General features: G+C 38.3%; 51 protein-coding genes (2 of these 51 cut by a window edge). 15 read left to right on the forward strand and 36 right to left on the reverse strand.

The genetic code is table 11. The annotated features are described in order from the left end of the window. The 3 genes in view from WHS63_RS00925 to WHS63_RS00935 are tightly spaced (at most 32 nt apart) and all read right to left on the reverse strand, a layout consistent with a single transcriptional unit that may run on beyond the window. A protein-coding gene (locus WHS63_RS00925) for a hypothetical protein (protein ID WP_445203488.1) crosses the window boundary here: on the reverse strand, positions 1-829 show its 5' portion. Its footprint begins 155 nt before the window's first position; the window shows 829 of its 984 coding nt (coding positions 1-829); its start codon is at positions 827-829; its stop codon lies beyond the left edge, outside the window. 32 nt (positions 830-861) lie between these two features. Further along, complete coding sequence (locus WHS63_RS00930; RefSeq protein WP_445203489.1) at positions 862-2499, reverse strand: ankyrin repeat domain-containing protein; 1638 nt, start codon at positions 2497-2499, stop codon at positions 862-864. Between the two features lie 5 nt (positions 2500-2504). Then, positions 2505-4724: a tetratricopeptide repeat protein gene (locus WHS63_RS00935; protein ID WP_445203490.1), complete on the reverse strand. Its 2220-nt coding sequence runs from the start codon at positions 4722-4724 to the stop codon at positions 2505-2507. A gap of 77 nt (positions 4725-4801) precedes the next feature. Between WHS63_RS00935 and WHS63_RS00940 the strand changes: the two genes are divergently transcribed. Both WHS63_RS00940 and WHS63_RS00945 read left to right on the forward strand, forming a co-directional pair. Next, entirely contained in the window at positions 4802-7195 is a 2394-nt protein-coding gene (locus tag WHS63_RS00940) for a hypothetical protein (protein ID WP_445203491.1), read from the forward strand. Between the two features lies 1 nt (position 7196). Further along, positions 7197-8345, forward strand: a complete 1149-nt coding sequence (locus WHS63_RS00945; protein WP_445203492.1) for a sensor histidine kinase — start codon at positions 7197-7199, stop codon at positions 8343-8345. On the opposite strand, the gene yidD is transcribed toward WHS63_RS00945, so the two are convergent. The 12 genes from yidD to WHS63_RS01005 form a co-directional block, all read right to left on the reverse strand. Further along, entirely contained in the window at positions 8342-8602 is a 261-nt protein-coding gene (gene yidD, locus WHS63_RS00950; RefSeq protein WP_445203493.1) for a membrane protein insertion efficiency factor YidD, read from the reverse strand. The genes WHS63_RS00945 and yidD overlap by 4 nt on opposite strands. Position 8603: 1 nt before the next feature. Further along, on the reverse strand, positions 8604-8984 hold the full coding sequence (locus WHS63_RS00955) for a ribonuclease P protein component (protein ID WP_445203494.1): 381 nt from the start codon (positions 8982-8984) through the stop codon (positions 8604-8606). A gap of 36 nt (positions 8985-9020) precedes the next feature. Next, positions 9021-9770: a uroporphyrinogen-III synthase gene (locus WHS63_RS00960; protein WP_445203495.1), complete on the reverse strand. Its 750-nt coding sequence runs from the start codon at positions 9768-9770 to the stop codon at positions 9021-9023. Between the two features lie 29 nt (positions 9771-9799). Then, positions 9800-10636, reverse strand: coding sequence for a DUF4271 domain-containing protein (locus WHS63_RS00965; protein ID WP_445203496.1), 837 nt, complete (start codon positions 10634-10636; stop codon positions 9800-9802). 27 nt (positions 10637-10663) lie between these two features. Next, a complete protein-coding gene (uvrC, locus tag WHS63_RS00970; RefSeq protein WP_445203497.1) occupies positions 10664-12460 on the reverse strand; it encodes an excinuclease ABC subunit UvrC in 1797 nt (598 codons plus the stop codon). Positions 12461-12465: 5 nt separating this feature from the next. Beyond that, entirely contained in the window at positions 12466-14085 is a 1620-nt protein-coding gene (gene ade / locus WHS63_RS00975) for an adenine deaminase (RefSeq protein WP_445203498.1), read from the reverse strand. A 139-nt stretch (positions 14086-14224) separates the two neighbouring features. Continuing rightward, complete coding sequence (mnmG, locus tag WHS63_RS00980; protein ID WP_445203499.1) at positions 14225-16081, reverse strand: tRNA uridine-5-carboxymethylaminomethyl(34) synthesis enzyme MnmG; 1857 nt, start codon at positions 16079-16081, stop codon at positions 14225-14227. Next, positions 16072-16509, reverse strand: coding sequence for an rRNA maturation RNase YbeY (gene ybeY / locus WHS63_RS00985; RefSeq protein WP_445203500.1), 438 nt, complete (start codon positions 16507-16509; stop codon positions 16072-16074). The genes mnmG and ybeY overlap by 10 nt, the downstream gene beginning before the upstream one ends. Continuing rightward, a complete protein-coding gene (locus WHS63_RS00990; RefSeq protein WP_445203501.1) occupies positions 16509-16904 on the reverse strand; it encodes an ATP-binding protein in 396 nt (131 codons plus the stop codon). The genes ybeY and WHS63_RS00990 overlap by 1 nt, the downstream gene beginning before the upstream one ends. Positions 16905-16979: 75 nt before the next feature. Then, positions 16980-18164, reverse strand: coding sequence for a murein hydrolase activator EnvC family protein (locus WHS63_RS00995; RefSeq protein WP_445203502.1), 1185 nt, complete (start codon positions 18162-18164; stop codon positions 16980-16982). Then, entirely contained in the window at positions 18164-18601 is a 438-nt protein-coding gene (dut, locus tag WHS63_RS01000) for a dUTP diphosphatase (RefSeq protein ID WP_445203503.1), read from the reverse strand. The genes WHS63_RS00995 and dut overlap by 1 nt, the downstream gene beginning before the upstream one ends. Then, entirely contained in the window at positions 18592-20064 is a 1473-nt protein-coding gene (locus WHS63_RS01005; RefSeq protein WP_445203504.1) for a lipopolysaccharide biosynthesis protein, read from the reverse strand. Before WHS63_RS01005 ends, dut begins: the two co-directional genes overlap by 10 nt. Before the next feature lie 56 nt (positions 20065-20120). Between WHS63_RS01005 and WHS63_RS01010 the strand changes: the two genes are divergently transcribed. Genes WHS63_RS01010 through WHS63_RS01020 form a run of 3 tightly spaced genes read left to right on the forward strand, consistent with a single transcriptional unit; the run spans position 20121 to position 22647 of the window. After that, positions 20121-20918 carry a peptidylprolyl isomerase gene (locus tag WHS63_RS01010; protein WP_445203505.1) on the forward strand — a complete coding sequence of 266 codons (798 nt, stop codon included), beginning with the start codon at positions 20121-20123 and terminating at the stop codon, positions 20916-20918. An 8-nt stretch (positions 20919-20926) separates the two neighbouring features. Continuing rightward, on the forward strand, positions 20927-21946 hold the full coding sequence (gene pheS / locus WHS63_RS01015) for a phenylalanine--tRNA ligase subunit alpha (protein ID WP_445203506.1): 1020 nt from the start codon (positions 20927-20929) through the stop codon (positions 21944-21946). A 2-nt stretch (positions 21947-21948) separates the two neighbouring features. Then, positions 21949-22647, forward strand: coding sequence for a Crp/Fnr family transcriptional regulator (locus WHS63_RS01020; protein ID WP_445203507.1), 699 nt, complete (start codon positions 21949-21951; stop codon positions 22645-22647). Here the strand turns inward: WHS63_RS01020 and ruvB are convergent. Both ruvB and nadA read right to left on the reverse strand, forming a co-directional pair. Then, positions 22644-23642 carry a Holliday junction branch migration DNA helicase RuvB gene (ruvB, locus tag WHS63_RS01025; RefSeq protein ID WP_445203508.1) on the reverse strand — a complete coding sequence of 333 codons (999 nt, stop codon included), beginning with the start codon at positions 23640-23642 and terminating at the stop codon, positions 22644-22646. The genes WHS63_RS01020 and ruvB overlap by 4 nt on opposite strands. After that, on the reverse strand, positions 23642-24625 hold the full coding sequence (gene nadA, locus WHS63_RS01030) for a quinolinate synthase NadA (protein ID WP_445203509.1): 984 nt from the start codon (positions 24623-24625) through the stop codon (positions 23642-23644). The genes ruvB and nadA overlap by 1 nt, the downstream gene beginning before the upstream one ends. 445 nt (positions 24626-25070) lie before the next feature. On the opposite strand from nadA, the gene WHS63_RS01035 reads away from it, so the two are divergent. Beyond that, positions 25071-26168 carry a BamA/TamA family outer membrane protein gene (locus tag WHS63_RS01035; RefSeq protein ID WP_445203510.1) on the forward strand — a complete coding sequence of 366 codons (1098 nt, stop codon included), beginning with the start codon at positions 25071-25073 and terminating at the stop codon, positions 26166-26168. A 53-nt stretch (positions 26169-26221) separates the two neighbouring features. On the opposite strand, the gene WHS63_RS01040 is transcribed toward WHS63_RS01035, so the two are convergent. Then, complete coding sequence (locus WHS63_RS01040; protein WP_445203511.1) at positions 26222-27610, reverse strand: aminopeptidase P family protein; 1389 nt, start codon at positions 27608-27610, stop codon at positions 26222-26224. 193 nt (positions 27611-27803) lie between these two features. Between WHS63_RS01040 and WHS63_RS01045 the strand changes: the two genes are divergently transcribed. Continuing rightward, the gene (locus WHS63_RS01045) at positions 27804-28532 is read left to right on the forward strand and encodes a sulfotransferase family 2 domain-containing protein (RefSeq protein WP_445203512.1); all 729 of its coding nucleotides are present in this window, start codon (positions 27804-27806) and stop codon (positions 28530-28532) included. A gap of 6 nt (positions 28533-28538) precedes the next feature. Beyond that, positions 28539-28937, forward strand: a complete 399-nt coding sequence (locus WHS63_RS01050; protein ID WP_445203513.1) for a VanZ family protein — start codon at positions 28539-28541, stop codon at positions 28935-28937. 58 nt (positions 28938-28995) lie between these two features. On the opposite strand, the gene WHS63_RS01055 is transcribed toward WHS63_RS01050, so the two are convergent. Both WHS63_RS01055 and gldA read right to left on the reverse strand, forming a co-directional pair. After that, positions 28996-29880 (reverse strand): hypothetical protein, encoded by an 885-nt coding sequence (locus WHS63_RS01055; RefSeq protein ID WP_445198230.1) that lies wholly within the window; start codon positions 29878-29880, stop codon positions 28996-28998. Positions 29881-29910: 30 nt separating this feature from the next. After that, entirely contained in the window at positions 29911-30840 is a 930-nt protein-coding gene (gene gldA, locus WHS63_RS01060; RefSeq protein ID WP_445203514.1) for a gliding motility-associated ABC transporter ATP-binding subunit GldA, read from the reverse strand. 226 nt (positions 30841-31066) lie between these two features. On the opposite strand from gldA, the gene WHS63_RS01065 reads away from it, so the two are divergent. Continuing rightward, positions 31067-32284: a serpin family protein gene (locus tag WHS63_RS01065; protein WP_445203515.1), complete on the forward strand. Its 1218-nt coding sequence runs from the start codon at positions 31067-31069 to the stop codon at positions 32282-32284. 325 nt (positions 32285-32609) lie between these two features. Here WHS63_RS01065 and WHS63_RS01070 read toward each other — a convergent pair whose 3' ends face one another. The 14 genes from WHS63_RS01070 to WHS63_RS01135 all read right to left on the reverse strand — a co-directional run bounded on the left by WHS63_RS01070 (position 32610) and on the right by WHS63_RS01135 (position 50001). Beyond that, a complete protein-coding gene (locus tag WHS63_RS01070; RefSeq protein ID WP_445203516.1) occupies positions 32610-32966 on the reverse strand; it encodes a HepT-like ribonuclease domain-containing protein in 357 nt (118 codons plus the stop codon). A 1-nt stretch (position 32967) separates the two neighbouring features. Next, on the reverse strand, positions 32968-33255 hold the full coding sequence (locus WHS63_RS01075) for a nucleotidyltransferase family protein (protein ID WP_445203517.1): 288 nt from the start codon (positions 33253-33255) through the stop codon (positions 32968-32970). 298 nt (positions 33256-33553) lie between these two features. Next, the gene (locus WHS63_RS01080) at positions 33554-34270 is read right to left on the reverse strand and encodes a M48 family metallopeptidase (protein ID WP_445203518.1); all 717 of its coding nucleotides are present in this window, start codon (positions 34268-34270) and stop codon (positions 33554-33556) included. Next, positions 34270-37443: a type I restriction endonuclease subunit R gene (locus WHS63_RS01085; protein WP_445203519.1), complete on the reverse strand. Its 3174-nt coding sequence runs from the start codon at positions 37441-37443 to the stop codon at positions 34270-34272. Before WHS63_RS01085 ends, WHS63_RS01080 begins: the two co-directional genes overlap by 1 nt. After that, a complete protein-coding gene (locus WHS63_RS01090) occupies positions 37424-38071 on the reverse strand; it encodes a transposase (protein ID WP_445203520.1) in 648 nt (215 codons plus the stop codon). Before WHS63_RS01090 ends, WHS63_RS01085 begins: the two co-directional genes overlap by 20 nt. 36 nt (positions 38072-38107) lie before the next feature. Then, a complete protein-coding gene (locus WHS63_RS01095) occupies positions 38108-39319 on the reverse strand; it encodes a restriction endonuclease subunit S (RefSeq protein WP_445203521.1) in 1212 nt (403 codons plus the stop codon). 30 nt (positions 39320-39349) lie between these two features. Further along, entirely contained in the window at positions 39350-41896 is a 2547-nt protein-coding gene (locus tag WHS63_RS01100) for a type I restriction-modification system subunit M (RefSeq protein ID WP_445203522.1), read from the reverse strand. Positions 41897-42263: 367 nt separating this feature from the next. Then, a complete protein-coding gene (locus tag WHS63_RS01105; RefSeq protein WP_445203523.1) occupies positions 42264-42977 on the reverse strand; it encodes a DUF6994 family protein in 714 nt (237 codons plus the stop codon). 193 nt (positions 42978-43170) lie between these two features. Continuing rightward, positions 43171-44040: an endonuclease NucS domain-containing protein gene (locus WHS63_RS01110; protein ID WP_445203524.1), complete on the reverse strand. Its 870-nt coding sequence runs from the start codon at positions 44038-44040 to the stop codon at positions 43171-43173. A 954-nt stretch (positions 44041-44994) separates the two neighbouring features. Next, on the reverse strand, positions 44995-47277 hold the full coding sequence (locus WHS63_RS01115; protein ID WP_445203525.1) for a hypothetical protein: 2283 nt from the start codon (positions 47275-47277) through the stop codon (positions 44995-44997). A gap of 207 nt (positions 47278-47484) precedes the next feature. Next, positions 47485-47637, reverse strand: coding sequence for a hypothetical protein (locus WHS63_RS01120; protein WP_445198236.1), 153 nt, complete (start codon positions 47635-47637; stop codon positions 47485-47487). 3 nt (positions 47638-47640) lie between these two features. Continuing rightward, positions 47641-48069 (reverse strand): DUF1896 family protein, encoded by a 429-nt coding sequence (locus WHS63_RS01125; protein WP_445198237.1) that lies wholly within the window; start codon positions 48067-48069, stop codon positions 47641-47643. A 67-nt stretch (positions 48070-48136) separates the two neighbouring features. Beyond that, positions 48137-49312, reverse strand: coding sequence for a hypothetical protein (locus tag WHS63_RS01130; protein ID WP_445198238.1), 1176 nt, complete (start codon positions 49310-49312; stop codon positions 48137-48139). Between the two features lie 5 nt (positions 49313-49317). Beyond that, on the reverse strand, positions 49318-50001 hold the full coding sequence (locus WHS63_RS01135) for a 2-C-methyl-D-erythritol 4-phosphate cytidylyltransferase (RefSeq protein ID WP_445203526.1): 684 nt from the start codon (positions 49999-50001) through the stop codon (positions 49318-49320). 620 nt (positions 50002-50621) lie between these two features. Between WHS63_RS01135 and WHS63_RS01140 the strand changes: the two genes are divergently transcribed. Continuing rightward, entirely contained in the window at positions 50622-52280 is a 1659-nt protein-coding gene (locus WHS63_RS01140) for an AMP-binding protein (RefSeq protein ID WP_445203527.1), read from the forward strand. Here the strand turns inward: WHS63_RS01140 and WHS63_RS01145 are convergent. Both WHS63_RS01145 and WHS63_RS01150 read right to left on the reverse strand, forming a co-directional pair. After that, positions 52277-52696 (reverse strand): hypothetical protein, encoded by a 420-nt coding sequence (locus WHS63_RS01145; protein ID WP_445203528.1) that lies wholly within the window; start codon positions 52694-52696, stop codon positions 52277-52279. The two genes, WHS63_RS01140 and WHS63_RS01145, sit on opposite strands and share 4 nt — an antisense overlap. Before the next feature lie 6 nt (positions 52697-52702). Then, positions 52703-53656, reverse strand: coding sequence for a calcium/sodium antiporter (locus WHS63_RS01150; RefSeq protein ID WP_445203529.1), 954 nt, complete (start codon positions 53654-53656; stop codon positions 52703-52705). Between the two features lie 131 nt (positions 53657-53787). On the opposite strand from WHS63_RS01150, the gene WHS63_RS01155 reads away from it, so the two are divergent. The 5 genes in view from WHS63_RS01155 to rlmN are tightly spaced (at most 58 nt apart) and all read left to right on the forward strand, a layout consistent with a single transcriptional unit that may run on beyond the window. Further along, the gene (locus WHS63_RS01155) at positions 53788-55500 is read left to right on the forward strand and encodes an Ig-like domain-containing protein (protein ID WP_445203530.1); all 1713 of its coding nucleotides are present in this window, start codon (positions 53788-53790) and stop codon (positions 55498-55500) included. Positions 55501-55503: 3 nt separating this feature from the next. Then, complete coding sequence (locus WHS63_RS01160) at positions 55504-55806, forward strand: thiamine-binding protein (RefSeq protein WP_369490716.1); 303 nt, start codon at positions 55504-55506, stop codon at positions 55804-55806. A gap of 13 nt (positions 55807-55819) precedes the next feature. Next, positions 55820-56476: a porin family protein gene (locus tag WHS63_RS01165; protein ID WP_445203531.1), complete on the forward strand. Its 657-nt coding sequence runs from the start codon at positions 55820-55822 to the stop codon at positions 56474-56476. 58 nt (positions 56477-56534) lie between these two features. Then, positions 56535-57200, forward strand: coding sequence for a ferredoxin--NADP reductase (locus WHS63_RS01170; RefSeq protein ID WP_445203532.1), 666 nt, complete (start codon positions 56535-56537; stop codon positions 57198-57200). Positions 57201-57203: 3 nt separating this feature from the next. Then, positions 57204-57671: the 5' end (the start) of a 23S rRNA (adenine(2503)-C(2))-methyltransferase RlmN gene (gene rlmN / locus WHS63_RS01175; protein ID WP_445203533.1), read on the forward strand. 555 nt of this gene lie beyond the right edge of the window; only the first 468 of its 1023 coding nucleotides appear in the window; its start codon is at positions 57204-57206; its stop codon lies beyond the right edge, outside the window.

Below are 57671 nucleotides of genomic sequence, written 5' to 3' on the forward strand. Positions count from 1 at the left end.
TCCTTATAAAAAAGTCAATGGTAAAATTCAATTCAAGCATTTGGCGACAATTACCTCGATAGTAGCGTTCTCTAACATTGGTAATTGGAATAATCTCGGGAGGTTTTGTATAGGGGGGATTCACAAATCCGCAAAAATCAAAATCGTAAGGAACTGGTATAACTGAGGTTAAAGAATCGTGGTATAATAATTTTATGTTATGTAGTTTAGGAACTGACCAATCGGTATTGCCAATAAGGTACTGGAACATTGTCATCACGTCAAGAACCGGTCTATAGGTGGCATTTTGAATAATCCCTTGTGTCTCTATCTCTTTAGTGTTTGTTCGCTTTGCCAGCCATTTTACAGGCTCAATTAAAATTCCATAGGTGATGAAATTCTTGTACTTACCAAACCTATCAAGATATACTAACTTAACTAATCGTACCTTAAAGCTATAATCCGAAAGTATGTTATAGATACGGTATGCGTAGTACTCCTTTATTATATGTTGCTGGGCACGTTGGGTGTTCATACAGGGATTAACAAGCTTTATCCTTTGCGATGTGTTAAATATTGGATCGTTAATCTTTTGCGGTTTAATAGCAAGGGGAGGTATTTTGCAGTTTGATTTATCGCGCCGAAAGATTCCTCGTGTCATAGCTTTGGCTGGGAGCGATACTGAGGTATCAGCATAGAGATAGTAAATAATAATGTCGTGATAACGAGCATTTTGGGGATTAACGTCGTTGAATAGTTCTTTTAAATCGCCAATTATTTCTATTTCCAGAATTGATTGTTCTTCAAATAGATTCCCTTGTGCATATGAACTTAAAGTTACTATGCACAAAATAAATATTTGTATTATTTTCCTAATCCTACTCATTTAATTAAGATGCATTGACCATTTATTGAACAACTCCAAAACTTTCGAGTTTCATCAATGAGTAACCCTTGGGGAACAATACCCCTGCGGGCAAAAGGAACATTAATTGGAAATAACATTCCACTATAAAGCGGAGCAATACTATCAACTTCAGTATGACCTATAACCATTTGGTTTGCCCCAAATGTTTTTAACACATAGCTAATTTCACTTTGAGTTGCTTTCGGTATTGTGGGAGTTTGTAGCAAGTAACCCCTGTACCAAAGTAAACCATATTCAGAAAAAATGAGGTTAAGTTCATTAAGAAAAACATCGGGGTCAATTAAAAAAGAATTGTCGGGGTTATACAATTTATCAAGTAGCTGGTTCATTCGTACCAATGGGATATTTTTTTGCGCAAGCTGGTACGATATTCCGGCATGAACAAAGAGGATGCTATCAATTACTATTCCAGCCTTAAAGTTTCGGACCATAGCACCGGGCCAAACGTTTTTGGAAAAAAGATCTGAATAGGATATTTTATTTCCGCGTGTTAAAATCTGATACTTTTCGTGGATATAGCGATTGTCGTTGTTCAATATAATCGTCTCATGGTTTCCCATCAATGTGTAAACCCGCCCACCCGATAGTTCAGCTTGCTCTGTTAGTCGATAAACCAACCAAAGAACTTCAGTAACGCGTTCGCCCCTATCAACCAAATCGCCAATAAAAACTAAATGCCCATCGCCAAAAATCCAGTTTAGATTTTTATCAACTATTGAGTTGCTAAACAGCAACTTCGCTAAGCTGTCATATTCACCATGAACATCGCCAACTGCAAATATTTTAGCTTTTGAATTTATTACCGTCTCTTTTTCGGAATACATACTTGGTTTATTGAAGTTAACGGTGTAATTAATTGAATCAGTAGCATAAAAACCTTTAAAGGAAAAAACACTATTAGTAATCCTAAAGGTTTTTGATTCGACAAAAACTTTTGAATTTATACTGTCATTAACCAGGTAAAACACTCTGGCTCGGCGTTTACTAATTCTCTCAACATGTGGCCCATCGAAACAGGATGGGTAAATTCCTTTGGAGTAAGCCACCATGTAATCACGGAGAAGGTTAGCCGCCTCGGTTTTGCCAAATGATAGGGCGTACTCAAGAGAGTTATAGTTCTGAAAGTTTTGGAAAAAGGGATTTGCCCTAAAGCGCATCAATACTTTAAGGGTGTTTACAGAGCCAACCCTTGCTGCATAAAGTAATGGAGTATTACGTTGAATGTTATAGACATCAACTATTGCTCCGTGGGTCAGCAGGTATTCAGCAATAGTATCCTTATCGTATATTGCACACTGAATTAACGGTGACAGTGTGTTTAACACAATATTTACATTGGCGCCTCTATCAACTAAATACTTTACAAGATTTAAATTTGAGTTAGAAATTGCGAGGGTTAAAAGCGTGTGCGAATTATTAAAATAGGTTTTATTAATACCATTTACTTTAATTAAACCATCTATCTTACTAATGTTGTTTTCATTAATAAAAGTTACAACCAAGGAATCATAACTTGTGTTGTCCTGAGCAAAACCATGAACAAATAAAAAGGTGGTAAATGCAAGAAGATGTAATGCTAATTTAAATTTCATCCTGTTTAAAATTTTATTCCCCAAAGCAATACATCGTCTATTTGCTCATTTCGTTTCATCCATGACAAAAAGGTCTTTTCAAAATGAGAGCATTTTGCAAGGCCATCCATACCTGAGGTCAATACGAGTTGTTCCTTAAACCTTGATCGCATGAACTTTTTATGGTTATCGCCACCCAGCTGATCAAAATATCCATCGGATGTGAGGTATAGCCAATCGCCAGGAGTAAGTTTAATAGATTTAACAGTAAAATTTTTGCTGCTTGCACCAGCCAACTTGGCTCCAAGTGTTACAAAATCGGGTTTAAGCTCTTGAACATCGCCATTTCGTTGCAGGAATAAAGGAATTAATGCGCTGGTATACTCAAGTAGATAGGTTTCCTTATCAAACACACATACAGCAATATCCATGCTATCTTTAAGAATCATTTCGTTTTTGGACTTACTAAGTCGTTTAATTAGTTGATCGTCAATGAATGAAAGAATATCGTCAGTTTTGTAAAGCATGTGTTGGTTTACTGCCTGATTTATTAAATCGATACCAATTATACTCATAAAAGCACCCGGAACGCCATGCCCTGTGCAATCGGCTAAGGCAAAGAATACTTTATTTCCCTTGGGAAGCATCCAGTAAAAATCGCCGCTAACAATATCTTTTGGACGGCTAAAAATAAAAGTATCGGAAAACTGTTTTTTCACAAAACTTATTGGAGGCTGAATAGATTCTTGAATTCGCTCGGCGTATCTAATACTATCGGTAATTTTCTGAATGTAACTTTCAATAATATTATAGGCCTCTTCCAGGTTTTTGTTCTTTTGTTCGATGAAGTCCTTGTTTTTTTCAATTTCTTGCTTTTGCTGCTCAATCTCCTGATTTTTCTCTTCGAGCAATACATTTTTTAGCTCAATTTCCTCGAGCTGCCTTGCAAGTTTTTCGGCAGTTCTTCGCTTATCCCTCAGGGCAAAGTAAATAACCAGCAACATGGCCCCGCTAAGCAAAAGCCCAATCAATAGGACGTAGGTTTGAATTTTAGTTCTAGTAATTTCCCGTTGCTTTAACTCTTGCTGCTGAAGTAATAGCTTAATTTCATTCTCTTTCTTTTCTGTCTCGTATAGTGTTTGGATGGTAGATATGTGCCTGCTATTCTTTTCGTTTAAAACGCTATCCTTGTAACTTGATGATAGTTTAAAGTACTCAAGCGCTTTGCTATATTCATTTTGCTTTTGGTAGTAATCCGATAAAACCTCATATGCTTGCTGATAATGAATTAAACTTTTTATTTCCTTGGCAATACTGAGGCATGCAAAAACGTTTTCGTAGGCACTCCTTTCATTGTTTAATCTTAACTGGGCTCGGGCTAAGTTAATGTAGCTATCGGCGATAAACTTTTTATCGTTGAGCTTTTTATCTATGACAAGCGCCTTAGTGAAATAATCTTGAGCCTTTGATGGAATTCCCGTGTAAAGTTCAATTTTACCTAATGCATTAAAGTTGATAGCTATACCTTTTTGGTTGTTGATTTGGTAATTGATATCAAGCGATTTTGAGTAGTAATCCTTTGCCTTAATAAAATCACCTTTAAATTCGTATACCTCGCCAATATTATTAAAGTTCATAGCTTGGCCAAGCAGGTTTTTTGTTTGCTGGGAGAGGTAGAGGGCTCTCTGAAAGTATTCCAAGGCTTCATCGTAGCGTCCGTTTAGCGAAAAAATGTTGCCAAGGCTATTGCAGGCTACTGAAATATTGAATGTGTCCTTTATCTCTTCGGCTAACTTTAAAGCTTTTAGATGATACTCAGAGGCGTAAGCGTGGTTATCGAGCCGGCGATAAACCACTCCAAGGTTATTGAGCGATTTTGCCTGTTGGTGTTTATCGTCGATTGATTTTGCAAGATCTAACGCATCGTTATGAAACTTTAATGCATTAGCGTAGTTTGAAATGTTTCGGTAAAGCACTCCAAGGGAGGTATATACCTCCATTCGGAGGTAATTGCTTTTGATTGATTCCGCCAAACGCTTAGCCTCAAGCAGGTAATTTTCTGCTAGAACAGGGTTGTTCTCATTTACTTCATAAACCCTGGCTATTTTTTGCAGAATGAGCACACGTAAGCTGTCGTTCGATTCTTGGTATAGTTGAAGCAGCAGGGAGTCGGCATTCTGCGGCTGTGCAACCAAATGCAAACACAGAATGGCATAAACTGGTAATAATATCTTTTTAAACATCATGGCAAAAAAATTCCTTCATTTGGAAAGATAGCATAATTTCGCAACAAATAAAATTACACCCAACTAATAACAAATATATGGCAATATTGGTAAAAATATATCGCCGAATTTTTAGAATCATTATTTTGCTCCTGCTGCTGATGCTTATTCTGGTGCTCACAGGTGCAGGTATTTTATTTTTCAAGCAAGAATACATTATAAACACCCTTAGGGAAAATCTTAACAAGTATCCCGACCTATCCTTAACCTATAGTTCCGTTTCGGTTAATACCCTTAAAACATTTCCAAGGTTTTCATACTCATTTACCGATTTTGTATTAGTAATTAACCTAAACTCTAAATCCGACACCGTTTTAAAAACAGATGATTTTCAGATTAGCATCTCCCCTTTTAAATTGCTAAGAGGTAAAATTGATATTAAAAATATAAGCCTAAGCAATGCAAGAATAAAATGGCAAACCAATTACCCTGAAGAATTTTTCGGTAGCAGTAATAGTAGTTCTGAGAGCTCTGTTGCCGTAATAATTTCGGGGATTAGTCTTAAAAATTTCTATTTTGAATTGTTAGATAGCGTTAGTAAAACAGTGCTAAACTGCTCAGGGAAAAACTTAAACATCAAGTTCAAAACGGAGCATACGAAGTTGCTATTTTCCATTCAAAGCGAGCTGAGTAACACTACCGTTGGTGAATATTTTAAAATTACCAATCAGCATCAGCTAAATTTTGATATTGAAAATAGTGATAATAAGTTGTATATCTATAATTTAGAATCATCAATAAAATCATTACGTATAAACGGTTCGGGTATTTATGACTTTAATAGCCAATTAGCCGCATTCAGGTTTAAATCAAACCGGTTTCAAGCACAAGATCTATCGTACTTGCCGTATCTTGAAAGTTTTGACCAAATAAAGGGTGTAATTACAGCAGATGCATACCTTAGACTATCATCGGGTTTTGAAAAAGTTGATACCTTTCAGGTTAGCTATAATAGCAATAAATTGAAATGGATAGCTAAAAACGAAGAGACAACCATAACCAATTTAGAGGGTTATACTTTACTAACTAACAATTTTTCAAAACACTTCAGCTATATTCCTAAAGCATCTATTGAAAGTAATAACTCAAAAATTAGCTTAAACGCAAAAATAAAAGGGTTCAATAACTTGGTAATTTTAGCTAAGGGTTATGTAAGCCACAATTTAAGAATACAAAACCCTGAAATTGATATTGAAACAACAGGTCAATTTAAAGCATTAATATCGTATGCCCCAAAAACGGAAAGTATTACTCCCCTACTTCTTAAATCCGATCTAGTTTTCGAAAACAAGAAAAACATTTCATTTAATCAGCCTTCGGTTAAAGGAACTATAGCGATTAATAACGATTTAAACATTGCAGGCTATTTTAAATCCGATTCAACCGATATAAACTTTAATATTAATCAAGCCAATTTCCTGGAATCCTATACCCAAAAAAGGTATTCACCAAACATATATCTTTACGGCAATCATATAGATTACAACGATATAGTTCATCTAATTACTGATAGAACTAGCAACACATCTACCAAAGGGGTTGACCTACCAAAAATGTCATTTATGCTCAATTTTAAAAGAGCTACATACAATCGTTTAAAACTTAATAGCCTAAAAGCCAACGGAATAATTAATGGCGACACAATTTCAGCAGATTACTTTACTGCCGATTGCTTTGATGGCAACGTTTCTGGAAGATTTAAATCACATAGCAATTCAGTTCACACAAACCTTTGGGTTAGCAATGTTTCAATTGAAAATGTTTTCAAAAACTTTGATAACTGGGGTCAAAGCTACATTACAGCCGATAATCTTTCGGGACGGTTTAAGGGCATTATGAATATACAATTCAAAAGAAATGATAAAGGCGATGTTGAAATGGGCTCCCTTAAGCTATTCTCCGATGTTCAAGTGGTTCAAGGAAAACTGAAAGGGATGGACAGAATTAAGGAATTGTCCAAATGGCTAAACCTGGACCAGGTAAAGGTTATTGCTTTTGATACCTTGAAAAATAAGATTACTATTGAAAATCGTAAGTTTATTATCCCTAATATGGATATAAAATCCAATGTCTTGCTAATGAATGTTTCGGGGATTCACGATTTTGACAACAGATATGAGTATATTGCTAGGATTAACATAAGTAATTTGTTAAAACGAAAGTTTGTGAAATCCGATCATATTGATTTTCATTCCTCTACCGATGGATCTATTAATTTATACTTGAAACTATTTGGCCAAAACGATAGCTATAAGGTTGAATGGATAAACAAGAAAGGTTTTGAATCCGGTATACACAATACCGTTCAAACCGATAGCGTTTCTATACAAAATAGTCCTCAAATAAAACCTAAGGAAAAAACTGGTGGTAATGCAGGTGTGGGTTACATGCTGGAGTGGGATGAGCAAATCGACACCCTAAAGAACGAGTAAAATGAAAATTCTTAGTCCACAAAATAAGTTTCTGTTAACACTAATAATCGCAGCGGTTACCGTTTCGTTTATTACAATCTACTTTACAAATCGTTTTGTATCGGAACTTAAGCAGGAAGAGCGGCAAAAAATTGACCTATGGGCAAATGCCGTTAAATACATCTCAAACGAAATGGGTTCGTGTGAGGATTTTTCACTGATTTTTGAGATAGTTCAAAACAACCGAACTGTACCCGTAATACTCACCGATGAAACTGGGAAAGTGATTGGTTTTCGAAATATTGAATTACCTGACATCCAGGATACTGTTTATGTTTCGAATCTTCTGAACAAAATGAGGGCTGAACACGATCCAATAACAATTGAATTGCCCGATGGATCAAAAAACTATGTATACTACTTTGATAGTATTACATTAAAAAAACTTAACTACTATCCTTATATTCAACTTATTATAATTGCATTCTTTATAGGAATAGCGTTTTACTCCTATGGTCAGGCACGTAAATCGGAACAGAATTTAATATGGCTCGGGATGGCAAAGGAAACTGCACATCAACTTGGAACTCCTACTTCATCGCTAATGGCTTGCTCATCGCTACTTTCTGAGAAATACCCCAACGACGAAGTGGTGACTGAACTTGAAAAAGATGTGAAAAGAATTGAAACCATAACTAGCCGATTCTCAAAGATTGGCTCATCACCAAGTCTCGATAGCATTGATATAACTAATTTGATTACCGATTCCATTAACTACCAGAGCAAAAGATGCCCAAAGACAATTGCTTTCAACTTCAGCCCCGGCAATCCAATATATGCTAAAGCAAACCATATACTTCTAGGTTGGGTTTTGGAAAATATTCTTAAAAATGCTGTAGATGCTATGCAAGGGAATGGAATTATTAGCATAGAAGCAACTGTTGAAAAAAACAACGTTATTATTGACATACAGGACCAAGGTAAAGGGATTGAAAAGGGGAAGCAAAAAGAAATATTCAGGGCTGGCTACACCACAAAGGAACGCGGTTGGGGGCTAGGGCTAAGTTTAGCAAAGCGTATTGTTGAACAGTACCACTCAGGAAAAATCTTTGTTTTTCGTTCGGAGCCTGGGGTTGGTTCAACATTTAGGATTATTCTCAAAAAAGCCTAGGGTACAGGATCATACCCATGACCACCCCAGGGGTGGCATCGTGAAATTCTCCTAACTGACAACCATAACCCTTTAAAAAAACCATGTTTTTTTAACGCTTCAACACTGTATGCGGAACAGGTAGGGGTAAACCTGCAGCTGTTAGGTAGGTATGGCGATAAAAATATTTGGTAAATCTTTATTAAGAGAATAGGAATGTAGGCCAAAAGCCTAACGGCATTTTTCCATATTATTTTAAGGTACTTAACCAATTTCATTTTACTTAAGATTGGTTAACAGTTTAACAACTGCCGATTCCAATTGTTTAAAAGGAACTACCTCGGCCGAAACATATATAAAAGCCAGGTAAACCCTTTTTCCGCTTTCCCTGAATTGGTCAAGTAAGTTTTGATTAATGCGAAAAGCCTCTCTAAGCCTTCGTTTTGCTAGATTTCTTTTATAGGCTTTTTTTAAATACCTCTTAGGAATTATAAATATTACTTTGTAGTGGGGGTTTTCCTCAATGCCATCGGGTATCTTTTCATCTATTTGGTATATTAACTTGATTGGATAATGGAAACGTGATAACTCCGATTTTAACAGCGAGTTAACCTCGTTTTCCAAATGGATTATATTCTTTTTCCTAAGTTTTTGAGGCATACAAAAAAGGGGGTTAGCATTCCCCCCTCTATTATTTTATTTTTTCTTTGATTGCTCTTTCAAAAAGTGATCTAAGGCTTGTGTCATGCTTTTAAACGCATCGGTTGGGGCTTTAACATCGAGCCTTAAACCCGCATCTTTCACTGCTTTTGCAGTTGTATCGCCAAAGGCGCCAATTGCTATATCGTTCTGCTGAAAATCGGGGAAATTATCGAATAGCGATTTAATTCCATTAGGGCTATAGAATACAATCATATCGTAAGGGAATGGCTTAAGGTCCGACAGATCGCTACTTACAGTTTTATAGAATATCCCTTTGGTATAATTTATCTTGGCTTTTGTTAATGCCTTAGGTATTTCCGGTTTGTGTGGATCGGAAAGTGGCAATAAAAATTTTTCGTCCTTATGCTTAAGGATTATATCCAGTAGATCTTTGAAAGTGTTATCGCCAAAAAAGATTTTACGCTTCCTGTAAACTATGTATTTCTGCAGGTAATGAGCAATTGATTCGGTTATACAGAAATACTTCATGGTTTCAGGAACTGTTACGCGAATTTCTTCACATATCCTGAAAAAATGATCAATGCCAGTTTTACTGGTAAAAATTACAGCAGTATGATCTAGGATATTGATTTTCTGCTGACGGAACTCCTTGGAACTTACCCCCTCAACATGAATAAAAGGGCGGAAATCAAGATGAACCCCATATTTCTCCGACAATTCATTATACGGCGATTTCTCGCTCTGGGGGTCGGGTTGCGAAATAACAATCTTTTTGATTTTCAAGGCCCTATGTTTTTAAAACCAACAAAAACTTAACTCACTCTCAGCAAATACGTTACCCCTAATATTATAGGCAATTCAAGGGCACAAAGGTACAAAATGTAATACAATAATGAAACCCTATGCTTTATAAAGATTTTTACAAAGTAAAAATATCGATATAGTAAAGCGATAATAATCAGTGCAATAGATATATAGATAAATACTATTCGTAAGGGCGACATGGTATAGTTTGCTGCAAGCGATGTAGGTATAAGAAAGAGCATCAAAATTCTCAAATTCAAAGTATTGTGAAAATAGAGATAGTTAACCTGGCTTGCATTATCAGTAGCCAGCAATAAAGTTTTATGTAGTATCCAAATCCAAATTCTGTAAAGTATAAGTGCAAGAGCGGGTAAAGCTAAAGAGAGTAAGGATACCTGCATTGATCCTAAAAATTGCTCGAGTATAATATTAACTACAAATGTTATAGATATTATTGATAGGAAATCCAGTAAACGAGAAAGCTTAATAAAGGGCACGCTATAATCGTTAAGGGTTTTTTCAGCAATAAAATCGTAGAATAGTGATTGAATAAAAACTCTAAGATATTTTGCGTAACCTACTATTATTGATGAAATTATTAGCATTGAAACAATCATGCTAATAAAATAAGCATTCGGAATTAAATGATTTTGGTTAAGGGGTTTAGGTTCAAAGGTGATGTTTGATTTAAATGAACTTGACTTAAAAACATTTGAACAAGAATCGGAAGTTAAAGGAAAATTATCGTGGATAGTATAAAGCTTTCCGGAATCGCACTTCTGGGTTAAATCCAAAAAGTTGTTGTATAAATTATTAGTATTCTGGTTCAATTGAAAGGCTGACATAAATACAGAATATTTTTGCAAAACTACCTATATTTTTTTAAAGAACGACACGATATTGCTGGCTGTTTTTGCCCCAACCTCTTCCGAAAGCTCTTCAAGGGAGGCCTTTTTTATATTTTCTAATGACTTAAAGCGGGTGTAAAGTTTTATAACGCTTCTTTTTCCTACACCAGGTATTGATTCCAAGATCGATGCTTCGTTCTTTTTTTCTCTTTTCTTTCTGTGAAATGTTATTCCAAACCTATGCGCTTCATCGCGAATATTCTGAATTAGCTTAAGGGACATTGAACGTTTATCGAGGTACAAGGGAGTTGAATCGCCGGGTCGGTAAATTTCTTCAAGTCGTTTTGCTATACCAATTATGGGGATATGCTCGATATGCAAATCTTTAAGGGTTTCATAGGCAGAACTTAGTTGTCCTTTACCACCATCAACGACAATTAAATTTGGCAAACTCTTATTCTCTTCAATTAACCTTTTATATCTTCGGTAAACAACCTCACGCATGGAAGCAAAATCGTCAGGACCAGTAACCGTTTTTACATTAAAATGCCTATACTCACTTTTAGCGGGTTTTCCATTCTTAAACACAACACAGGCCGAAACCGGATTAGTACCTTGTAGGTTCGAATTATCAAAGCATTCAATAACCATTGGAAGTTCCGGTAGTTGTAAATCCTTCTTTAACTGCTCAAGGTATTTTAGGGCACGGGTTTGAGGATTTGCCCGTTCGTCACTTTTAATTAATTCCTTTATGTAGGCTTCAGCATTTCGTAGGCTAAGCTTTAAAAGCTTAAGCTTTTCTCCTTGTTTTGGGATGTGATACTTTATATTGGACAGCTGGTATGCAGGGTTAATATTTACAAGAAAAGTAGTAGATTTTAGGTTAAGCCTCTCCTTAATCTCTAGTATTGCCTGTGAAAAGATATCATCAATAGACTCATCAACAATATTTTTGATTTGTAAATTATACGATTGAACCACCACGCCACTGTTTACCTTTAAGTAGTTAACAACAGCAAAACCTTCGCTCTCTTGAATTGTAAAAATATCAGCAGTGTTTATTCCCTTTGATATTACAGAACTTTTGGCCTGGAAATTTTGTAACAGTCTAAGCCGTTCCTTAAGCAATGCAGCCTGCTCAAATTTTAGCTCCTGAGCGGCTTTGTTCATTTCGGCTGTTATCAGGCGGAGCACCTCGTTAAGGTCACCTTCAAGAATTTTTTTTATAGCATTAATGTTGATTAAATAATCGTTTTCCTTTTGATTTCCGATACAAGGCGCTAAACAATTTCCAATCTGATACTCTAAGCAAGCTTTAAATTTTCCAGAGGCAATATTACTTTGAGTTAAGTTTAGCTCACAGGTACGAATGGGAAAAAGTTGCCGAATTAAATCAAGTAATGCTTTAAGTAAACGACCCGATGTATATGGTCCATAATATATTGATCCATCGTTCTCGTATCGACGTGTGGTTGTTACACGGGGAAAAGGCTCGTTTTTAATTACAATCCATGGGTAGGTTTTATCATCGCGCAAAAGAATGTTATACTTGGGCTGATGTTTTTTTATAAGTATATTCTCGAGTATGAGCGCATCGGATTCCGAGTTTACTACAATATACTTTAAATCGGCCACCCTTGAAACCAACGCCCTTACCTTTGCAGAGTCGTACTGGGAGCGGTTAAAATACGACGATACTCGTTTTCGAAGGTTTTTGGCCTTGCCAATATAAATTATTTTGCCTGTTGAGTCGAAAAATTGGTAAACCCCAGGCAGATCGGGTAAAGATGATAAAAATGATATGCTCGAAAGGTTTTCCATTTACATCATTCCGCAAAAATGGAGGTTAGGCTAAACCTATCAACATCAAATAGTCCTGCTGGAGTTAATTTTAAATGCGGTATTACCGATAGCGACATAAATGCCATGGTCATAAATGGCGCATGGAGCTTACATCCATCGGCCTTTAATTTTTTGTTAATCAGTGAGTACTCCTTAGCAGCATCGCTTACATCAACATTTGTCATTAAACCAAAAAACGGCAAGGCCAAACCCATAGTCTCATTTCCATCATAGTAGCATATTCCTCCCCGACTTTTAATTATATAATCAATGGCTCGCACTATGCTGTCGTCGTTTGCGCCTATGGCGACAATATGATGACTATCGTGGGCAATACTTGCTGCAATGGCTCCTTTCCTCATTCCAAAACCATTGATAAGCCCAATCCCTATATTGTTTGGGTTGTATCGACTTAGCACAACAATTTTTAGAATATCTTTATCAAAATCGTAGCCAGAACCAGGTACAGAGGTTTTTAAAGTTTTGGTGATCAACTCGCCTTCAATCACTTTAATAACCTTAACCGGTTTGCCAGAAGGAAAATCTAGTTTGATTTTATGATGATCAAAGTGATTTGGAAAGCTAAACAATGGGGGTTCAGCGGCATAATCTTCCTCAAAATTGGTTACATTAACACCTTTAATATAGGTAGATAATACATTAAAGTCCTTTAGGTTGTCAACTACTATAAAATCGGCAGGTTGGCCCAGCTGCAACAATCCAACATTTAACCTATAGTGGTTAACGGGGTTAACCGAAGCAACCTGCAGCACATCAAAAATATCATATCCTAGCGCAATAGCTTTGCGCACATGCTTATTTATATGCCCGCCCATTAACTCATCGGGGTGACAATCGTCAGTGCAGAACATAGCCATACTTGGGTTTTGTCCAATTATTGGGTGTAGGGCATCAAAATTTTTAGCGGCACTACCCTCCCGAATCAGAACCTTCATCCCAAGTTCAATTTTTTTCTTAGCCTCTTCAAGGGTAAAGCATTCGTGGTCGGTAGTAATACCGGCTGAAACATATTTTGCAAGATTTTCACCGCTCAATCCCGGAGCATGACCGTCAATGGGCTTATTCCTTGCTTTGGCTTCACTTAGTATTGAATGAACATCAGTATTACCATTAATAACTCCGGGAAAATTCATCATTTCGGCAAGGTGGGTAACCTCAGGCAAGTCTAACAGTTTTGCAACCTCTCTAGGAGTAAAGGGTTCAAAACACTCATCCACGGGCGAAGCTGGCACACACGATGGCGCTCCAAAAAAGAATTTCAGCTTGGATTGCCTTGAATTCTCTATCATAAAGCGCACCCCTTCAATCCCTGCTACATTTGCCACTTCGTGAGGATCGGCAACCACTGCCACGGTTCCATTTTTAATTGCAGCCTGGGCAAACCTAGTAGGCACAAGCAATGAACTTTCAATATGCACATGCGAATCGACAAATCCAGGAATTATATAAACATTTTCATCGTCCAAGGATTCATCTATTTGGGTAATTACACCATCCTGTATGTATATTTTGGCGCTTACAATTCTGCGACCGATAGGGTCAACCAGTTTTCCCGATATTGAATTCGAACTCTTCATGAACATCCAATTAATGTTTTACTTAAACTTTTTGTTAAAGTGTTCCACGTGGAACACTTTAATGAATTATCTTAATACACTAATATTTATATACTTATTTTTGGAAATATTTACGTTAAAATATAAAATTGTTCCACGTGGAACATCACCTTCCAAAGTATACCAATAATACATTAATATCGCTAGGCGAAATTCCGGGTATTCGTTTTGCCTGAGCAATAGTTTTGGGTTTTATGCGTGTTAGCTTTATCCGGGCTTCGGTGCTTAATGAGTTAAGCTGATTAAAATCGAAATCGTCGGGTATTTTAATATGTTCCAATCGATTTATTTTTTCTGCAATTAGTTTTTCTTTTTCAATGTAGCCACTATACTTAATTTTTATTTCTGCTCCGTTAATGGCTTCATAATCGTATGAATCTATATTTATATTTAGGTGTTCAAGTGTTGGTTTTAGCGATATTTCCGGCCGTAAAACGATATCGTAGAGCTTTCTTTTTTGTGTAATTTTTGCAGAATTATTTAAGGTAAGGTATTGGTTTATTTCGGTAGGCGATACAGAATATTCTTTAACGAGTTGATTCAGTTCCTCAATGCTTTTAATCTTATTTTCCAGCCGTTTTACATCGTTTTCGTCTACCATATTATACTTTGCTGCAATTGGCGTTAACCTTTCATCGGCATTGTCTTGACGAATTAGTATGCGGTATTCGGCTCTGCTTGTAAACATTCTGTAGGGTTCATCAACACCTTTTGTTACCAAATCATCAATCAACACTCCGATGTACGCTTCGTCTCTGTTGAGTTGAAAATTGTCATTTATATCGTTTGCCTTAAGGTGCGCATTAGCTCCTGCAATTAAGCCCTGACCTGCTGCTTCCTCGTATCCTGTTGTACCATTAATTTGACCAGCAAAAAACAAGTTCTGAACTATTTTAGTTTCCAATGTATGTTTTAGCTGTGTTGGATCAAAATAATCGTATTCAATTGCATAGCCAGGTCGAAGAATATGAACATTCTCAAAACCGGGAATTGATTTTAAAGCTTTGTACTGGATATCAACTGGTAGCGATGACGAAAAACCATTTAAGTACATTTCATAAGTAAAAACACCTTCAGGCTCTAAAAAAAGTTGGTGTGATGTTTTTTCGGCAAAGGTATGTACTTTGTCCTCAATGCTTGGGCAGTAACGAGGTCCTATGCCTTTTATTTTGCCAGTAAATAGGGGCGATTGATCAAAGCCCTCGCGTAAAATATTATGTACAACTTGATTTGTGTTAACTATGTAGCAATGCTTGCGCGGTAGTTTTGAAAAATAATCGGGATTAAATGAAAATTTGGATATTTCCTGTGATTCTTGTATAGTAAGCTTACTATAATTAACGGTTCTACCATCAATTCTTACCGGTGTTCCTGTTTTCATTCTCCCAGTTGTGAAACCAAGTTGAACTAAACGCTCGGTTAAGCCATGTGAATTTAATTCGCCTATTCGTCCACCAGTAAAGTTGACGTTTCCAATGTGTATCTTACCGTTTAAAAAGGTTCCATTTGTTAAAACAACAGCCTTACACTTAACAGTTTGATTCGTCTTAGTAATTATACCCTCTACTCTGTTTTCCTTTACAATTAAATCAATTACTTCATCCTGCCATAAATACAGATTAGGGAGCGATTCAAGATATTTTCGCCATTCAATTGAAAAGAGCATTCTGTCGGCTTGAGCACGTGGACTCCACATGGCTGGGCCTTTGCTTTGGTTAAGCATTCTGAAATGTAGGGTTGTGAGGTCAGTGACTTTTGCTGTATATCCACCAAGTGCATCAATTTCTCTAACAATCTGACCTTTTGCAATTCCTCCAATAGCAGGATTACAGCTCATTTGAGCTAACTTAGTAAGGTCCATTGAAACTAAAAGTGTCCGGGAGCCCATTTTTGCAGCAATAGCAGCTGCTTCACACCCTGCATGTCCTCCTCCAACAACAACAACATCAAAGGCTAATTCCATTTTGAGTAGAAAATTTTTAAAGCCCAGTTCTCCTTTTCCCTAATTTCCTTCGTTTGTTTCTCAGTAGAATCGTCAAATCCAAGCAAATGTAATATTCCGTGAACAATTACCCTGTGTAACTCATTTTCGAATGTAACATTGTAATCCTTGGCATTAGACTTTACGGTATCGACTGAAATAACAATATCACCAGAAATTGAATTTTCTGTACAGTAGTTGAAAGTTATTATATCAGTATAATAGTTATGATCTAAATACTTTTTATTGATTTCAAGTATTTCAGAATCGTCAGTAAAATAGAAGTTAATATCGCCAACTGATTTCTTAAACTCTTTTTCAATAATATAAATTATCCACTTTTTTATATTGTTTTTATTGGATATCCTATTTGAGATGGATGGTGTTTTATATGAAAAAAAAATAGCCATTAAATGTTAAAAGTCATTTTTACTGTTGTTCCGTTGTTCTCAAAAGCAATTTCATCAGACAACTTTTTCATAAGAAACACACCACGGCCCGAAATGTTTTCAATGTTTTCCGGAATAGTTGGATCTGGAATAGTATTTGGATCGAAACCCTTACCCTGGTCAGAAATGGTTATGCATACTTTAGTATCGCATATTTTTATATTTACCTTAACCACTTTTTTATCGTCAAGCTTATTGCCATGAACAATAGCATTATTTACACCCTCGATAGCAGCAATTAATATTTTTCCATACACATCGGGTGTTAAAGTAAGTTTTTCTGTTATTTCATCAATAGTTTTTTCGATTAAACTAATTTGCTCTAACTTGCTTGGAATTGTAATTGTTCGTTCCATGGCTTTTAGGTTGTAATTTTTTTATACTATATTTTTTAGTAAAGGTTACGCAAAATTATGAAAAAAATGATTTTACTAAAATTTCAACCAGTCTAACGGATTTTCAGGCTCCTTTTCATTCCATATCTCAAAGTGTAAAACAAGTGTATTATCGGCTTGTTTCATTACACTCCCCAAATTATCGCCAGCATTTACAAGCTGTCCTACTTTTACACTTACTTCACTAAGATTAGAGTAAACGCTTAAATATTCACCATGTCGAATAATAATAGCCCTTCCCCCATATGGAACATTAAATATTTTTTTAACCTCACCTCTGTGAATTGCTTGAACCGCTGAAGTATTGTTAAGTATTAAATCGATTCCGTTATTCTTTACTTTTACATTTTTAAGTATTGGGTGATTGCTTTCACCAAAGTAGTTTAAAACGTTGCTATTTAATGCAGGTGGTGGTAATTTTCCTTTGTTTTCCTTGAAAATATTACTTAACTCATTATATCTCTTAGTATTTTCTTTATTCATAGATTTTAGAGCTCTAGCATTCTCTTCAATTATTCTTTTAATTTCGTTATCAATTAATGCTAATGCTTTTTTTTGATTTGAAATTTCTTTTGTTAACTCAATTTTCTTTTTTTCTAAATCCTTTTTAGTTGCTTCTAATTCATTTTTTTCTTTATTTAGAGCAGATATAGTTTTTTGGTATTCATTTTCCTTAAGTTTTAGTTCTTTTAAAAAAAGTACATAATTTGACCTCTTCTGTTCTAATTCAATCTTATTTTCATTAAGTAATGATATTTGTTGATTGAAATAATTAACAAGATTTTTATACATTTTAAGTCGGGTATAAGTTTGATTTATACTACTTGATGAAAGTAGAAGTATTAATAAATCATTTTTCCTCTTTAACTTTTTAAAGTATGATTTATAAATTCTAATTAATTCATTTCTTCGAGTATCTATAAGAATTGATAAACTGTCAACTTGCGAGGTAGTTTCAGTTAAGTTTTTTGAAATTTCTGTTATTTGACTTTTTATATTTATAAGCAACCTGTTTTGTAATTCGATAGATTTTAATTTTAATGTTAACTCGTTAATTGTAGCTTTTTTTGATTTATTAATTATATCGATTTGTTTATTGTTTTCGTCTATCTGTTTTAGTATTTCCTTTTTTTGATTATTCAAAACATCTATTTTATTCTGTGAAAAGATAAAATTCACAGAAAAAAGAAAAACTAATACTGAATTTATTAGAATTTTCATTATTTATGACCAGTTGATCCAAAACCGCCAGCACCCCTGTCGGTTTCAGAAATTTTGTTTACGTTTTCAAAAGATACTTTTTCATACCTTGTAAAAACCATCTGACAAATCCTTTCGCCTGGTTCAATTGTAACAATATCATTGCTTAAATTTACAACTATTACTCCAATTTCGCCACGGTAATCGGAATCGATGGTGCCAGGAGTGTTTAGTATTGATAAACCTTTTTTTAAAGCCATACCGCTCCTAGGGCGAATCTGTGCTTCAATACCAACAGGTAATTCTATAAAAAGTCCTGTAGGTATTAATTTTCTTTCTAATGGCTTTAAATTTATTGGCTCATCGATAAATGCTTTTAAATCGACACCGCTGGAATGCTCAGTAGCATATGTAGGGTTATCGAACGTTGATTTGTTCAGAATTTTAACTATCTCCATAAAGTAATTTTTATGTTTTCTTTCTTAATGAATTCGTAAATAAATATTCCAATTAAAATATTTGCTGTTAATAGCGAAAAATAAGGTTTTAAGAATACCAATAATAAAGTTCCAGATAAAGTAATGAATAATATAAAAATAAGATAAAATTTTATGTTTTTAGTTTCGAACGAAACAAAACCAGATGTTCTTCCATCGCTATAACTCATAAGAGTCATAGTTACATATGTGATTAAACGGCTAAGAGCGGCACCATAAATGCCAATTATTGGAATAAGAATTATATTAGAAATTATAGTTATAACTGATCCAATAACAGTGTACTTTAAACCATATATTGTTTTATCAGCTAGTTTATACCAAAAGGAAAGGTTAAAGAATAGACCATAAAAAATATTTGCTAAAAGTAATATTGGTACTATATACAGCGACTCACGATAATTTTTGCCAATAAAAAACTTTAGTATTGGTAAATTAAAAGTTATTATGAGTGATATAACAATTGAAAAGATTAGAAAATACTTAAATGATTTTCCAAAAAGTTTATTGTGGTCTTGACTTCCGGAAGATTTAAAGAAAAAAGGCTCAGCAGCAAAACGATACATTTGTACGAAAAGTACTAAAAGAACAGCCAGTTTAACACAGGCACCATATATCCCTAATTGGTAAAGCGAGTCGACACTTTTAGGTAATAAGTACTTTATAAAAAGTCTATCGAAAGCCTCGTTGGTAGTACCGGATAATCCTGCTAATAAAATAGGGAAAGAATACCAAATAAGTTCCTTCATCAAACTTTTATCGATTCTAATTTTTGGGAAACCAGTAAAATATGTAACCAATACAAAAACAACAACATTTTGAATAAAGTTAGATAGAAATACATAAAATAAAGGATCGATATGAGGGAATAAATTTTTTAAGTATGAGGGTTTAAGAACCAGGTAAAAAATAATATTTAACAATACATTTATAGCAACACCGGTAATTTTTATAAACGAAAATACAAGAGGTCTATTCTGGTTACGAAGTTTGGCAAAAGGTAAAGCGGTAATGGAATCTAGCGATACGATTGCTGCAGTAGTGATAATGTAAATGGGTAAATACCCAGATCCTAATAAACTTGAAACTGATCCAGAAAAAAGGTAAGCAGCAATGAAAAAAAAGGAAGAAAGTGAAAGAATAAAGGTAAAGGCATTAGAGTAAACTCTTTCGTCATCCTTATACTTATTTACAAAACGGAAATAGCCAGTTTCCAAACCAAAGGTCAAGAATATTAGTAAAAAACTAATGTAAGCGTAAAATTCAGTAATTACGCCGTACTGCCTAGGGTCGGTTAAAACGTTAGTGTGTATAGGAACAAGCAGGTAGTTTAATAAACGAGGGACAATGGTACTTAATCCATAGATAATTGATTGTGAATAAAGTTGTTTTAGGGATGACATTTTTCCAAGTATGAATGTCAAAAGTATAATTTTTGGTATTTTTGCACAAGTAACTATGAAAGATAAAAGTTAATTCTATGAAAATTAGAACTTTAGTTTTACTCGGTCTGGTATCAATGCTATCGTGCACTACGAAGTACAACGATAACAATAGATATGTTAAAATTTCAACTGATGAAGGAGACATAGTTGTTAAACTATATAATGAAACGCCTAAGCATACAGAAAATTTTATCAAACTGACCGAAGATAATTTTTTCGATGGACTTATTTTCCACAGAGTAATAAAAGACTTTGTGGTTCAGGGCGGTGATCCTGAAACTAAGAATGCAGAGCCAGGAAAACTATATGGCGAAAAGGATGCCGGGTATTTAATTGATGCAGAAATTTTTGATACAATTTTCCATAAGCGTGGAGTAATTGCAATGGCAAGGGAAGGCGATGATGTGAACCCAGAAAAAAAATCTTCATCATCACAGTTCTACCTTGTTGTTGGAAAGGTATTTACTGACGAAGAACTTAATAAGCTTGAAGACAAGCTAAACAAAAAATTAAGGGAGAAAACAGAAAAGAAGCTTTACGATAGCCTGTTAGGTAGCCAAAGCAACTTAAACCCAAAATTTCTTAATGAAGTAACACAAAAGGTTTCTATCTTAGCGGACTCTATTATGAAGGTTAAACATATCAAGTTTAATGAAAATCAGCGTAAAATTTATACTACTGTAGGAGGCATACCACACCTAGATGGTAACTATACTGTTTTTGGAGAAATTGTGGAAGGATACGATGTGGTTGAAAAAATTTCGCAGGTTCAAACCGATTCCAACGATAGACCTTTAAAAGATATTAAGTTCAAAGTTCGTATTGTAAAATAGTTGGTAAAATGGAGGAAAGAATTAAACAGATAAGGGAGACATTTTCGACATTAGATCCTAAAGACCTACAAAGTGTTGAAAAAATTAGAGTTGAGTATCTAGGAAGGAATGGTTATCTGACAAAACTATTTGATGACTTTAAAAATATTCCAAACGAAAAGAAGAAGGAAGTTGGTAAAATACTTAACCAACTCAAATCTGAAATAACCGATAAAATTGAAACCTGGAAAAATACATTTTCCGAATCAACAAAACCAAAAGGAACTAATTTAGATCTTTCGCTTGAGGAGTATCCATACGAATTTGGAACCCGACATCCAATTTCACTAGTTAAGAATGAACTAGTTGAAATTTTTAAATATTTGGGTTTTACTGTTTACGAGGGTCCAGAAATTGAGGATGATTGGCATGTATTTTCGGCCTTAAACTTTCCCGAGGAACATCCTGCCAGGGACATGCAGGATACTTTCTTTATTGAAAAAAAGCCAGATATCCTTTTGCGAACACATACATCTTCGGTTCAAGTTAGGAGCATGGAAAATGAAAAGTTGCCAATCAGGGTAATTTGCCCAGGCAGAGTATTCAGAAATGAGGCAATTTCAGCAAGAGCTCATTGTATTTTTCATCAAATTGAGGGACTTTACATTGATAAAGATGTTTCATTTGCTGATTTGAAGCAAACACTTCTTTACTTTGCAAAAGAGATGTTTGGTTCGGAAACAAAAATCAGGCTTAGACCTTCATACTTTCCTTTTACAGAACCTTCGGCTGAAATGGATGTTAGCTGTAAGCTTTGTGGTGGAAAAGGTTGCTCGGTTTGTAAATATACTGGCTGGTTAGAGGTTTTAGGATGTGGAATGGTTGATCCAAATGTACTTGAACTTAACGGTATTGATAGTAAAATTTATTCAGGTTTTGCATTTGGTATGGGACTTGAACGTATAGCAATGCTTAAATATCAGGTTCGCGATTTGCGTCTTTACTTTGAGAATGATGTTCGTTTCTTAAAACAGTTCAAGAATTACTGAAAATGCTAAAAGACGGAAATTCAAATACTTGTATCAGTTCAAGTTTTTCAATTTTTAAATCGCTTAATAGCGAGGAACTTGAACTATTGAATGCAAACTTAAAATGTAACACCTACCGTAAAGGTGAAATAATTTATAGAGAAGGAAGCAGGATTACGGGTATATACTGCGTTAAAAAAGGTATTTTAAAAATTTACAAAACAGGGATTGATTCAAAGCCTCAAATTGTTGCATTTGCAATAAAGGGTGATATTACAGGTTACAGATCGGTTTTGAGTAACGAAATGGCTTGTACAACAGCTGAAATTATTGAAGAAGCAGAAATTTGTTTTATTCCATCGGAAATTATCTTTAACTTAATTAAAACAAATAGCGATTTTGCTCTCTCTTTAATACAGCTTACATGTAGGGAATTGGATCAGGCAAATATATTTATAAAAGATATAGCACAAAAAACTGTTAAACAGCGTCTTGCCGAAATTTTACTGATGCTGGAAAATACTTTCAAACTAGACGAAGAGGGCTATATAGCAGTAAATCTGACTAGAGAAGATTTATCGAGTATAGTAGGTACAGCTACCGAATCGGTAATTCGTATCCTGGGCGAATTTAAAAACGAGGGTTTGATAGCAATAAAAGGGAAAAAAATTAAGATAAACGATAAGAAAAAGATGAATCTGATATCGGATTCTATTTTTTAGAAGAGTTTACCTTGCTCAGGGAATTTTATTTTATTTAAATGCTTATAGGCTAAATCGGTTACTTCGCGGCCACGTGGTGTTCTTTTTAAAAATCCTTCCTGTATCAGGAATGGTTCATAAACCTCTTCAATGGTACCAGCATCTTCACCAACTGCAGTTGCAATTGTATTTAAACCAACCGGACCACCCTTAAACTTTTCAATAATGGTTAGTATTATTTTATTGTCCATCTCATCGAGCCCTCTGGAATCGATTTTTAAAGCATTTAAAGCTTCATTTGCTATTTCAATATCTATATAACCATTACCAATTACCTGAGCAAAATCACGTACTCTGCGCAATAGTGCATTAGCAATTCTTGGTGTTCCCCTACTCCGCATTGCTATTTCAACGGCTGCATCATCTCTTATATCAATTTTAAGAATAGAGGCCGATCGTTTTACTATCCCTGCTAAAATATCAACAGTATAGTACTCAAGAAGAAATTTTATTCCAAAGCGAGCCCTAAGAGGACTTGTTAGTAATCCACTGCGGGTTGTTGCTCCGATTAAAGTGAAAGGATTTAATTCTATTTGAATTGACCTTGCGCTTGGACCTTTATCTATAATAATATCAATCTTGTAATCTTCCATTGCTGAATATAGGTATTCTTCAACAACAGGACTTAACCTATGAATTTCATCAATGAAAAGAATATCGTGTGGTTCAAGGTTTGTAAGTAAACCAGCTAAATCGCCAGGTTTTTCGAGTACTGGTCCGGAAGTAGTTTTAATAGAAACACCTAACTCATTGGCAATTATGTTTGCTAAAGTAGTTTTTCCTAATCCGGGAGGACCATGCAATAGAACATGATCCAGTGCTTCATTTCTTAACTTAGCAGCTTTTACAAAGATTTTAAGGTTCTTTACAATATCATTCTGTCCGTTGAATTGGTTAAACTCAACAGGACGAATTTGCTTTTCAAATTCTTTATCTATTATAATTTTACTGTCCATTACCTTATAGCAATCATTCTTTCAATAGGTAGTCTGGCTTTGGTAATAATTTCAGAATTTAACTCAATAACCGGATATTCATATTTAAGACTTAAATATAGCTTTTTTAAGGTTATCATCTTCATATAAATACAGTCGTTACATGCACATGTAGAATCGTCAGGAGGTACAGGTATAAAATCTTTTTCTGGCGAAAACTTTTTCATTTGGTGTATTACACCATATTCAGTTGCGACTAGATATGAAGTAGAAGAATCATTTATAGTAAAATCAATGAGTTGAGAAGTAGAACCAATATAATCGGCCATTATTAAAACAGTTTTCTGGCATTCCGGATGGGCAATTATTTTAGCATTTGGGTTCTTTTTCTTTAGCTCAATTAGTCTCTCCAATGAAAACCTCTGATGAACATGACAAAAACCATCCCAAATAAGCATATTTTCACGCTTCAACTTATTTTTTAAGTAGTTGCCTAGATTTCTGTCGGGTGCGAATATTATAGGTTTTTCCTTTGGAATAGATTCAATAACTTTCTCGGCATTTGAAGAAGTACAACATATATCGGAAAGAGTTTTTATATCAGCATTTGTATTTACATAGGTTATAACTATGTGGTCAGGATATTTTTCTTTGAATGACTTGAAATCATCATAATTACATGAATCGGCAAGGCTGCAGCCTGCATTCATATCAGGTAAAACAATTTTTGCATCAGGTAGCAAAATTTTGGTTGTTTCGCCCATAAATTTGACTCCAGCAAAAATTATTAGTTTCGACTTCAAGGTAGTGGCCTTTACAGCTAGAGCAAGACTGTCACCTACAAAATCAGCAATATCCTGAATTTCGGGGCTTTGGTAGTAATGCGCAAGAATCACAGCATTTTTCTCAACCTTTAAACGGTTGATTTCATTTACAAGATTGATACCCGAATCGATAGGTTCATCGATATATCCCAACTTATCAACAGATTCTTTATTTATCATTAATTCTTTTTTTAAAAATTTAAAAGATTAAAAAAAAAGATGATGATATTAAGCTGTTAGCTCGGTTCATAATTTTATTGAAAAGGGTGTTGCAAAATTGGTTATTAAATGGATTAAAACAAACTATTAACATCATAAAATTTATAAGTCATTGTAATACAGGATAAATTTATACTTATTAACAGCTGTTATCAAGGTCATATGTTAATAAAATTAGGGGAAGGTAATCTGTTAGCTGAGGTTGAAAATACCTTAATAATTTGGTTAAACAAATTCATAGTAACCTATGGTTGGTTGGAAAAAAATATTATATGTAGGTTTAGTGAAACAAGTCAAGGGTTAAGTTTAAAAAAATATTAACAGGTATTGAACCAAATACTCACATCAAGCTAAATATGCATGGTTGGTTTTGTTTATATTTGAAGTGGAATCAAAAAGGTTTGTAATGAAATCAAATTGCCTGGGCATGTTTGTATTTATGGCCATTGGCCTTATTTGCGGACATTCTGGTTGGGGTAGCAACACGGATACGCTATGCGTAGACAAGAAAAGTAATGATAGTAATTACTTTGTAGTAGTACCCGTTGCATTTTATGGAGAAGAGACAAACTGGGGCGGTGGATTATCGGGTGGATACTACTTTAGATGTAGGGATAATAAGGTATCGAGCGTTCAGGGGACTGCCGTTTATACCCTTAAGAATCAGGCAAGTTTATGGATATCGCCTAGAATATATACCACTGATAGAGAACACTACTATTCGGGTCATATAAGGGTAAACCATTTCCCAAACAAATTTTGGGGAGTTGGAAGGAACACACCCGACACCCTGGAGGAAAAGTATGTTTCCGATGATTACTCGGTTCTTATCCAACATCAAAGAATACTTTTTGGTGTAATAATGGCTGGTGTTCAAGGTCAACTTAATTACTACAGAACTGGAGACTACCCCGGCGACCGCTTGCTGGCAAACGGCATATCTGGAGTAAACGAAAGGTTAACAACGGGTTTGGGTGTCCTTTTAACCTGGGAAAACAGGGAGAACCTTTACTACCCATCGTTTGGTGAGTTCTATAAAGCCTCGCTAATGGTTTACAGTAAGATATTTGGTAGCGAGTTGAACTTTACAAAGCTAACCATCGATTTAAGAAACTACTACAATATTTACGACGATCATGTATTTGCCCTTCAATTCCTAGCCGATATGACCTGGGGGAAAGTTCCTTTTCAGCTAATGCCAATGATTGGGGGAGCTGATGTTATGCGAGGTTACTACCAGGGCCGATACCGCGACAACGCAATGGCTTGCCTACAGGGTGAATATAGATTTCCGATATATAAATGGCTTAAAGGGACTATTTTTGGTGGCTTAGGCGATGTTGCACCTTACTTTGACAAGTTAGATATAAGCAAAAGCAAGTTAACCTACGGAGCTGGAATAAGAGTTAGGGTAAACCCTATAAAGGTAAACCTTAGGTTTGATGCGGCCTATAGCGATAGGAAAGAAATGGCTTACTACTTTACGGTAACTGAAGCATTTTAATAAAAAAACCCATCGGGTTTGGTCCGATGGGCTAGTGGTTACAAAGTTCAGTATCAATGCTTCATCAATGCTTCAATTTCTTCAACTGTAACCGGAATGCGCTTTCCAAGAATCCGGGAGCCATTATCGGTAATAAGAATATCGTCCTCTATTCTAATGCCACCAAAACCAATATATTCCTCAACCTTGGCATAGTTTATAAATGATTCATTAATCTTTTCCGACTTCCATTTTTGGATTAAGGCAGGAATAAAGTAGATACCAGGCTCAACCGTTAAAACAAATCCTTTTTGCAAGCGACGGCCCAACCTTAGGTAGGCTATACCAAACTGGTCGGCGCGGGTGATTTCATCGTCGTAGCCAACGTAGTTTTCGCCAAGATCCTCCATATCGTGAACATCGAGGCCCATCATGTGCCCAAGTCCATGAGGAAAGAAGAGGGCGTGTGCGCCATTGGCAACTGCATCATCGGGATTACCCTTCATTAAGCCGAGTTTAGTAAGACCTTCGGCAATTACACGCGCTGCAGCCTTATGAACATCCATATAGGGTATTCCGGGCTTGGAAATTTCGATGGCCTTGTTATTTGCAGCAAGAACAATGTTGTATATCTCTTTCTGTTTTTCGGTGAATTTACCATCAACCGGTATGGTTCTGGTAAAATCGGAAGCGTAATGGCTGCTAATTTCTGCTCCGCTATCGACCAATAACAGGCGACCCGAAGTAAGCATTTGGGAATGGTCGTGGTTATGAAGGGTTTCGCCATTCTGTGACAGAATGATTGGGAACGAAGGCATGTATCCTTGAGCAATTGCAACACCCTCAATAGCCCCAGTAATTGCCTGTTCGCTGATTCCGGGCTTGGCCATACGCATGGCGGTTACGTGCATCTGGTAACCTACCTCGCATGCTTTTTCAATCTCGGCAATTTCAACATCTTCCTTAACTGAACGAAGGCTTACAATGGCTTTAATCAGTTCAACGGATGAATAGTTTTTAATTACCGATTGGTTGATTCCTAGCAGCTGTTCAAGCAGTAAAACATTATCGGCGCGGTAAGGGGGAAGGAAATGGATTCGGCGTCCGTGTTTAATGGCGCGGCTTAAGGTAGAGTAAAGCTCCTTGAACGGGTGAGTTGAAAGGATACCAACCTTTTCGCCCAACTCCTTCAGGGTTGGCTGGGGGCCCATCCAAATAATATCATCGATGTCGAAATCGTTGCCGTATAAACAATCTTTTCCGTCTTCAATATCAATAACACCCACTAAACCCGGAATGTCGAGGCCAAAGAAATAGAGAAAATTACTATCCTGACGGAAACGGTAGGTGTTTGACTTATAATTCATTGGGCTTTCGGTATTCCCAAGGATAATCACCAGACCTGATTTAATTTTTTTCCGTAGCTTTAATCGGCGTTCTACGTAAACTTGCTTTTCGAACATAGCTGTTGATTTTTTATGGTTGCTGTAAATGTAAGCACCAAAACCCTATTTAACAAGAGTAAAAATCAATATAGTGTTAAAGGGTTTGGCGTATATTGCAAATCTACATAAAGTAAAAGCAAAAAACAGTATATTCGGAAATTGTAGTTTAACCAACAATCATAACTGCCTGTTGATAAGAAGAGTAAGATAAATGATAGTTTCGCATAGGCATAGGTTTATTTTCATTAAATCGGCCAAAACTGCCAGTACAAGCGTTGAGCTAATGCTAAGCAAAATATGTGGTCCCGATGATATTTTAACGCCCCTGGCCCCTTTTGATGAGCGATTCGACGCCGATTACTACGAATACCAACCCAGAAATTGCGAGGGATTTCAGAACCATATGTCGGCAATTGCAATTAAAAACAAGGTTGGCGAAGAGGTTTGGAATCAATACCTTAAGATTACCATTGTCCGAAATCCTTGGGATATGGTTGTTTCACGTTATTACTGGGAAAAGGCTCGCTTGTGGCCCAGTATCGGGAAAAATGTTGCTAACATTTTGAGAGAACCCTTTGCCATAGTAAGGTATAAAAGGTTACTACACAGGATAAAATTGATTTTTGTGCTATCATCGTTTAGCAATTTCATACGATACTTTGATAAAACCTGGACCAACTCAAGGTTTTACTTTGATGAGGAAGGGAAGCCAATTTGCGATGTTTACCTTAGGTTCCAAAATCTTAACAAAGGCATAAATGACCTCGAAAAAATGCTAGGGATACAGCTGGGAGACCTGCCGCGCCTAAAAAGTAAGCCCCGAAAAGACAAAAAACACTATAGCCAGCACTTTAACCAACAACAAAAGGAAAGAGTTGAGAAACTCTTTAAACACGAAATTGAAGTTTTTGGTTATACCTTTGAGCAAGTAAACCAGTAGAGTAAAATGTTAGCAAAAACCTATCGGCTCATTGTAAAGTATAAGAATTCATTGATGTGGGCGCTGGTAATTCTTATCCTCTGCGGAATGCCACCAAGCGGTTTGCCCACCATTAAAATACCCGGCATTGATAAAATGGTTCATTTTGGATTATTTGCCGTATTTGCCCTTTTGCTTATCTCAGAAATGAACTACCAGAGGGTTCAGCTCACGGTTAAAAATCGGCATAAATGGGTGGGTTTTATTGTAGCCTCGGTTTACGGTGGGTTGATAGAGTTGACACAGCTATACCTTTTTACGTCGCGCGGGGCAGAGTGGGCCGATTTTTTTGCGGATATACTTGGTGCTGCAGTTGCTGTTCTGGTTTATCCTTATATCAATAAGACCCTAAAAGGGTATATTTAGAAATCGGTAAACGAAAAAAGCGCCCTTTGGGGCGCTTTAAGTATTTGTTGGACGCTTATTACTTTAGAACCAATTCGGTATAACCAATCATGTAGCCATCCATGTAAAGGGTGATTTTGTAGGTGCCCTTAGCCAGCTCGCCGCTACTGTCGAAGAAAATACACATATCGACATCCTTATTCTGGTAATCAACCTCACGGTTAGCCGAGAACACAATCTTTTCGCCCTCAAAATCGAAAAGGTCGGTTTCCGATTTTGCAAGGACAAAATCGTCGGGGCCTACAACGCGCATGTAAACATAGCGTGAGCCTGGTTTGGCAATAGCATTCTCATTAAGAGTAAAGCAGGTTTTAATTTTAGCCGTACGGCTAGCGCGGGAAGTTTCGCTTCCTCTTCTATTGAGAGCAACTGCTGTTACATTGCGTGCTTTAACTACGGAACCCTTTGCCACCTGGGTATTTAGCTCCTCGGTGCGCTGCTCAAGCTCCTTAACGGTTTTTTTAGCCGTGGCTGCCTCTTCCTTCACCTTAATATTCTCAGCAATAAGTTGCTGGTTAAGGGTATTCAATGAGTCTATTTCGCGAACCATGTTCTTCATGATAGCCCTAAGCGTTCCGAGTTCCTTTTGGTACTCCTTGATTTTTGCGTAGCTCACGCGCTTGAGGTTTTGAAGCTCCGAGTAAAGTTTTTGGGCCCTCTCCTGCTCCATTTGAAGCTTGCGGTTCAATGAATCGTTGTCGGTTTCCAAATCCTTGTAGTCGTTCATAAGGTTAAGCAGGTTGTTGCTAAGCGAATCCTTTTCGGCAAGCAACATGGTTTCGGTTTCCTTTGCCTCCTTTTTTTGCTGGTAGTAAACGTACGAAAGGCCGGCAATTACAACTAGCAGAATGACAATAAGTACCGATAGGAACGATACTGCTTTTGAAGATTTTGTGCTTTCCATATCTTGTTTTTTTCGTTTGGGTTACTATTGTTAACGTTTATTTGGCTCGGTTAGTGTAAGGCTTTGAAAAACATCCTCCAAGTTAAGCACTTTTTGCTGAAGTGTTAACAGGGTAAGATTGTTGTTCTTGGCAAAGTTAAATATTGTTGGCCTAATATCGGCATTTGATGACGATGATACCAGAAAGGTGGTTGCAGTTAGTTGATTTACGTTTGAAACATTCTCGATACTCTGAAGAAGTTCAACTGATGGCGCTTCCAGGAATTCCACAACAACGTTTTGGACCGACGATGAGGTAAGCGCTTTTATCTCCGAAGCAGGTCCATCGGCAACAATGCTACCCTTGTTGATAATGATTATTCGCCCGCATATTGCTTCCACCTCCTGCATGATATGGGTTGAAAGGATTACGGTTTTATTTTGACCCACCGTGGCAATCAGATTTCGAATTTCAACAATCTGGTTGGGGTCAAGGCCGCTGGTGGGCTCATCGAGGATTAAAACCGATGGGTTGTGAATAAGGGCCTGGGCCAAGCCCACCCTCTGACGGTAACCCTTTGAAAGGCTGCCAATCTTTTTATTTTGCTCGTATCCTATACCGGTAATATCAATAATCTCCAAAACACGTTTTCGGGCATTTTTACCCAAACGGTAAATTCCCGCAACCCACAAAAGGTATTCCTTAACGTACATATCGGTATAGAGCGGGTTGTGTTCTGGCAGGTAACCAATATCGCGGCGGAAATCGTAGGCAGGCGAGTTGATGTCAACACCGTTAACAAGTGCAGAGCCGCTATCGGGTGTAAGGTAGCCGGTGATAATTTTCATTAAGGTTGATTTGCCCGCACCATTTGGCCCCAAAAGGCCAACAACCTGCCCCTGTGGAACCTGAAAGGTAACGCTGTTTAAAGCCACCTGCTTGCCAAACTGCTTGGTGATACTGTTTACTGTAATTGACATCAGCAATGTTGATTATTACTCAAAGTTGTTTCCATAAGGCTTTTGGCCAAGTTGAGCGCAGCGAATATCACATTCATGGTAATAAAAGCAATATCCTTCGCATTACTCAGGACGCAATTAGGTTAAAAAGTGCCGTTAACCAAGCCATCTTACCTTATTGAATACAAACATAGTAAAATTGCAGGAAAAGAAAATTGTAAAAAATGTTTAAAATTATGAACTTAGCATGATATTTGAACCTTACGCTGTAGCCATGGTTAACCCTAAAACTATCGATATGAAAAAGTTTTCGTCGTTCATAATTGCAGTGCTAGCAGGCACTGTAACCCATGCACAAAGTGCATCAGAATCAATAAATACTTTTGCGTTTGACCTGTACAGGGGCCTAAAGGTTGGAGGTAACGAAAACCTGGTTTACTCACCGTTCAGCATTACACCCGCATTTGGAATGGTTACACTTGGAGCCAGGGGCGAAACACTTAACCAGCTGAACGCTACCTTTCATTTTGGCAATAGCCCAAAGTTTCACCAGGCGGTTGGTAAGCTTCAGCAAAGTGTAATTAAGTCGTCGTCGGCTGACATTACCATAAATGTTGCCAATAAGGCATGGTTGCAAACCGATTACAAGATACTTAAAAGGTATAGGTGCGACCTGAAGGGCAACTATAAAACAAGCCTGTATAAGGTTGATTTTATTAATGAACCCGAGGCCGCCCGTAAAACTATCAACCTGGCCGTGGAGTACGATACCAAGCAACATATCAAGGATTTGCTACCACAGGGGAGCATTAGCAATTTAACACGACTTGTGCTTACCAATGCGGTTTACTTTAAGGGTAAGTGGAAGGAACCCTTTGAACCTGAAAAGACCAAGGAGCGCGACTTTACCCTGGCCGATGGCTCAAAAACCAAGCATCAGTTTATGAGCGCCGACAAAACCTTTGGTTACCTCAAAGGAACCGACTTTGCTGCCCTGGAAATGGACTATAAGGGCGAGGAACTATCGATGCTGGTAATACTGCCCAACGAGGGAAAACCGCTGAGTGAATTTGAGAAAGCATTTACCATTGAAAAGTATAACGAGGTGGTAAAGGCAATAGAACCCCAAAAAACCCTGGTGTTTATTCCGCGGTTCACCGTTGAGAGCGGCTTCTCAATGAAGAAAGTACTTGGCGAGATGGGTTTAACCATACCCTTTAGCGACGATGCCGATTTTTCCGGAATATCGGGAAACAAGGATTTAAAGATAAGCGATGCTTACCATAAAGCCTTTATAGAGGTATCGGAAGAAGGCACAACCGCAGCAGCGGCTACTGCCGTAGTGGTGGCCATGAAATCGATGCCCAACTTCAACGTTTTTGATGCCAACAGGCCATTCATGTTTATCTTAAGGCATAAACCAACCAATACCATTCTGTTTATTGGAAGGGTGGCAAAACCATAATGCTAACTGAATAGTTTTGTAAAGTTCGCACGTGTCAAAGTAAGACAAGTGCGAAACGTTTTTAGCGGTTTACTTCAGTTTTTGATGCGACATTCGCCACTCCGCCTGTTAGCCTTAATTGAATATAGAAAAAATCCCCTTGTTTATTCACGGCCAAAAAAACCTTTTTATGTCTGACTGAAGCGTAGTGTTTCACAAGCGCTCTCCCCCAGCCCTGCTATTACACGCGTCCACAGACGAGTGCTAACAAGGGTATAGTTAGTAAAAGAGAATAATCATGCAAGTGGAATTCGCCCAAATAAAACAAGTTGTTATGCATTAAGTTTTATTTTCTGGATTCCTCCAAAATTATTTGATCAATGAGTAATTTGTTTTCAGGAAGGTAATTGGTAGCAATATCCCAAATGATTTCATAATCAATTCCGAAATATTCATGCGATACCTTATTCCTCAAATAATACATCTCTCGCCAAGGTATTTTTGGGTATTTTTCTTTAACGAAATCGGGAAGATTTTTGGAAGCTTCTCCAATTATTTCAAAGTTTCTAATTACTGCGTCAATGGTTTTATAATCTCGCTTAAAAGAGATAAAATCCATACCTGCAATATATTCTGAAATTCTAGAAATTGATAGTTGGATATCTTCAAGATACATTATGTATGTGCGTTTGCCCTTGTCCACACTATACGTAATTTACTTTGTTAAGAATATCCTCTTTTAATCTATCGCGAAGAGCGTTTTTGGTGACTAAATCTATCTTTCGGCCAAAAATTTGTTCTAAGTAAATTTCTAATGAGAAGAATTTCCAGCCTATGGGTTTTTCTAGTTCAATAAGTAAATCAATATCGCTATCATCTCTAGCGTTGTCAGATGCAAAGGAACCGAATAAACCAATTTCTTTTACAGAGTATTCCCTCTTCAAGAATGGTTTCAACTCTCTTAACTTATTTAGTATATCGTCCCTATTCAACATATTGCAAATATACGAATCACAAGATTCAAATCAATAAGTGTAAACGATTTCTTACATGCGGCACAACAGCAGAGTACTCTCCCCAACATTGCTTGCACGCGTCCACAGAGGCGCGCTAACAAGTGGGTTTTATTTATTAGTGTAACCGTTACAATTTTGGTCCACAGTGTCTGTATACCATTGTGGTTGTTGAGTTTACGTTTTTATGTTGTGTTAGTCTGTGCTTGGGCTATCCGCAAGGGCGGGGCATATTTTGCGGCTTGAAAATGTGCTTGCTTTTAGAGAGGGCTTTATTTTAGTAACTCCAATCAGCATGACTTACGGGTTGTTTATTTAATTCAGTTTTTAACTGTCTCCAGTTCGGCAAATGAAGGTCCATATAATATTGAAATCTCTCGTTATGGTGTCTTTCCAATAGATGTACCATTTCATGAACGATAATGTATTCCAAGCAATGTTCGGGTTTCTTTGCCAATTCAAGGTTAAGCCATATTCGCTTTTTTTCAATATTGCACGAACCCCATTTGGTTTTCATTTGCTTTACTTGCCAGTCATCTACTTTTACATTCAATATTTTCTCCCATTTCTCAATCATTGTTGGGATTTGTTTTTTGAGTTCGATACGATACCATTCAGTCAGAATTTCGTGCCGTTTTTCTGTAGGGGTATCAGGCTTGATGTGTAATTCAATAAACTTCTTATTCTTCAATACAACTTTCTGTCTTTTATCAGTTTCGACAATTTGGAGTAAATATCGTCTGCCTTTAAAATAGTGGCTTTCCCTTTGTTTATATTCTCTTGGTGTAATGCGTTCCTGAGTCTCAAATTTACGCTGATGTCGTTTAATCCAACCGAGTTTTGAAATGACATAAAGCCTTATGGCATCTTCAGTTATGTTTAAGGGTGCAGCAATTCGAACTCTGCCTTTAGGTGGGTATACAGCAAGATGTATGTTTTTGATGTCTTTACGAACAACATCAATTGTGATATCGCTTATCGTAATCTGATCCATCAGTAATCAAGTTGATTTTTAACCAATTCAAAAATGCGATGCACCTCATTTTCATCTGCAATACCGTGAGCTTTTAACACTTCTGCAATAGCAACTCTTACAGCTTTTGATTTTTGAAAATTATCTCGCCAGCCGTCCTTCTTAGTAGCAAGAATCTTATTATCCAGCTCATTTGCTAAGTTTTCATTTCTGCCCATATTGTCAAATAGTGCTCTTTTTGCTGCAGTGTTAATGGTGGCAGGGTAGTTGGTTGTAGTATTTTGCTTTTTAATTTTTGCTGATAGATCTGCGATTTCCTTTAAATACTTTTCATATTCCATGGTTTCTTCTTTTCTCTTTTTTATGAGTTCATCCAGAAGTTTACTCATTTTCTCATAATACATTGGGTTAGTTGGACTTTCCTCAATGATAACTTTACGTAAGTTATTTTCTATTGCTTCGGCCATTGCTTCGGGATTCCCAGAAATACTTTCAGGGATCTTTCCATAGGGAACTGCAGGTTCATTAACTAGCAGTTCCACCAAACTAAGGTCATTAAAATTACCAAGTACTCTACTATCTTCAGCCCCAATATAACTATCAATAAGGTAACGCATGGCAGAATCGTAGGGCTTTAAGTCGATATAGTCACCACTTGCTAACTGAATTTCCTTGCGTATGTTTTCAAAATATTTTATATCGGTTTTTATTTCATCTATTTCTTTTACGGAGTAACCAGCTTCTTGCATTTCATCTGCAATATTGGCATAGGCACGTATGAGTGCGTTGGTGTGTTTATAGAGAGCGACCCGTTTAGGTTCTGTGTCTTTCAATAAATCTGGATTTTGGGTATTATCGCCACAGAAGTAGTGTATATATTCCAACGTACCCTTAGGAAGCTGAACGGGTTCAACCAATGCTTTAATTGCTTCCAGAGCCTCGTCAAGCCGCTCTTTACCTTTTTGCAAACGCGATTTCAATAACCCATCTATATCGCTTTTTTCGTAACCACTAAATGCTTCAGCAGTGTAATCGTGATATGCCTTTTCTAGACTTTTAAATAAGTCCATGTAATCAACAATATATCCATACTCCTTATCTTCTCCATCTAAACGGTTAACACGACATACTGCCTGAAAAAGTCCATGGTCCCTGAGTTTTTTGTCTATATACAGATAGGTGGCACTCGGAGCATCAAAACCTGTAAGCAGTTTGTTCACCACAATTAATAGTTTCATTTGAGCTGGTTCTTCCACAAACTTCTTTTTTACATCCCGTTCAAACTCCTCTACCTTTTTTAATGCTTCTTCTGGCGGTTCATGGAAATACTCCGACAACATTTTTTGATAAATTTCAAAACGCTGTAATTTTTCGGTATAATTGTCTCCTTCGCCTTTAATATCATTAATATTTGGAACAAAGGAGGTAACAATAGCACATTTTTTTAAACCTGCACTTTGAAAGAGTTCATAATAACGGCAAGCATTGTAGATACTGTCGGAAACCAAGAGTGCGTTGCCTCTGCCATTTTGTAATCGTTCTTTACGTTCCATGTCCAGCATAATATCCATTACTATTTTTTCAAGTCTTGATTTACTGCTGAACACCTTTTTTATTGTTCCCCAACGCTGTTTCAGTTCGGCTTTAGCAAAGTCAGTCAGTCCTTTGGTTTTGAGTTCAAACCATTCGTCAATTTTATCAGGCGAGGTAATGTTTTGTTCAATGTCACGGGCTTCGTAGCGTAAATCCAACACTACTTTATCGGCTACGGCTTCATTGAATTTGTAGGTGTGGATGTATTTGCCAAAAACCTCTATACTTGTCTGTTTATCGCTTTTTAATAATGGCGTTCCGGTGAAACCGATAAATAAAGCATTGGGCAGAAATTCCTTCATGGCCTTGTGAAGCTTACCCGATTGGGTGCGGTGGCATTCGTCCACAAAAACATAAATATCACCTTTAGCTTTAAAATCAGTAGGAATACTACTGCGAAGTTCCTGTATGTATTTTTCTATATCGGCATCGGTAGTTTCGTCGGTTTTATCTTTTCCGCCAAATTTGTGAATAAGGGAACACATCAGCCATGGAGTGGTATCGTTTAGCCGTTCCAATAAATCCCTTCCGCTTTTTGTTCGGTATATGTCCTCCTCAACACCTTTGTATACCTTTTCTATTTGATCGTCTAGTTCCTCACGGTCGGTAATGATAAGCACCCGTGCATTGGGGTTAAACCCTCTTATCCATTTGGACAGCCACACCATGGTTAAGCTCTTGCCGCTTCCCTGCGTGTGCCAGATGATACCACCTTCGTTTTGTTTGATAAAATGCTGTGCTGATTTTACTCCAAAATATTGATTATGACGGCATAGTTTTTTAATACCTCGATCAAAGACTACAAAGTCATGTATGAACTCCAAAAAACGTTCTTTATTTAAGAGTTCAATGATGTTTTTATCCAAAAGATACTGATATCCTGCTGTTTTTTCACGAATAGGTTTGTTAATAGCTAATAAGTGCGGAAAATCCCGAGATGTATCTTCGGAAACTTCTTTCCATTTCAAAAAGTATTTCTCTTTGGTTTCGATGGTTCCATAAGCCAATCCTTCAATATCGTTTCCAGCCATTACATATTGAATGGTGCTGAAAAACGATTTGATGAAAATATGTTTTTGGTTATCAATGTTTTGGCGTATACCTTCTGAAATGGCAACCGTGCTGCGTTTGAGTTCCAAAACGCCCAAGGCTATACCATTTACATACAGCACAATGTCGGGGCGTTTTTTGTATTGGCCATTTATGGTAGCTTCTTCGGCAATGGCAAAATGGTTTGCAAGCGGATTTTTCCAGTCAACAAGCCATACAGTTTGTTTGTTCTCGCCTGCACTGGGTTGCACTGTCACACCATAGCGAAGCAGGGTGTATACCTGTTTATTGACATCGTAGAGCGATTTGCTCTGGTCGCCTGCGGCTTTGGTAAATTCGTAAATGGCTTTGTCGGTCAGATTTTCGTCATAGCGTTGCAGCAGCCATTTACGTAGCAATTCTTCTTCGATGTTGCTGTTGTCTTCCCGTTCTTCCCAATTGCCAAGGTATTCATAACCCAATTCATCGGTGAAAATTTTAATAACCCTATTTTGGGTTTCGCGTTCTGTTTGGCCTACGTTGAACATGGTTTTATTTGTAAAATTTATCATTTTCCCAATTTAATGGATTTGATATGATGTAATAGCTGATGCGTTCATATTCTGCATCGTTGCGAATAATATGGTCATGGAAACGTGGTTGCCAACCATTGGGTAACCCTAAACGATTGGCGTGTTTGGTTACCGCCGATTTGTATGCCCCTACAATGGACGAAATGGTATTTTTCCCCTGGTTTTGAAACCGTTTTTGGGCAATGGTTTGTTCCCATTGTTGCGTTGATTGGGTTGATTGGGGTTGTTGGGATCGTTGGGGTTGTTGGGATTGTAGAGACAAGGCATGCCTTGTCTCTACGTTATCGTTATCGTTATCGTTGTTGTCGTTGTCGATATCAATATCGTTATTGTTATTGTTATTCAAAATTATAATACCGTGAATATGATTTGGCATGACCACAAATGCACCCAATTCTAGGTTGGCGAAATGGTGCGGAATTTCGTGCCATAACACATCGGCTAGCACGCCCATGGGCGAAAGGTGCATGGTGCCATTATGTATTTCTCCGAAAATATGTTCGCGGTTTTTGGTGCAGATGGTAATAAAATAGGCACCTGCCCATCCATAATGCCACCAGGCAGCACGGGCCGAAGGGATGCGATATGTGTTTTTGTATTTATCCATTTTTTGCTTGTTGATAAGACAATGCATGCATTGTCTTTACGGGTTTACCAATCGTATTTTCCCCGTCAGCAACACCTGCATCATGCCCTGCTTTATCATTTTGTATTTCTCCAATTGTTTTTCCAATGCCTCAATTTCATTGTCCATATCGGAAAGTATTTGGGCAATGCGGGTTTGTTCAGTTTTACTAGGAACAAATATTTCAAAATCTTTAAAAACTGGAAGGCGTAATGAGTCAACTGTGTTTTTAGCTGTGAATTTATAAGCATGATTCTTAAAGTTCAATTGGAACCAAAGGTAAATATACTTCCCAATTACGTTATCTCTAAAATTATTTAATATATATACTCTCTGATGAACCTCAAATTTACCATCGATATAATGAAAAACCTCTCCTATGTTACCATCTCCAGGAATTAAAATTGCTTCACAATCGTAAGAAAAAGTGTCTATTCGTTCAATTATGGAAGAACGAACAAAGAACGGATATTCGCCATCAGAATTTTTATCTTCATTATTTTTTGAACCTGTTTTGATATCAGCCACCTCCCCCAACTTCTTCACCTCCCACCCCTCTTTGGGTTTCAGCAACTCCTGCATAGCACCTTGTTTGATGAGGCGTTTTTTGGCAATGAGTTGTTCGAGTTTTTCTATTAGGGCATCGGTATCGCTTAACACCGTGGCAATGGCGGTTTGCTCGGCTTTGGTGGGGGGAGAAATAATCTTAATATTGCCAATTGCAGTTGTATCTAGAAACGGCTGGGCAGCACCAACAAACCATGCTTTTTGTTGTTTTGCAACATAAGTCGATTGTAGAGCATGTAATAGGAAGTCCTTTGAATATACTTTCTTAATTCTTATTCTGGGAGCGTTATAGGAATGAGGTAGTCCTATCCAATCTTTTTTAGGAATAAATGATGCGCCGGCTGAAGCACCTGTTCCTGCAAAAAGAATATCATCTTCATTAATTTTATAACGCATGATTTCACTGGTCGGAGCTACAAATACAGGGTTATCTTCAAAAAAGTCGTTGATTCTAATTAATCTAATTCCGTTAGCTAAAACATACTTAATATATTGAGAACCTGCACCACGCTTTACTTCCCCGTAATCTGTAACTTTGAGAACATCCCAATCACTTGGAATAAGCCCAACTTCAGTCTGTTTAAATCCCTTCATTGTCTGCACCTCTGATTTTTGTGATTTATTTGATTGCTCTGATTTTATCTTCAAATTTTCTTTAATCATAGTAAATCATTTAATCATATTAATCAGTGGTCATGACCATTTGTAGCCCATTTTCTGCAAATGCCCTTCTACTTTGGCGGTGAGTTCGGCAACTTCGCTGTTTAGTTTTGGCAGCGGGTTTTCGTAGCGGTCTGCCAGTTCTTTAATGCGTTGCGTTAATCGGTGGCTAATGTTGTCCATTTCGGTGCGAATGCGTTTTTCAATTTCAGCCATCCATTTCTTTTCTACCACAAGGGTTTTTATTTCGTCAATGGTAAGCGTTGGGTATTTAGCAATGACTTTATTTTCAAGTTCGGCTTTGGCCTTTTTTATTTTTGCCTGGATTTCAGCTTCTTCATCCATCAATTTTTTGTATTGCATCAGCATATCGTATTCCTCTTGGTATTCTTGAGGAGACGCTGCATGCAGCGTCTTTACATCTTTTATGGCTTTTGACAGATTAGCTTTGCTTATGTTGCCTTTGTCATCAATAGCATTGGCAAGTAAGCCCTCTTCGCCGCCATGTTCATCTCGCACTTCTTCCATTTGAGCGTTCAGTGCTTCTATTTGGTCTTCCAGTTCTTCTATGGCTTTTTGCTCTTTGGCAAAATATTCCTGAATTATGAGAGAAGGCGGAATGAGTCTTCCTTCCAGTCCTTCAAGCCCTGCAACTTGTTTGACTATTTCCTTATCGCCCTTTTTGGTTTTCTTTTCAATTCGTATTACTTCATTACCTGCAGTCCAACCATCTGCGGCAATTTCGTAAAAATCATCCTGCATGGTTTCTGCCCAGTAATCCATTAAATGCTGATACATGGCGTATTTATCAATAAGCGACAAGGCATTTTGGTATAGGTCGTTTTGAGACAGGGCGTTTAGGGATAAATCATTTTGAGACAAGGCATGCCTTGTCTGTACAGCAGAGGAGTAATGTTTCAGCAGGTTTTCGGAAATGATTTTGATTTCCTGTTTTGGTTTGATGCTCTTATCTAATTTCTTGGTGTAATGTACAGTTTCATTTTTCCAATGCTCAAACACTTGTTCCATCTGCTTCCCAAATGCAGTAAACTCGGGGTGATGGTAAATGGTGTTTTTTATTTCATCTCTGGAGATAATTAATTCATAGTAATTAGGCCTCTGTTCAATGGGTTTAAACAATGCTGCTTTCAGTGAAGGGTAGACATTCCAGTATTGTTCCAATGCATCGATATCTCTTTTGGGAATGCCTCCAAGTAAATGGGCCTCTATGTCCTGAATATCCTCTTCTTCCTGGCTGTCGATATAGCGTGGAATATTGAGGTTGTAATCATTTTTGGGGTCGGCTATTTCTGTAATAGGGACAAGACGAGAATATTTAGGAATTTCTAATTGGTTGATGAAGGTATCAATAATTTTATGAATATCCTGCTCACGAAGGCGGTTTTTATTGCCATCTTTCATAAAGCCCCTGCTTGCATCAACCATAAAAATATTGGTTCGTTTATCGGCATCTTCTTTATCAAGCACAATTAAACAGGCGGCAATGCCAGTTCCATAAAAGAGGTTAGGCGGTAAACCAACAATGGCTTTTATGTAACCCCTCTTAATAATCTGCTTACGAATTTCACCCTCGGCATTACCCCTAAACAGGACACCAAGGGGCATTACAATACAGCCCTTGCCTTTTGATTTAAGGGATTTAAGCAGGTGTAAAAGAAACGCATAATCACCATTTTTTTTAGGAGGAAGTGCATCGTAGCCTTCAAATCGTTTATAAATATCATTTTGAGGGTCTAAACCGTTCATCCATGATTTATAACTAAAAGGAGGATTTGCTACTGCATAATCAAATTGTTTAAGCTCTCCTGTTTTCTCATCGGTAAACTTAGGTGAAGCAAGCGTATTCCCCAGTGCTATTTCGGCATCGGGAAATCCATGAAGCCACATATTCATCACAGCCAGGGCACGGGTAGCATTATCGTTTTCCTGACCGTAAATGGTAATGCCATGCGTTGCTTGGTCGGCTGCTTTTAACAGTAAGGAGCCCGATCCGCAGGTTGGGTCATAAATGGTTTCGCTCTGGCTTTTTGATTTGCTGATGCCGATAAGCTCAGCCATAACACGAGAAACTTCAGAAGGGGTGTAGAATTGGCCTTTGCTTTTTCCACTCTCGGTGGCGAAATGACGCATGAGATATTCATACGCATCACCCAAGAGGTCATCACCATCGGCACGGTTACTCGAAAAATCTAATTCTGGTTTATTGAAAATATTCAAAAGATTGGTAAGTCGGTCAACCTTATCCTTTCCGGTTCCCAGCTTGGCGTCGTCATTAAAATCTGCTTCTGTAATAATACCAGAAAGGTTGTTGTTTTTTGCAAACTCACCAATGATTTTGTTGATCTGGTCACCAATATCTGATTTACCCCTGTATTGGAGCATATCATAAAAGGTGGTTCCTGGTTTTAATTCTACCACAGGATCCTTCTTATCGGAAACATACTTCATGAACAGCAACACCAATACATAATCCTTGTATTGGCTTGCGTCCATGCTGCCTCTCAGTTCGTCGCAACTTGCCCAAAGTGAGCTGTAAAGTTCAGATTTTTTGATCGCCATTTATTTTGTCTTATGCTGTTGTTACACAATTTATTTTCATGTTAGCAAAGATAGTTTTTCTAAGGCCTAATATGTCATTGGCGGGTGGGAAAAAATTACTCACTAAACGATTTGCAATCTCTAAGGTGTTCGTGAACCGCTTCGCTTATTTGAATTAAAATATGTGCGGGGAAAATAAGCGAAGGCAATGATTGTCAGCCAACTCGCTGTATGTTTTCAATATGCTCTGTATGAGGTTGTCCACCTTTCAAAATTTGTTTCGCTTTTTTCTGTTTCGTCCGATCAGCGGCTGCTGTGTCCCTTCATTTTTAAGCTTTCTGCGAACCTTTTGTTGATGACGAGGTGTCGTTTTGTTTTCATAAAGTTGTCAAGTATCATATTGACAGCTTGTCAAACTTTTTAATATTCGTTTGTTTCTGTTGTTCATTAATTCCAATGTGTGTTCCATATATTTTTTATACTCGTTAATTGTCTGTGGCAATGGTGGTCTGTTGAAATTGTCAAACGGTAAAGAAAATTCAATTTGTCCGTTTTGATCAACAAAGTCTTGCAAATGAAAAAAGTCAACATAGCCTTTAAAGTCAACAAACAAATCGAAAAAGTCTTTGTAATTAGTTATTGTCTTTGTTAGAGGGCTTTCTTCGTTATTGTAAAAACGTCTTATGCACTCCAAGGTCAAGTCAAATCTGTCACAAATTATTCTATTTACTCCTCTAGCTTGATTAATTGTAAAACCATTCTTTTTATGTGCAGGAAAAACAATGTGTCCGCCAATTGTCCGCACTTTATGTTTTAGTTCTTCTAGTTCATTGTCTGAAAGCGAACCGTAAAATTTGTTTCTATAATTTCCGTCAAAATGAGGACACATTCTGTCGCTTGACAAATTCATTGTAAAGTTGTTTTTCAAAAGAAATCTTCCAGAACTGCCTCTTTTAATTTCCAAGGTGAATTTTTTTCCGTTTGGCAAATCTTTACTCCATAACAACTTGTGAATTTCATATAATTTCGGACTGTCTACGTCAGGGTCGCCACATTTACTGTCTTTTCGAAAGTCAAAATCTATATCAATTGGTACAGTCATTTATTCAAATTTTATACGGTTTGCGGCTTAGCAAAGTGGCGGATTTAGGAGCACAAAACTGTCAACCAGCACTAAACATAGTAAAATGAAGCACAAAACTTCATTTAACCATGAAACCGCCAAATTCTTGTAGGCACAATTTTGCGGACGTTCTTCCTTCTGTCCCAAGCGATATAGTGTAGAGAAACTCTCATTATTTAATAAGGTCTTTAATTATGTTCCACTCCTCTGGTGTTACTAAAAAATTTGTACCGCGAGGATTACGTAATATACTCATCATTTGAAGTCCATTTGTTTGAATAATACTCTCTTTAAAAATTGGTCTGTTTAATAAATTCTTTACAATCTTCATTTTTACTCGTAGTTTTTTACCTTTCTTATCATCTTCGTCGGCCCAATATTTTTTTTCGGCTTCTGGCTCTTCCATTACTTGAGGGTCCGTTACAATTTCTGTTATTGCATAAATGCCAGCTTCTTTTCCCGAAAGCCAAATTATTCCAGCGTCGCCTTTAACAATTTCTTTTTTGTGCTGGTTGACTAACCAGTGCATATAAGGTCCAATTTCATCGTCAGCAAGAGCATTAATTATATCATAACGTTGTGGGTTAGCTTGAAAAATCCACGCCCGTTCAGATGCTGGTAAGCCACCATTTGAACTGATAATTTCCGTTTGTTTGGGAGCATTTATAAATTGGTAATTTACTTTTTGAGCAATTTGGTTTATTAAATTAATTCCAAGCTCCTTGCACTCAATTCCAATTCTTTCAAGAAATGTTTTCCGTTCAGGCGGAATAATATTTGCACATAAAACGAGCTCAATAATGTCGTCAGGTCTTTCCATTTTTAGTAAACCATAATACTCTATTACTTGTCCTGCAGCGTCACGAGAAAGAATGCCACGTTTTACTTCAACTATAATTTTTCGGTTGTGTTTGTCCTGAAAAAGTATGTCTGCGTAGCACTTTCCTAGCTTGACTTGCTGTCCAATTAGAGTAAAACCCGAGTTTGGAAAAAATTCGTCTGGATGACTTGCTATTAAATTCTCAATGTCTTTTTCAAGCATTTATATACTTTTTAAATTCTGTAATAACTAATGTTGGTTGGTCTTTCAAGGGCCTTTAGAATGCCACAAAACTAACTTAAAAGCGCTACTTTTTTGCGCCATATTTAAATTTTTAGATGTATGTGCGCTTTAAAGTAACACTCAAAACAAAATTAAAAAAAATTACAAATTCCTCAAAGGGTCTTTGGGCTTTTGCAAGTTTTACCTAACAGTTTAAGTTGTTTGTTGCTGGTAAAAGCGACCTCACCTCCGTCCCTCTCCTGAAAGGAGAGGGGGTAGCAATAAGAAGTCTTTTGTCAGATTATAAGTCTCCCCTTTCAGGGGAGATTTAGAGGGGTCATCTAGGTTAAATGTGAGAAATGGCCTCACCCCCAGTCCTTTCCCCCGGGAGGGAAAGGAGCGGAAGAAGCAAGCAGCGGTATAAAAGCCTGACCCGACAATGGGTGGGGCTTTTCAGCCTTGATTTTCTTTGGTTCTTTCTTGTATCAAGACAAGAAAGAACTTGTGAATAGCTCTTTGCAATATTTTATGTTGCGATGCAACATTTCAGTGTTGCTTTTTGGCTTATGCATTGCGTGCATCGCCATACTAGTGGGGGTAGGTTTGGTGTTACAAATGTTTCGCCCCTACGGGGCTGGGAATGGTGCTCGTTGTTCGTGAATCGTTGTTCGTGAATACTATTCTGTGTAACACCGTGTTAAACTATGAAACCCTGTGAGACTTATTTAGTTGATGGTTGACAGTTGATGGTTGTTAGTGAGGGTAATGTCATGTTGAGCGTAAGCGAAACATCTCATTTGGGCGGTCAGTGATCCTTCGCTGCGCTCAGGATGACAAGTGTAGTTGATGGTTGACAGTTGTTAGTTGATAGTGAAAACACTAAAAACCAAACACTAAGCCACTGCGCATTGTACTCGGGCACGTGGTTTTTCTGGCTGATTTATTGCGCCCAGGCTAGGGGTTACTGCTAAGGCTTACCTTCTCGTTAAGAGCTACGAGCTTGTCGCTAATATCCTTAACCTGTTGGTTTACCTGCTTTACAAGCTTGGAGTAGGTTTCCTGGGTTATGTTTTTGCCATCGAGCAGGCTGATGGCTACCTTAAGCTCATCGAGCTGGTTGGCCAGCCTTTCGGTTTCAATCCGGAGCTCGTCGTTTTTGGATGTTTCAGGTACCCGCGCTAACCTATTGAGCTGGAACTGGAATATTGAGTAAAAAACCTCGGTTTGGCGCGCCACGGAATCGGAGCGGGTAAAAAGATTCGACAGCTCAGTGTTTTTCATGCTTTGAGCGGCTGCTTGCTGCCTGGAGCAGAGCTCCGGACGCAACTTGCAAATCAAATCGATGTTTGCATCGGCCTGGCGCTGAATGGCAAGCAGCTTCTCGTTGAAGTTCTTCACCATGGACAGGTCTTTACCGCTTAAATCGATTTTTAGAAAATCGCGTATGTTGAACACATCGCGCTCAATCTCAGTAATTTTCCCGTTCAGGAAACGTGCGCTTTCAAGGTTTGCATTATCGGGGTACAAATGCTTAAAGTTTTGCTGCATGAGCTGAATGAGCTCAATGCGATTAAAAACCCATGGTTGAAGAGCCGTAGCAATGCTGTCGTAGCGTTGGAGTTCTACTTTAAGGTAGTATGCATCGAGCCTTTGGGTGAACTCCGTTACTGCGCCAAGGGAACGCTCGCGACAAAGCGAGCAAGAGGTTGACTTGGCAAGCCAGAGAAGGTTATCGGTAATGGTTTTGTTTTTGGGATTTGCCTCGGCTTTCCGAACCCTTTCAATTTCGGCCTCAAAGGTTCCCTTGAAAAGTTGCTCCTCCAGCCTTGAGAGGTGGTTCGCGATGATTTGACCCTCGAGGTTTTGGCTCATCAGCTCCGGCTTAAAGATATCGGAGAACCTTAGGTCGGCAATGTATTTTTCCAGGTCGGCATTGAGTACTTTGGGATCGGCCTCGAGGCGAACAAGGGTGTTAACAAGGTTCTTGGTCGATTTTAGGTTGTGGTCGTTATCCATGTAAAGCGAGGCAAAGCCCAGGATTGATTCATACTCCCGGTTGAAGACGGTTGAAAAAGTATTGTTGCCCCGATACTTATACTTCATCTCCTCGTAGGCTTTTTGTAGCTGACGGTAGTACTGCATAACCCGGAAAAGACTGACCGAAATGGCATCGTTATTCCCGGTTCGGTAGTTTAGGCTGTAAATGTCGAGGTGATTTTTTAGCTGGGCAAAAATGTTGAGGAAATTGAGTAAATCCTTTTCCTGGCGGTAAGTTTCGGCATTGATAAGTCCCTGGCGGAAGTCGTTTTCAACCTTAAGCTTACGCTTTTCGATATTGGCAAAGGTTACCTCGTCGCCCGAAATTTGTTCGGTGCGGTATAACGATTTGTAGTTTGCCACTACAATTACAGGGTAGCTCCGGATGCCAATAAGCTCCCGCAGCTGGTTACGGTTAACCCGCCCATTTGTAACGGTATCGAGGAATTGACGAAGAGGTACACCAGAAAACTCAACTGCAGGCGTGTTTGCAGTAGAAAGCAAGTAAAGCCTTATGGAGTGTAGGCGGGTATCGAAATTCTTCTGCTCAAACAACCTGATGGTAGAGCTAAACCGGTACTCCTTTTTCTTGGTGTTAGCCTCAATAAAATTGCCAAACTCGCCTATAATGCTCATAACGGCATCGGTTGGAGTGGTAATCTTTGAAAGGTTTTTCAGCTGCGAGGCAACAAGCGCAAGCATTTGGTCGCGGTCGTTATTGGTGATGGCACGAACACGTATTTCCGCATCGATGTAATCGCGGGCCGAGTATAAGGGCAGGTTATCGATAATGCGGACATAATCAATATTATCGCTTACAAAGGTTTGGTACTTGCTATCCTTGTCGCGTGAAATCTGGAAGTTATAGAGGGGGTAGGTTATATCGTTATCGCCAAAAAACTTTACGTTCTTAAGGCTAGCGGTAATAAAGAGGTACTCAAGTTGCTCCTCCTCCACACCCAGCTTTTTGCGCCTTTTTTTCTTGGGTTCAACCCTTGCAAAATCGAGCTCATTGATGAGCGTACTGAACTTATCGCCATTTAGCAGAAAGATGTCGGTTGTGAGGTACTGCCACTCGCCTGTGAAGTTGAAGCTTGCCGTATCGGAGAAAAGCAGCCTTGGTTCAATATCGCGCTGGCCAAAGGCAAGTAATGCCGATAGCCAAAGCAAACCGATAAAAGCGATAGATTTGGTGTTCATACTTAAGATTTCAAATTGAAAAGGATAAAGGTTATAAGGATAAAGGTTATAAGGATAAAGGATAAAGGTTAAAGGATAAAGGGTTAAAAGATATATTTAAAAAATCAATTCTTTCTCTCTATATTTTTTTTACTAACTCATTTAGTTCTTCCACTTTTGGTTTTAGTTGAAGATACTCAATGTACCAACATGTAATTTCATTTGGATTCATAGCACAACCTTTAAACCTCCAAATCCTTTGTATTTACTAATTTTTTCAATATCTTCTTTCGTTTTTTCTCTTTCATTACCTGTAATATCATAGTAAGTTCTTATTGCTTCAAGGTTGTCCTCAAACACTTGTCTTTTATTGTAACTCATACACTATAATTTTAATTTAATTACTTCCATCATTTCATCTTCAAACTCATCGGTATATGCAAAATCAATCTTTTCAAACCCGTACTTCTCAAATATTCCCTCTCCTGCTTTCACTATTTCAATTATCTTTTTCTTTAACGTTCCTTCACTTTCCAATCTTTCATAATAATCTTCATCCATTTCTCTTATCCTTTCCTCAATGTATGAGTATTTTGAATTAGTATATCCCTCTTTTAAAACTTCTATTGCTCCGAGTTCTGCCATTAATGGCATTTCTCCCCTTTCAATCATATCATTATATAATCTAAATGCCATTTCCGTTTTTGCCCTCAAAAAGTCTTCGTACTCTATTCCCATATTTTCCTTTATTTCTGGGAAAAAATCAACCATGTACTCATCAAGGTATTTCCTAAAATTTTCTTTAGTTTCCATTTTTTCTACTTTCTTGTTGAACAAATTTAAACTTTTACTATCTACTAACAACCATCACCAAACCTACCTAGCTGACCCTACGGGGAGGGACAACCTCCTTGGTGGGGTCGAACATGTAGCGGTAGGTTATGTGTGTTTTACGCACCCGAGCACCAATTTGTTCGGCCACGCGTCGCATGGTGGGGTTAAAATCGCCAATCCAGTTCAGCTCCAGCTCGGTGTAACGGAATCCAGGGGCTAAAGCCCGCTTAGCGAATTCATTTACCAGCGCACCCTCAACTCCCTTTCCCTGGTGCTTTGGAACAATACCAAAAATCAGGCCAATGGCCTTGGTGCAAACCTTTTTAACTTTAAGTAAGTACAAAAAGTACAACTTGGAAAGGATATCGAACTTACCGTTCAGGTGCCTTACAACCTGATTAAGGTCGGGTACCATGATAAAAAATCCAATGGGTTCGCCCTCGTAGTAAGCAAAGTACATGAGCTCGGGGTCAATAATAGGCTTCATGGTTTTCATTAGAGCCATGGCGTGAGCCTCAGTAATTTTTTTAACACCGGTGTATCGGCCCCAAGCGTTGTTATAAATGGTGCGGAAATCCTCGGCAAACTTCTTCAAATTCTTTTTCGATATTGTTGTAATGGTGTACGAAGGGTTACGAGCAATACGCTCGGCCTTTTCCCAAACAACCGGGTCAACATTTTCAGAGTTAACTAACCGGTGGTAGGTGTACTGGTGGAAGTAAACCTTAAATCCATAGTTTTCGAAGAGGTTGCGGTAGTATGGCAAGTGGTAATCCATGCAGTAGTTGGGCGGGAAATCGCCATCAACCAGCAGGCCCCACCAGCGATCGCGGTCGCCAAAGTTAATGGGGCCATCCATGGCCTCCATGCCTTTTGATTTGAGCCACTCCCGGGCAGTATCGAACATCAGGTTAGCCGCCTCCTGGCTATTGATGCACTCAAAAAATCCTATGCCACCCGTAGGCTGCTCAGAGTTTTTGGCAATCTCTTTATCGTAGAAAGCAGCAATTCGGCCAACCGGTTTACCGTTATCGTATAAAACCCAGCGGATAGCCTCGCCATGGCGGAAATGCTTGTTAACCTCGGGGTTGAAAACATTCTCAATATCCATGTCAAGCGGGCGTATCCAGTTTGGATAATCGCTGTAAAGCGAAAGCGGTAGTTCAAGAAAATCGTTACGGGTGTGTTTACTGTTTACCTCTACAAGTTTGAAATTAGCCATGACAGTTAAATTGGTTTACTACGTATCAGCATTTCAGCAATCTGTAAATCGAAAGGAGTTGTAATTTTAATGTTTTCCCGGTTACCCTCAACGGTATGTATGGTGTATCCCTGCGATTCTACTACTGAGGCATCGTCGGTAAAGTAGGGTTGCTCAGGAACGTTATAGCATTCCTTAATCAGCTCCGATTTAAAAACCTGAGGGGTTTGCACAAGCAAAACGCTGTTGCGGTCAAATGCTTTAGAGGTACTGCCCTCAACCAGGCGTACCGATTCAACGGGTTTGATTACGGGAATTGCGATACCTTTTTGAGCTGCAGTTGCATAGCATTCCTCAATAACCTGTTTGGAAACAAGTGGCCGAACGCCATCGTGAATGGCGACAAGGGAGTTGTTTAAAGGGATTAGGGAAAGACCATTTTTAACCGACTGAAAGCGAGTTTCACCCCCGGCAGTAAGGGTTAAATTTGCGGTAAAATTATACTCAACGCAAAGGTTTTTCCATCGCTCCATCTGGTTTTTGGGGAGAACAAGCACAATACCGGGTTTTTGGGGAAGGGACAAAAAAAGCTCAATGGTATGCATTAGAATGGGCTTGCCGTTCAGGATCAGGAACTGCTTGGGGGTTTCGGAACCCATTCGTTGACCCGAGCCACCGGCAACAATAACCGCAAAACGATTAGTGCTCATAAAGTAAGATTATCGGCTCCGAAAGTTATCAAAAATTATCCCAAGTGCAATGACTTAAGGGGTTAATTCGGGATGAGTCGGAGTGGAAGGAATATGAGGGAGTTATAGTCCGTTAAACGTTAAACGTGAGCCGTTAAGCGCGTGAATAAAGTTAGAATGAGTAGTAATATGAAGAAGTTAGAGGAAGTTAGAGGAAGACGAATCATGAATCGTTAAACGTAACCGTTAAAAGTTAACCGTTAAAAGTAAAAGCGTGAATAAAAGTCGGAATGAGTAGTAATATAAAGAAGTTAGAAGAAGTTAGAGGAATATGAATCGTGAACCGTTAATCGTTAAAAGTTAAACATGTGAATATGATGGAGTTAGAAGAAGTTAGAGGAAGACGAATCAAGAATATTTAAACGTAACCGTTAAATGTGAACCGTTAAATGTAAAAGCGTGAATAAAAGTCGGAATGAGCTGGAATGGTAGAATGTGAGGGAAGTAAATGTAGAGAAAATAAAAAAAACATCTTTCCGAAAACGTTTGCGGGTTTATTAAACCATAAAACAATGGCAAAATGTTGATTTTCAACAATTGAATGCTGATATTTGCGGGGATGCATGGTAAAAACAACATATATGGTTAAGTACAACTATGTAAAGGAGTTTGTTGAGAAACCCATTAGGAAACACTGGGAACTCAACTCGCTATCGGATTTTAAAGGGGAAACCTTTACCTATGCCGATGTAGCCCGAAAAATACACTATCTCCATAAACTATATCAAATATGGGGTGTAAAAACTGGCGATAAGGTTGCCCTTGTGGGAAGGAATAATGCTGAGTGGGGCATAGTGTATCTTTCCGTAATATCATATGGGGCTGTTATTGTGCCAATACTACCGGATTTTTCGCCAACCGAGATACACAACATTGTAAACCATTCCGATTCTGTGCTTCTTTTTGCAGGCGATATGGTTTGGGGCGGCCTGAACCAAGCCGAAATGCCCAACCTAAAAGCAATATTCAGCATTTCAGGGTTTAACCTCCTTGTTTCAAATGATGAGGAAAGCCGAAGGCTATTTGAGGCTGCAAAATCCTCAATTACCGATGAGATGAAAAGTCTCACCCCCGACAAGGTTAACTATCCCGAAGTACCAAACAGTGAGCTTGGGGTTATCAGCTACACATCGGGGACAACTGGATTCTCAAAGGGAGTAATGCTGCCACTTAACAGTCTGGCAGCCAATACCGATTATGCCCGAAATAACATGCACCTGGTAAAGGGCGATCAAATTGTATCGTTTTTACCGCTGGCACACGCATTTGGATGTGCTTTTGAATTTCTATTCCCATTTGCCATGGGGTGCCATATTACGTTTTTAACCAAAATCCCGTCGCCCCCTATAATTCTTGAGGCATTTGCCAAGGTTCGCCCACGCTTAGTGCTGACTGTGCCCCTGGTAATAGAAAAGATTTTCAAGAAACAAGTACAGCCTAAGATTGAAACGCCCGCCATGAAGGTTTTACTCAACATTCCATTGCTAAATAAGGTAATATTTAAGAAGATTAACGAGAAACTATCAAATGCATTTGGTGGCAATTTTCATGAGATAGTAATAGGTGGTGCAGCGCTAAACCCCGATGTAGAACGCTTCCTACGTCGTATTAAATTCAAGTATACAGTTGGGTATGGGATGACAGAATGCGGCCCGCTTATTTCGTATTCGGGGTGGCGTACCAATCCCATGGGCTCGTGCGGCAAGGTGATAAACTACCTTGAGATGAAAATAGATTCATCGGACCCATACAGCGAGGTTGGCGAAATACTGGTAAGGGGTGAGAACGTAATGATGGGCTACTACAAAAACCCCGAAGCCACCCAAAAGGCATTGGACAATGGCTGGTTACACACTGGCGATTTGGGGGTATACGACAGTAAAGGTTTTATATACATAAAAGGCCGAAGTAAAAGCATGATACTTGGCCCAAGTGGTCAAAATATTTACCCCGAGGAGATTGAGGCACGGCTTAATAATATTCCTTTTGTTCAGGAATCGCTTGTGATAGAGCAAAAGGGTAAACTTATTGGGTTGATTTACCCCGATTACGAGTCGGTTCAGCAGCAAGGTATTGACCCCGAAATGCTGGAACCAGTTCTTGAACACCATCGCCTTGAGGTAAACAAGCATCTACCCCAGTATAGCCAAATAGCCAAGCTTGTGGTTCACAACCAGGAGTTTGAGAAAACTCCCAAAAAGAGCATTAAACGGTTCAAATACCAGTACTCCGATAACTAGTTGTGTTCCGATAATAGTAAAACCCGGAGCATTATTAGGTAAAGTATTGGAAGCATAACGGTTTGTAAAAACCTAAAGAAAAAAAAGTTGAGTATACCTCGGTAAATGAGAATACCTAGAAGGGTAATAATAGAACAATCGAGCAGGGCCAGGAAAACCCTGCTTGTTTTTTTATGAAAAACTTTTGGCAGCAAGTGCTGTAGGCTAACCCCGGACATGTGGTAAAGGCAAATGGTAAGAATAACAGGGGTAATAATTCCGAAAACCAAAAGAATAAAAGGCGATCGTAAAACCCGGAATGAGTATAGAATACCAAAAGATAAAAAGAGAAAAAGATTGAACGAAAACGCACCAGGCTTTTCCACAAGGTTGCGGGTCCAGAAATGCAGTATATGCTCTTTGGCTTGCTGATTCATAATGAGTTAGGCATTGAAAATTTGATAAGCAAGATATGCCAAGTAAACCATCACAAGAATCACCCCTTCGCGTCGGTCGAACTTACGACCTGGGCCACTAACTGCAAAGACTAACATTAGAATTCCAGCAGCAATGTTTAGGGCTAAATCGAGGTTTGCACCACTGTATAACTTAATGGGGTTTATTCCGGCAGTAAGGCCCAATATTAGCAATATATTGAAAATGTTTGAACCTACCACATTGCCAATGGCAATATCGGGTTTGTTGCGGTATGCAGCCACAACCGAGGTGGCCAGCTCAGGTAGCGATGTTCCCGCAGCTACAATGGTTAAACCTATAATTGACTGGCTTACCCCAAGTTTTGTGGCCATATTAACAGCCCCAAGCACAATAAGTTTACCGCCTCCTACCAGAAATGCTAACCCCCAAATAACCATCAGCACCGACATCCAAAGTTTTCGGGTTTCAATTTCGGGCGAGGCTGAGGCTGGATCCTCCTTTCCAACCAGGAAATTGTAGTACATGAAAACACAAAAAAGTAAAAGTAAAACCAAGCCTGCCGACCGCGATATTACATTTAGCTCTGCTGAATCGAGGAAAACCTCGTTTGAGAGCACCCATAGCACTAAAGCCGAGAGTAAAAAGAAAGGAATTTCAACCTTTACGGTGCTATGCTGTACACCAATCGGTTTAACCAGGGCAGCTAAACCCAGAATCATAAAAGTATTGAAAATGTTACTTCCCAAAATATTGCCAAGGGCAATATCGGAATTACCCTCTATAGCCGAAATAAGGTTAACTGATAATTCCGGAGCCGAGGTACCAAAAGCAACCACTGTTAGGCCAATGGTTAATGCTGATATACCCAAACGCTTTGCTATACTCGATGCGCCCTCAACAAGCCATGTAGCACCTAATACAAGGATTACTACCCCAAGAATAATAAATAAAAGATTCATCAGTTTTAAGTTTGAAGTAAACAGACAGGTTGATTTAAACCCAATAACAATATAAAAATAAGGTTAATCAGCGCAAAGATACAATAGATTAGGTTAACTTTGCTCGAAGTTTAACCTATAATAGTATAGCCTTGAAAAGGATTTTAATTACAGTTGGCGCTTCGGTTTTGGTTTTACTTATGTTTCCTCGGTGTGCCAAGGTGGTTTCGCCAACCGGTGGGCCAAAGGATACTATTCCCCCGGTTTTAGTCAATAGTAATCCAAAACTAAACGCAACCGGGTTTAGCGGACAAAAAATTGTTCTGGAATTTGATGAGTTTATTCAGCTCAAGGAGTTACAGCAAAAACTGTTGGTATCGCCACCTCTAAAAAGTAAACCCCAACCCAAGCAGAAAGGCAAGAAACTAGAGCTTGAGCTTACCGACACCCTAAAACCCAATACCACATATACCTTTTACTTTTCCGATGCAGTAAGGGACAACAATGAAGGCAACCCGATTAAAAATTTCATATTCTCATTCTCAACCGGGCAAACAATCGATACCCTTACCCTTTCAGGACGTGTATTGAACGCAATTTCTAACGAGCCCGTTGAAAACGCCCTTGTAATGCTTTACGATTCATTTACCGATACCCTACCCTACACTACTCTGCCCAATCATATTGCAAAAACCGATAAGGACGGAAAATTCACACTGGTAAACCTAAAGCCCATAAAGTATAAACTTGTAGTTATTGACGATAAAAATGGTAATTACCTCTATAACCAGGGCACCGAAAGTATTGGTTTTATTTCTAATGAGGTAAACCCATCCGATAAAACCCCAAAAAGTTTCAGTATAAGACTGTTCAGGGAGGAGCTCCCCAACCAAATAGTTACAGGGTACGATCGTCCGGAACGCAACATACTCTCCTTAGGCTTTTCTCGAAAACCTGTTGGTGGGTTTAGCCTGAAACCTGTTGATAGGCTTAAATTAATGAACTGGTACATAGTTGAACCCGATAACAATGGCGATACGCTTAAACTTTGGATAGTAAATGATGAGATAGCCAATCGTGATACCCTTATGGCCATACTTGAATACCAAAAAACTGACTTGTTATACAGGCTTAAACCACAAACCGATACATTACGATTCCTTTACTACAAGGAAGAGGTTCAACAGTCCAAGCGTAAGGGTAAGAAAGATGAAGCCGTCCAGGTAAAGAAAGGTTTTACGGTTAGTACCTCTTTGCCCTCTGACAGAATGGTGATACCGAATGTGCCATTTGAACTCACGCTTCCTATACCCATTCGGAAGGCAGACAACACCAAAATATCGATTTTCAATACCACCGACAGCATAGCTGATGAGCAGATTAAATTGAAGGTAGATAGCCTGAACCCAAGGATTTTCAGATTTGAAAAGGACTGGAAACCCAATACTTCGTACAAACTTACCATTTTACCTGGTGCTTTTGAAGACTATACAGGTCAAACCAACGATACCCTAATGCTGGAAATGATTGGTGCCGACCCTGAAAAGTATGGTACCCTAAGAATCAACCTAACTGGCGTTAGTAAGTCAGCTGTGGTTGAATTGCTTAGCGAAAAGGGCATACCTGTTGATACAAGAACCATTCAGGGGAATGGAATAGTAGAATTCAGCTTTGTTAAGCCGGGAAAATATAGATTACGGTTTATTGATGACTCTAACAGTAACGGGAAATGGGATTCGGGTAGCTACATGAAGCGAATTCAGCCCGAAAGGGTTATTTACTTTACCGATGAAAAAACAAAGGGAGTTATAAATATCAGGGCAAACTGGGATAGCGAGTTACAATTCTCATTAAAACAGGAATAAGCAATGTCAGTACTAATGAATTTTGCCATGTTTCCAACCGATAAAGGGGCAAGTGTTAGCCCCTACGTGGCTAAAATTATTGAGTTGATAGGCGGGTTGGGTTATGAATTCAGGCTAACGGCCATGGGAACCATTGTTGAAACCCCTACCCTTCAGCAGGCCCTCGATGTGGTTGATAAAGCCTATAAGCTACTTGAGCCCGATTGTGAAAGGGTTTACGTGAGCATCAACCTCGATATCAGGAAAAGTGATTTAGGCCGGATTGATGGGAAAGTTAAATCGGTAACGGAAAAGTTAAAAAAGTAACCAGTAGCATAGCATGATAAAAAAAAGTCTGACAGTATTACTTACCATTTTTGCCCTATCGGCATATAGTCAAACCTATGTTGGGGTAAAGGGGGGATACACCATGAGCGATATTGCTTTCTCGCCCGTTCAGAATACCCGTATGCTTTTTGCCGATGGATTCGATTACGGACTGGTTTTTAAGTACTTTAACCTGAAATACTTTGGTTTCCAGGCTGAGCTTTACATGGTAAACAGGGGTTACCGTAAGCCTATTGATTTGGCAGAGCTGGGCGATACGCTTTACAAACGCGTAAACACATACATTGAACTCCCCATTTTCATGCAGGTTAGGTTTAACCTTAAGCTTTTCATGATTCATTTCAATGCCGGACCCTATATTGCATACCTGGTTCAGGCGCGCGAGGGCGATAACTCATCGGGTGAATACCAGATGAGCAACATAACCATTAATCCGTTACGCGATAACCGAATCGATTATGGATTGATTGGTGGTATTGGCCTAAGCCGCGATTTTAAGTGGGGAACTTTTTTTGCAGAGGGGCGAGTTGGATATGGTTATGGCGATATGCAAAAGCATACCTACACAGGAATGCCAAAGCAGTCAAAAGCAGTATTTCAAGGCGTAAACGTAGGCTACCTGTATCATTTTGGAAATAATGTAAAATAAGGATAATACAGGCGAACCTTTTTAGCCCTCAGCATGTTTAGGTTCAAAAGTTATTTTGATGAAAAGCTGGAACGAAATACCTTACGATATACAGCGTGTAATTTCGAATACCGCAGTAGCCCCCGGCGCATATATTCTGAAGTTTAATAAAAACTACCCCTTTATTGCCGGTCAAGTGCTTGCCTTGGGTGTTTCCAAGGAAATTGAACCACGGTATTATAGCATTGCCTCGGCTGAAAACGACGAGCTGATATCGATACTTTATACTGAAAGGGTTGAAGGGAAACTAACACCCATGCTGTCGCTCTTAAAACCAGGCGAAAACATAATGGTTTCCAAACCATTTGGAACCTTTACTCATGTCAAGCCTTTGCCCGTATTCATTGCAGCAGGAACAGGAATTGCCCCATTCATGTCGATGTTGCTTACGGGTAAGGCAAGCGGAGTTACTCTCATACATGGTGCGCCCTACCCTGAATACTTTTACTACTCCGATACTCTAATAAGTAGGCTTGGCGAAAACTACATCCGATGCTGCTCGCGTTGCCAGCCCGGATGCCTGTTTGTGGGGCGCGTAACTGACTTTGTGAAACAGTGGAACGACCTGGATGTCAATAGGCCCTACTACCTTTGCGGTAGTGCCGAGATGGTTGTGGAAACCCGCGATATACTGATATCGAGAGGCGTTCCTGTGAGCAATATAAATTCGGAGATATACTTTTAGCTGATGGTTCCACTTTACGGAAAAACGCTCGATGAGCTTAAATCGATAGTAACAGCCGAAGGGCTTCAGTCGTTTACGGCATCCCAAATAGCCGATTGGCTTTACCATCACCATGCCGAAAGTATCGATGAGATGACCAATCTATCGAAAAAGGCCAGGGAGATGCTTTCAGCAAAGTATACCGTAGGGTTATCCAAACCCGAAAGGGTTTCGGAATCGGCCGATGGTACCAAAAAGTATCTGTTTCCGGTAGCCAATAACCGCTTCGTTGAGGCTGCCTATATTCCTGATGATGACCGCGCAACCCTTTGCGTTTCTTCGCAATCGGGCTGTAAGATGGGTTGCCTGTTTTGCATGACTGCAAAGCAGGGATTTCAGGGAAATCTTTCGGCTGGTGAAATACTAAACCAGCTGCGCAGCATCCCTGAGTTTAAAAATGTGACAAACATTGTCTACATGGGGATGGGCGAA

Source organism: Tenuifilum sp. (assembly GCF_037481895.1).
GTDB lineage: Bacteria > Bacteroidota > Bacteroidia > Bacteroidales > Tenuifilaceae > Tenuifilum > Tenuifilum osseticum.

Excerpts from the sequence above, each read along its gene's own strand:
- gldA (WP_445203514.1), bottom strand. The coding sequence starts at position 30,840 with ATGTCAATTACAGTAAACAGTATCACCAAGCAGTTTGGCAAGCAGGTG.
- mnmG (WP_445203499.1), bottom strand. The coding sequence starts at position 16,081 with ATGGAATTAGCCTTTGATGTTGTTGTTGTTGGAGGAGGACATGCAGGG.
- WHS63_RS01105 (WP_445203523.1), bottom strand. The coding sequence starts at position 42,977 with ATGACTGTACCAATTGATATAGATTTTGACTTTCGAAAAGACAGTAAA.
- dut (WP_445203503.1), bottom strand. The coding sequence starts at position 18,601 with ATGGAGATAGTTAAAATTCTGAACAAATCAACGTTCGATAACCCTACA.
- WHS63_RS01090 (WP_445203520.1), bottom strand. The coding sequence starts at position 38,071 with ATGGATAAATACAAAAACACATATCGCATCCCTTCGGCCCGTGCTGCC.
- ade (WP_445203498.1), bottom strand. The coding sequence starts at position 14,085 with ATGTTCATGAAGAGTTCGAATTCAATATCGGGAAAACTGGTTGACCCT.
- WHS63_RS01170 (WP_445203532.1), top strand. The coding sequence starts at position 56,535 with ATGAAAAGCTGGAACGAAATACCTTACGATATACAGCGTGTAATTTCG.
- WHS63_RS01120 (WP_445198236.1), bottom strand. The coding sequence starts at position 47,637 with ATGAGTTACAATAAAAGACAAGTGTTTGAGGACAACCTTGAAGCAATA.
- WHS63_RS01045 (WP_445203512.1), top strand. The coding sequence starts at position 27,804 with ATGATAGTTTCGCATAGGCATAGGTTTATTTTCATTAAATCGGCCAAA.
- WHS63_RS01145 (WP_445203528.1), bottom strand. The coding sequence starts at position 52,696 with ATGAATCAGCAAGCCAAAGAGCATATACTGCATTTCTGGACCCGCAAC.
- WHS63_RS01035 (WP_445203510.1), top strand. The coding sequence starts at position 25,071 with ATGAAATCAAATTGCCTGGGCATGTTTGTATTTATGGCCATTGGCCTT.
- uvrC (WP_445203497.1), bottom strand. The coding sequence starts at position 12,460 with ATGGAAAACCTTTCGAGCATATCATTTTTATCATCTTTACCCGATCTG.
- WHS63_RS01080 (WP_445203518.1), bottom strand. The coding sequence starts at position 34,270 with ATGGATCAGATTACGATAAGCGATATCACAATTGATGTTGTTCGTAAA.
- WHS63_RS01020 (WP_445203507.1), top strand. The coding sequence starts at position 21,949 with ATGCTAAAAGACGGAAATTCAAATACTTGTATCAGTTCAAGTTTTTCA.
- WHS63_RS01055 (WP_445198230.1), bottom strand. The coding sequence starts at position 29,880 with ATGGAAAGCACAAAATCTTCAAAAGCAGTATCGTTCCTATCGGTACTT.
- WHS63_RS01095 (WP_445203521.1), bottom strand. The coding sequence starts at position 39,319 with ATGATTAAAGAAAATTTGAAGATAAAATCAGAGCAATCAAATAAATCA.
- yidD (WP_445203493.1), bottom strand. The coding sequence starts at position 8,602 with ATGAAATTGGTTAAGTACCTTAAAATAATATGGAAAAATGCCGTTAGG.
- WHS63_RS01050 (WP_445203513.1), top strand. The coding sequence starts at position 28,539 with ATGTTAGCAAAAACCTATCGGCTCATTGTAAAGTATAAGAATTCATTG.
- WHS63_RS01100 (WP_445203522.1), bottom strand. The coding sequence starts at position 41,896 with ATGGCGATCAAAAAATCTGAACTTTACAGCTCACTTTGGGCAAGTTGC.
- WHS63_RS00955 (WP_445203494.1), bottom strand. The coding sequence starts at position 8,984 with ATGCCTCAAAAACTTAGGAAAAAGAATATAATCCATTTGGAAAACGAG.
- ybeY (WP_445203500.1), bottom strand. The coding sequence starts at position 16,509 with ATGGCTATTTTTTTTTCATATAAAACACCATCCATCTCAAATAGGATA.
- WHS63_RS01140 (WP_445203527.1), top strand. The coding sequence starts at position 50,622 with ATGGTTAAGTACAACTATGTAAAGGAGTTTGTTGAGAAACCCATTAGG.
- WHS63_RS01135 (WP_445203526.1), bottom strand. The coding sequence starts at position 50,001 with ATGAGCACTAATCGTTTTGCGGTTATTGTTGCCGGTGGCTCGGGTCAA.
- WHS63_RS01150 (WP_445203529.1), bottom strand. The coding sequence starts at position 53,656 with ATGAATCTTTTATTTATTATTCTTGGGGTAGTAATCCTTGTATTAGGT.
- WHS63_RS00945 (WP_445203492.1), top strand. The coding sequence starts at position 7,197 with ATGAAAATTCTTAGTCCACAAAATAAGTTTCTGTTAACACTAATAATC.
- WHS63_RS00935 (WP_445203490.1), bottom strand. The coding sequence starts at position 4,724 with ATGATGTTTAAAAAGATATTATTACCAGTTTATGCCATTCTGTGTTTG.
- WHS63_RS00995 (WP_445203502.1), bottom strand. The coding sequence starts at position 18,164 with ATGAAAATTCTAATAAATTCAGTATTAGTTTTTCTTTTTTCTGTGAAT.
- pheS (WP_445203506.1), top strand. The coding sequence starts at position 20,927 with ATGGAGGAAAGAATTAAACAGATAAGGGAGACATTTTCGACATTAGAT.
- WHS63_RS01130 (WP_445198238.1), bottom strand. The coding sequence starts at position 49,312 with ATGGCTAATTTCAAACTTGTAGAGGTAAACAGTAAACACACCCGTAAC.
- WHS63_RS01010 (WP_445203505.1), top strand. The coding sequence starts at position 20,121 with ATGAAAATTAGAACTTTAGTTTTACTCGGTCTGGTATCAATGCTATCG.
- nadA (WP_445203509.1), bottom strand. The coding sequence starts at position 24,625 with ATGATAAATAAAGAATCTGTTGATAAGTTGGGATATATCGATGAACCT.
- WHS63_RS00965 (WP_445203496.1), bottom strand. The coding sequence starts at position 10,636 with ATGTCAGCCTTTCAATTGAACCAGAATACTAATAATTTATACAACAAC.
- WHS63_RS01110 (WP_445203524.1), bottom strand. The coding sequence starts at position 44,040 with ATGCTTGAAAAAGACATTGAGAATTTAATAGCAAGTCATCCAGACGAA.
- WHS63_RS00930 (WP_445203489.1), bottom strand. The coding sequence starts at position 2,499 with ATGAAATTTAAATTAGCATTACATCTTCTTGCATTTACCACCTTTTTA.
- WHS63_RS00940 (WP_445203491.1), top strand. The coding sequence starts at position 4,802 with ATGGCAATATTGGTAAAAATATATCGCCGAATTTTTAGAATCATTATT.
- WHS63_RS01125 (WP_445198237.1), bottom strand. The coding sequence starts at position 48,069 with ATGGAAACTAAAGAAAATTTTAGGAAATACCTTGATGAGTACATGGTT.
- WHS63_RS00990 (WP_445203501.1), bottom strand. The coding sequence starts at position 16,904 with ATGGAACGAACAATTACAATTCCAAGCAAGTTAGAGCAAATTAGTTTA.
- WHS63_RS01065 (WP_445203515.1), top strand. The coding sequence starts at position 31,067 with ATGATATTTGAACCTTACGCTGTAGCCATGGTTAACCCTAAAACTATC.
- WHS63_RS01085 (WP_445203519.1), bottom strand. The coding sequence starts at position 37,443 with ATGATAAATTTTACAAATAAAACCATGTTCAACGTAGGCCAAACAGAA.
- WHS63_RS01040 (WP_445203511.1), bottom strand. The coding sequence starts at position 27,610 with ATGTTCGAAAAGCAAGTTTACGTAGAACGCCGATTAAAGCTACGGAAA.
- WHS63_RS01165 (WP_445203531.1), top strand. The coding sequence starts at position 55,820 with ATGATAAAAAAAAGTCTGACAGTATTACTTACCATTTTTGCCCTATCG.
- WHS63_RS01115 (WP_445203525.1), bottom strand. The coding sequence starts at position 47,277 with ATGAACACCAAATCTATCGCTTTTATCGGTTTGCTTTGGCTATCGGCA.
- WHS63_RS01160 (WP_369490716.1), top strand. The coding sequence starts at position 55,504 with ATGTCAGTACTAATGAATTTTGCCATGTTTCCAACCGATAAAGGGGCA.
- ruvB (WP_445203508.1), bottom strand. The coding sequence starts at position 23,642 with ATGGACAGTAAAATTATAATAGATAAAGAATTTGAAAAGCAAATTCGT.